Raw genomic sequence first — 57,671 nt, forward strand, 5'->3', positions numbered from 1 at the left:
GGGGGCCCGCTCCGAGTCAGCGAGCCCGCAGGCCCCCTCAAACTCCCCCATCTGGGCCCGCTTTAGAAAATAAGGGGCTTACGTCATACAAGGACTGCGTGAAATGACGGGAGATTCGTGACTCATGGTGATATGGATGTGCGTCACATTCTCTGGCAGATTGTGACAGATGCTATAGTTTTCTGCATGTATAGCTGCTCATCTTCCACTATGGGACACCATTTATCCGTTATTTCGCGCAATAGTAGTATGACGTAAGCCCTTTTCTTCCACTATGAGACACCAGTCATCCGGCATTTCACGCAGTTCCTGTATAACGTAAGCACCCTTCTTCCACTATAAGACACCATTCATCTGTCATTTCACACAATAGTAGTCTGACGTAAGCCCCTTCTTCCACCATGAGACATCAACCATCCGTCATTTCACACACATCTTGTATGACGTAAGCACCCTATTTTCTAGCGTGTCCTAGAAAGGGGGTGCAGGGGGAAAACCAGGACTAGCGCAACTCCGATGGTTTTCCCCCTGCAATTCCCATGGTGTCTTCCAAAGCCCCCATATTATCAAAGATTACTTTCTTTCTGATTAAGTTCCTTCTGAAGAAACTGCCCCACCTCCGTCATAGCCATAAGTGTCACAACCAGGAACCCTCCTGGAACAATTATCATCCACCAGGATCCGGTCAGCAGCGCCTTCTCCGCCAGCGACAGCATGCTGCCCCAGGACACCGTCTCCAGGGGCAGCCCCATGCCCATGAAACTCAGTGTGGACTCCGCCACGATCGCGCTCCTCACATTCATAACCACCATAAACTGGATCGCCGGCAGAAAATTCGGCGTGAGATGCCGCCCGAGCACATGAAAAAAGCTTCCTCCCATGCACCGTGACGCCGTCACATAATCGCTGCTCCGGATCTGGCGCACCTCGGTCCGGACTACTTTTGCAATGCTGGCCCAGCTCGTGACGCCGATGACCAGCGAAACGGAAAGCACATTTGCCTTCCCCAGGATCGCCTGGAGAAGGATCACCAGCAAAAGATTCGGAATGCTTAAGAAAATTTCCGTAAACCGCATGAGCAGCGTATCTGCCCACTGAGGCGCGATACCGCTTAAGCCCCCGAAGAGAATTGCAATCACCGTGGAGATCAGCGTGGAAACACAGCCAATAAACAGTGAAATCCGTCCTCCGGACCAGATCATCGTGAAAATATCCCGACCCATCGTGTCCGTTCCAAACAAAAACTGCCTGCTCGGCGCCTGGTTCGCGTTCATGAGATCCATATAAGAAGGATCTTTTCCTATTACAAAAGGCAGAATCAGACAGCCCGCCACAATCAGCCCTAAAATCACGAGGGAAATCACCGGCATTTTTGCTCCCTTTTTCCTGGCGGAGACGGGACTCTCTTCCATTTTTCTCATGCCGACAATCTCAAAAGCATCTGCCTCACGCATTCTCTTCATCCTCCTTTGTATCCTTCATCGCCTCTTCCGCCCGGATCCGGGGATCGATGCGCTCGTTGATGGTCTGGGCAATCATATTGCAGAAGATCACCAGGATTCCGGAGAAAATGCACAGCACCATGAGAAGATTATAATCCCCGTACCGCGCACTTTCGTAGGAAAGAGTTCCGATGCCCGGATAGGAAAACACCGACTCGATAATGTAAGTTCCGCCCAGCACATGGGGCACAGAGATTGCCATAAGGCTCAGATAAGTGGGAATCACATTCCGAAGACAATGCCCGAAAAGAATCTTTTTCCGGTTCAGGCCCTTGGATTTGGCCAGGAGCACATAATCCGTCCGCACTTCCTCCAGGATTTTATTTCTTATCATATAGGCGTAATACCAGAGATGATCCAGCACCACAATGCTCATGGGAAGGATGAGATGCAGGATCCGATCCCCGATATCGTTCTTTTTTCCAATGGTGTAAGCGCCGCTGCTGGGCAGCCAGTGAAGCTCCACAGCGAAAATCAGGATCAGCATGAGGGAAAGCCAGAACTCCGGAATACAGCTCGTGATCGTTCCCACCCGGCAGATCAGCCGGTCACAGAGGCTCCCCTCCTTCCAGGCGCAGAAAATCCCCAGAAGCAGAGCCAGCACAAAGGTCAGCACAAAACCGATGCCGCCAAGAAGCAGCGTATTTCCCAGGCGGCCCTTGATGACTTCGAGAACGTCCGTCTTATATTTCCAGGAAATGCCGAAATCCCCGTGGGCCACCCGCTTCAGCCACTTCACATACTGGACGGAAATCGGCTCCTTGAGGCCTAATTTTTCCTCTGCCTGATCCCTTTCTTCCGGGCTCATTTTTTCAACCCGGTCCCCGTAATAGGAAACCAGCGGATCTCCCGGGGCCAGCCGGGCAATGTAAAAAGTAATCAGGGAAAGCAGAAAAATACTGAGTAGAAAAATAACCAGTTTTCTTCCTATATAAATGCATGTCTTTTTCATGCCCCCACCTCTTTTCTGCACCGCACAAAATGCTCCGGCAGCATTTCGATCCACTCTGTCTTTTCATCCGTCTGACAAAGCATGCTCTCCCCGCCTGCTTTCATCCCACTCTCTTTCGTTTTCAGCTCGTATTTTCCCGGGTCCGGCACTGCGGAAAGAAGCCGTTTCGTATAGGGATGCAGCGGATTGTCGTAGAGTTCCCGGCGGGGCGCCAGCTCCACCAGCTGTCCCTGATACATGACGCCCACGCGGTCGCATAAGAATTCCACCATCGAAAGGTCGTGGGCGATAAATAAGAAGGAAAAGCCGTGCTCCCTCTGCAGATGACGGAATAGATTGACGATCTGAGCCTGAATGGAAACGTCCAGAGAGGCAATGGGCTCATCCGCTACCACCAGCTCCGGATCCATGATCAGCGCCCGCGCAATGGCCACCCGCTGTCTCTGTCCTCCGGAGAGCTCCGATGGGTATCGGTCCAGGAAACTGCTGTCCAGACCCACATATTTCAGCTGGAACTCCGCCTCTTTCCGGTAAGTTCCCCGTTTGGGCTTCCTTCGGCTGAGTTTCAAGGGCTCCAGAACGATCTCCTCCACCCGCATCCGCTGATTCAGGCTGGAAGCGGAATCCTGAAAGATCATCTGGCGCTCGGCCTGGAGGGCTTTCCGGTTTTTCCGGAACTGCTTTTTATCCAGAATGTCGATTCCCCTGTAAAAAATCTGCCCTTCCGGCGACTGGCTGATATTCATGATACAGCGGGCCGTCGTGGATTTTCCGGAACCGGACTCGCCCACCAGCCCCAGGATCTCGCCTTTCCGAAGCTCAAAGGAGACATCGTCCACCGCCCGGAGCACTCTTTTTCCGGTCATGGAAAAGAGCTGGGTCAGGTGTTTTACCTCCATAAGCACTTCTTTTCCCGGCGCTTTCCGGTCAAATTCCGGGTGATATTTGATCTCCTCCAGCGTTCCATCAAGCTCTTTTCCCTGAGTCATTTCGGCTTCGATCTGTTCCCTGGCCTTCGCCGCCCGCTCGTCCAGAAGCCAGGTTGCCGCATAGTGCGTGTCCGTCACGCGGAACATAGGCGGCTGTTTCTCATAATCGATGGCCAGGGCATAAGGATTTCGACAGGCGAAGGCATCCCCAACCGGGGGATGGATCAGTTTCGGCGGCATGCCCGGGAGACAGTAGAGCTCCTTTTTCCCCCGGGAAAGGGCCGGCAGAGAGCGGAGAAGGCCTCTGGTATAAGGATGTTTCGCGTCCTCGAAAATTTCCCCCACAGTCCCGGTCTCGCAGATTTTTCCCGCATACATGACAGCGACCCGGTCTGCAGCCGCAGCTACCACACCGAGATCATGGGAAACCAGCACGATCGCCGTCCCCAGTTTTCTCTGGATCTCCCGAAACAAAGCCAAAATCTGGGCCTGGATTGTCACATCAAGGGCCGTAGTCGGCTCATCCGCCAGAAGCACCGCCGGCTCCGAGGCCAGGGCAATGGCAAGCACGCTCCTCTGCCTCATTCCCCCTGAAAAATTCCAGGGATACTGGGCGGCCCGCTCCTTCGGATGGTCGATACCCACCAGCTCCATGAGCTCCCAGACCCGGCGGCGCACTTCTTCGCGGGAGAACTCCGGCCGATGGATGATGACAGCCTCCGCGATCTGCGCCCCCACCGTCATAGCCGGATTCAGCGTCGTCATGGGGTCCTGAAACACCATGGAAAAAGAGTTTCCCCGAAGCTTCTGCATCTCCTTTTCCGTCAGGCCGGTGATCTCTTTTCCACCAAGCAGAACGCTCCCGCTCTTGATCTGCGCCGTTTTCGGGAGCAGCTTCATAATAGACCGGCACAGAACGCTTTTTCCGCAGCCGGACTCGCCCACGATCGCCAGCGTTTCCCCTTTTTTTACAAAAAAACTCACGTCCCGCACGGCTTCCGCTTCGCCGTCGGGCGTGTCAAAACTGACAGACAGATTTTTTACCTCCAGTAATTCCGCCATCTTGCTTCCTTTCTTTAACGCAAACAGCTCCCCCCGGTCTGTCGGAGGGAGCATTTAACCTCATTCTTTACTCTTCGATCGTCCACTCGGTAATGTTCCAGAAAATTCCCACGCCATGGTGGCCCATGATCGTCTCCTCATCGATTCCCTGAATGGAGGATTTTGCCACATAGTTCGCGTCAATATAGCAGATGAAGGCATACGCCGGATCCTTTGCCAGCTCTTCCTGGAATTTCGCATAGGCTTCTTTCCGCACCTCCGGGTCGTCGGACTGACGGGCCTCGGTGAGGTACTGATCCACAAGCGCGTTGGAATAACCGGAATAGTTGGCGCCTTTGTCTGTTCCAAATACTTTGTAGGTGTGGTCGTCCGCATCAAAGGGGCTTCCCCAGCCGATGAGGTAAGCCATCTGTCCGCCCCAGTCCACCTGAGCCGGGACCTCGACCGTCACATCGATGCCGATCTCTTTGAGCTGCTGGGCTGCCGCCTGAGCGATATCCACACGAACCTGGTCTCCCGCGCCGACGCTGATGACAAAGCCCAGTTTTTCGCCGTTTCTGTAATAGAAACCGTCGTCTCCTATCGTACACCCTACGCTCTCAAGGATTTCTTTGGCTTTCTCCGGATTGTAATCGTAGTGCTCCACATTTTCATCGTTGTAAATGTTCCGCTGCAGGGGGCCGTAAGCCGGCATTCCCTCGCCTAAGAGCACCGCCTGAACGATAGCCTCCCGGTCGATGCCGTAGCAGATCGCCGGAATGATGTCTTTGTTCTCGGTCCAGTAGTCGTTGTTGAAATTGAAGAGGATTCCTCGGTAATCGGAGGTCTTCATATCATAACAGGTATAACCCTCTTTATCGGTAAAATTCTGGGCATCCTTCGGTGTGAGGAGCGCCAGATCCAGCTCGCCGGAATCCATCTGAAGAGCTTTCGCGTTATCATCGGTGACAATCTTGAAAATAACTTCGTCAATGTTCGGCTCGCCCTTGAAGTAATCTTCGTTTTTATCCAGGATAATGGCCTGTCCCTCGTCCCACTCAGTCAGCTTGTAGGGGCCGGTTCCGATCGGATGACGGAAGAAGTCGGATTCCTGCATGTCTTCCCCTTCCAGGAGATGTTCCGGAAGAACTGCCATGGTCATGTAGTCCAGGAAGGCCACGTTCGGGGCATCCAGCTTGAAGGAAATCGTGTAATCGTCGATGACATCGATCTCTTCCACATCCTCGTAGTTCGGAGCGTTCTCGGAACCGTTGTCCGGATCCATGATGGCCTCGATCGTGAATTTCACGTCATTGGCTGTGAAATCCTCGCCGTCGTGCCATTTGACCCCTTCTTCCAGATGAAACGTATAAGTACAGGTATCCTCGTCAAACTCCCAGCTCTTCGCCAGGCCCGGAACTACCTGATTGTCTCCGTCATGAGCAGTCAGTCCGTTAAAGATCAGAATGTTGATTTCCCCATGCTCATCCATGGCCGGATTGATCCTTGTATAATCATTGCTTCCATATACCAGAGTGGAAGCGTCCGCATTCACAGAAGCGCCCCCCAGCACGCAGGCCAGAGCTGCCCCTAAAAGTAAACCTTTTTTCAAAGTTCCGTTCTCCTTTTTGTTTTCATAATATGTCTGTGTCACAGTGACGTTATTATAACAGGCAAGCAAAAAAATTATAAGCCACGGTGGGGGATGTTTTTTTAAAAAGATCTGAAAAGTTCACTCTTTCTGTAACAGAGCAGAAAAGAGAACATTGCTAGCAGCCAGGTCATCGGATATACCATTGCTACCATGGAAACAGAATGAAAATAAGCTACCAACCAGGCAAGTATCAGGACGCGGACCAAGCACAAATCAACAATCACAATAACCATGGACAGGAAGGTCTTTTTTAAGCCTCTTACCACACTCCCTGTCAATTCCATAATGGAATAAATAAAGTAAAAAGGAAATGTGATATGAATAATCTGGCAGGCAACAGAAATGACATCTGGATCCTTACAAAAAATGCCCGTGAATTTCCGGTCAATACAAAGGAGCAGAGCCGCCAGCCCTCCGATAATCAACGCGGCAACCAGGTTGCAGGATATTTCCGCTTTTTTTATACGCTCATATTTGCCTGCTCCTGCATTCTGACTGGTAAAAGTCACCATTGCCTGCCCAAAAGCCATGATCGGAAGATACAGAAAATTTTCTGCCTTGAAATAAACCGTGAAAGCTGCGATCGCATTCTCCCCAAAGCCATTGATATAATATTGTACAAAAATATTGGAAATGGTAAGGATCACTGACTGAATGCCCAGCGGCACTCCTGTTTTTATAATCAAAAACAGCATTTCATGTGTCACATTCCACTTTCCTTTCCATAATTTTTCTCTGCGAAAAAGCAGAAACAGCAGAACAACAGTTGTAAATGTCTGAGAAATCAGCGTGGCCACTGCCGCTCCTGCCACTCCCTGATGAAGGCTGGCAATAATCAGGGCATCCATTCCTACATTTAAGATGCCTCCGGCAGCCAGCACAAGAAAAGGTGTTTTAGAATCTCCCAGTGCCCGAAAAATCCCTGCACACATGTTATATAAGATCATAGAAAGAACTGCCATCAGATAGATTCTGACATAAGTTAATGCCTCTTTCATAATATTTTCCGGCGTATTCAGCCAGATCAGAGCCTGCTCGGCCAGAACCTGTCCCAGCATCATAAGAAACAGGCCTCCGAAAAAAGCAAGAGCCAGGGCGTTTTCAATACTATTCCGTACCCGTTCTTTTTCTCCGGCTCCCTGAAAATTTCCGGTTATTACTCCTGCTCCGACGGAAATTCCAGTAAACAGTCCAATCAGGCAGGTAATCAGAATACTGCTTGCTCCAACTGCTGCCGCTTCCGTTTTTCCCATAAAATTTCCCACAAAAATCAGATCTGTGGTTCCATACAGCTGCTGAAACAGACTTCCCAGAAATAAAGGCAGTGCAAAAAGTAAAAAGCCTTTTATCACACTGCCTTCGGTTAAGGATCCTTTTGAGTTTTCTCCGGTAAAATTAAATCGACGATTCCATCTTCTTTCGTTCATATCTGGTCATTGTCTCCCTGTCTGCAAAAAATACGGATTGAAGAAGTTTCTGTGTGTAGTTGGAAGAACTGTGATAAATAATCTGTTTTGTATCTCCACTTTCTACAATTTTTCCATTATACATGACGGCAATTCTGTTGCAAATACTGCTCACGAGAGCAAGATCATGAGAAATAAAAAGACAGGTCATTTTTTTCTTTTTCTGAATTTCCATGAACAGACTCATAATCTGTGCCTGAACAGAAACATCCAGCGCACTTGTGATTTCATCACAGATCAGGAACTCCGGTTCGATCATAAGTGCTCTGGCTATCGCCGCACGCTGACACTCTCCGCCGCTGAGTTCCGAAGAATGTCTGTCATAATATTCTCTTTTCAGGCCAACCAGCTCCAGATTTTCCAGTGCCAGTTCTTTTCGCCTGGCCGCCGGTATCTTCGTATAATAGCGTACGCCTTCCTCCAGTCCTTTTCCGATCGTCATGGCAGGGTTAAAAGAAAGCCGGGGATTCTGGAAAATCATCTGCCTTTTCTGACAGTATTCCTTCTGAATTTTCCGATTGCCCGCATCCAGAAGATTGATTTTCCCACCCGGACCATCCATATAGACAGCTCCGCTGTCCGCTTTTTCCAGTCCTGCAATTACATTTGCCAATGTACTTTTCCCGCTTCCGCTCTCTCCGATCAGTCCGAAACACTCTCCCCGATACAGTTCAAGGCTAACATCGTCTACTGCTTTTATTTTTTTCCCCTGCTTTGAAAACGTTTTATTTATATGTTCAGCTCTTATAAACTCCTGCTCACCCATTATTTTCCTCCACCCAGGATCCAGTGTGTTTCTGAAACAGAAATCCTCTTTTCATTTTCTGTATCAGCGATATATGGCGGCTGTTTTTCATAAGACATGCCAAATCTGGGAACTGCCCTGATCAGCGCTTTTGTATAAGGATGTTCTGCCTCCAGCAGGATTTCTTCTTTTTTTCCCCACTCCACCAGTTTTCCATTGTACATAATGCCTACATAATCAGCCATATACGCAATCACACCGATGTTGTGTGTTACCATCAGTATTGCTGTTCCGAAATTTTCCCGAAGTTCCATAAGAGCATCCGCAGTCTGAGACTGTACGGTTACATCCAGGGCGCTCGTAGGTTCATCTGCCAGTAAAAGCTTCGGATTGCATACCATCCCCAGCGCGATCGCCGCCCTCTGGCACATTCCTCCGCTCAGCTCAAAAGCATAGGAATCCATAATACGCTCTGGATCCGGGAAATGCAGTTTTTTAAGAAGCTCCATTCCTCTTCCCAGAGCCTCTTTTTTTGATATTTTTTCATGTACTCCCAGCGCTTCGCAAAACTGTTTTCCAATCGTTGTAACCGGATCAAAGGAACTTTCCGGCTGCTGAAAAATCATGGAAATATCTTTTCCTCTGATTTTTTCCATTTCTTTTTCTCCAAGCAGCTGCAGCTGTCGGTTTTCAAACCAGATATCACCGGAAGTAATTTTTCCTTCTTTCCCCAAAAGCCCTGTAATACTGCGAAGCATCGTCGATTTGCCTGAACCGCTTTCTCCTGCGATCCCCACAATCTGACCAGCCCCCACAGCCAAAGAAAGATCCTGAACTGCGGGGGTATGATTATATGAAATATTCAAATGGTCTATATTCAGCATCATTATTCTTCAATATCAATGTTATTTGTTATAAGGTAATACTCGGTAGGATTGATTTCAAAACCGCTCACCTTTTTGGAATAAGCGCAGATCAGCTGCTGATCTGCAACGAAATCAAAGGCCCGATCTTTCACCAGCTCTGCACAGATTTGTTTTGCAATATCCGTTCTCTCGGTTTCATCAAAGGTTGCTTTCAGCTTTTCAGAAAGTTCGTCCACCGTCGCATTGGAATAATGTCCGTAGTTGTTGCTGCTACCGGTCTCGAACATCATGCTCACCATATACTGGGCACTTCCCGTGGGAGCCATGGCATAATTTAAAAGCGCCACATCAAATTCTCCATTTGCCAGAGGATCATCCAGCACATCAAAGGTTTCAATCTGCATATCAATGCCGATAGCTCCAAGCTCTGCCTGCATCATATCTGCCAGCTGCAGGCATTCCGTATTATAGCTATAGGTAATAGCATGAAGAGATAAAGGTTCTCCATCTTTATCCAGAATACCATCATTATCCGTATCTTCGTAACCCGCTTCTTTTAAAAGCTCTGCTGCCCCCTCCGGGTCATAGGAGGTTACCGCGTTTTCCATTCCCTCTGTACTTCCATATGGGAGAGTCTCCGGATAAATGCCGTATGAAGCAGTTGCATAACCATTATAAACAACATCCGCAAAGCTTTCTCTGTCAACGCACATACCGATCGCATTTCTCACATTCACATCGTCCACTCCGCTATGCTCCAGATTATACATCAGGAAATTAGCTCTTGTAGAGGTTGCGCTGTCCATAGTTACATTTTCATTATTCTCAAAAATTTTAGTTCCGCTGGCCGGAAGCTGGGCAATCAGATCGATTTCTCCGTTCTGCAGAGCCATATTGAGAGCTTCCGTATCATCGATAATCTTCAGATCTACCGTATCTACCTTCGGTGTTCCCCCCCAGTAGTTCTCATTTTTTTCCATCTGAACTTCTGTCATGGCAGAAAAAGAAGTTGCCACAAACGGACCGGTACAGGACACTCCAAGCTCCGGATCTGCTTCCTTATCCGCATCATAAATTCCAAGAAGCGGATCACACAGATCATTTAAAATTGTAGGATTTGGAGTCTCAGTAACGATGGTCAGTACCTGTCCATCTGCCTCCATACTGGAGATAGCCAAAGTAGAACCGGCGCGGTCATTCTTTGCGTAAGTACGCTCAAAACATTTTTTTACAGCCTCTGCTGTAACCGGATTTCCATCAGAAAATGTAACTCCGTCACGAATGGTAAATTTCCAGGTCAGGTCATCTACATTCTCATAGCTTTCTGCAATCCAGGGCTGGGGTACATAGTTTGCGTCGAGACGAAACAGATTTTCACTGATGCCATAGATTGACATGATCCAGCCATCCCAGTTATAGGCAACATCCAGACTCTCTGCTCCAAAAAATCCGGTTGTTGCACCTGCTGTAAAGTGTTTTCCACTTTCTGCTGCGCTTACCCCGCTGCCTGCCAGCGAAGCCATTATTGCCGCACATAAAATCATTCCTACTGCTTTCTTTTTCATTTTTTCCTCCGTTTTCTGAACAGCGTTTAAGCATGTTCCATTTTTTATCAGAATATCGGGTGCCCGATAAATCTTTTTACATTTCTGCCTCAGTATCTAAAACATCTCTCAAACTGTCACCTAAAAGGTTAAAAACCGTCACCACCACAAACAGAGCAATTCCATTAAATACAATAATCCAGGGTGCTGTCTGCAGATAATCCTTTGCTTCACTCATAACGGCTCCCCACTCCGCTGTGGGTCTTACTGCTCCAAGCCCCAGGAAAGACAGACCAGCCATACTTAAGATCACACTTCCCACATCCATTGCAGCTGTTACCAATAATGATGGCATAACGTTGGGCAGGATATAACGGAACAGAATGGAGCATCGGCTGGCTCCGCAGATTTTTGCTGCTTTTATGTATGGCACATTTCTAAGAGAAACCGTCAGACTTCTTGCCAGACGGCAATAGGTAGTCCAGTAAACCGCACAAAGAGAAAGGATTCCGTTTATCACTCCATTTCCCAGAATTCCGGCAATTGCCACCGCTAGAATAAAAGAGGGGAATGCCTGAAAAATCAAAGTAACCTTCATAATTACATTTTCCCAGACACCGCCAGCGAATCCAGCTATGATTCCCAATACCGTGCCCAAAGCAAACACTATGATTACAACAAACAACGCTGAAAAAACAGAAGTTTTGCTTCCGGCTATAATTCTGCAGAACACACAGCGGCCAAGATTATCCGTACCGAAAGGATATTCCAGGCACGGTTTCAGAAATGCATGCCTCATATCCGGTTTAAAGGGCGCATGATGAATCCAATGTGATCCCTCCAATGCCGTCACAATCAGAATCAGAAATAATATCAGCGAAACACCCAGCCAGATTTTCTTTTTTTTATGCATCTTTATTCACCCCTTTTCTTACTCGTGGATCAAGGAGTTGATAAGATGCATCCACAACAAAATTTATCACCAGAAAGATCAGCGCCATCCAGACAACATATCCCTGAATCACCGGATAGTCTCTGTAATTTATAGCGTCTACAGCCAGTTTTCCAACTCCTGGCCAGGAAAAAATGCTTTCTACAATGGTTGTTCCACCCATCATATTTCCAATCGACATTCCAAAAAGAGTCACCAGCGGAAGCATACAGTTTTTTAAAACATGCCCGAAGAGAATCTTTCTCTCTGAAATTCCACGGCTTTTCAGGCCATCAATATATCCTTTTGACATTTCTTTTAAAACAATAGCTCTTACCTGCCGGATATACCAGGCAGCCAGTGTCAGTGCCAGTACCAGCGCCGGCATCAGGATTCCTTTCCAGTCCCTGGTTGCAATTACTGGAAGCAGACCCAGCTTTAATGCAAAAACATACATCAAAATAAGGGCAATAAAGAAAGAGGGAAGGGAAGAAAACAGATAGGTGAGCCCCCTCCAGATATTATCGAAAAGTCCATTCCTGTACTTTGCACATAAAATGCCTATGGGCAGCGAAATCAGGACAACCAGCAGCATGGATACTGCTGTAAGTGCAACCGTATAGGGGAGATTCTTTGCCAGTTCTGCAGCAACTTCTTTTTTCGATTTATAGGAAGTTCCGAGATCCCCTTTACAAAGATTTATCATCCAGTCTTTGTACTGTATCAGAAGCGGCTTATTCAGGCCCAGTTCTTCCCTTTTGGCTTCCAGTTGTTCTTCTGTCACCATCATTCCGGATTTTTTCAACATCCTCTCTGCCGCATCCCCCGGAGACAGCCAGGATAGAAGAAAAGACAAAAATGTAATTCCCACCAGCAGGATCACTGACTGTACAAGTCCCCGCATTATTCGTTTTTTCATACGTTTTTTTCTCCTAATCCAGGGGTTTTTCAGCCCGTATCATAAACATAGGCGTATTTCCATACAGAAGCTTTTCTTTTTCATCCCACATTTCTTCTATGATGCTGCGCTCACAGGAAATGTTTTCATATCCGATTCCTTGTAAAAGCCCCATATCCCAGTCGGGCCTTTTCCGATCTCCGAGAACATGGCTTCCAACGTTCCTCTCATGTTCTTCCGTATCTTTTAAATTCGACTTTTTATCAAAAGCGTCTCCATAGAGACGGATGCACTCTTCCCGCCTTTTCAGGCTTTCTGTCCTTAGTTTTTCATCACATTCTGTCAGATGCCAGTTAGCGTCAAAAATCAGCAATGTTCCACCAGGTTTAAGCACTCTCAGCCATTCTTTGTAGACCTTTTTGTGATCACGGAGCGTATGCGTCAGATTCCGGCTGATTACCGCATCAAAAGTATTGTCTGCAAAATCCAGTTGATGACAGTCCATTTTTCTGAATACAGGAGCTAGTCCGAGTCGGGCAGCCTTTAATCTGGCCTCCTGCAGCATTTTTTCCGCTCCATCTATTCCAACAGTTTCCATACATGCCTGATTTAATATAATAGTAAAAAAACCTGGCCCGCAGCCCGCGTCAAGGATTTTTGGTTTTTGGCTGGAAGAAATATTTTCCGTGATTTTTTTTGTCCACTTTTTCACCCGGAAGCTGCTTAATTCATCGTCGATGATCCAGCTGTAATTTTCTGCACCATCCGACCAGTAGCGGTCTATTTCCTTCTGTTCCAAATTTTCCATCTGTCTGCTCCTGAAAATTTTATATACTTTCTCATAAAAAGAGACATATCCTTTTATAAATCAGGATATGCCTCAACGTCTTGGGAAACTTTAAATATACTTGCTGTACTTTAAGTTTGTCCAATACATCAGTTTGATTTGGAGGTATGACGTACTTGACATGTTTTTATCATACTTGATCTTTCAAACAGCCACAAGCTCCCCCCAGGGATATAAATTTCAGTTTTTTTGATTATTTTTAATTTTGAAAATTTCCTCTTTTTATCCGCTTTTTTGATATTTTTCAAGGTAATTCTACTTTTATACCAGAGATTTTTTCCTATCCGGGGGATTCTCTGTATCAGAAATGTGATCGTGGACTGCAAGACTCCGATGGTTTTCCCCCTGCAATATTCTTTACTCGGAAGACGCCCCCTGCATCGCATCATACCCGCTCTCGCCGGTGCGTACTCTTACCACATCATCCAGTGTATAAATAAAGATCTTTCCATCTCCCACATGTCCTGTATACAAAACTCTTCTTACCGTGTTGACCACTTCGTCCACAGGTACTTTCGCCACTACCACTTCTACCCGGATCTTGGCCCGGAGCTGGACTGCCACGGGGACACCGCGGTAAAACTCATTGTATCCCTTCTGGACGCCGCAGCCGGTCACAGGAAATACGGTCATTCCCGTAATTCCGATATCGTTCAAAGCGGTCTTGAGATTTTCAAGTTTCTCTTTCCGGGCAATAATCTCAATCTTTGTGAGAGGCTGGCGCGCTTCTTCGATCGGCGGGTACACATACGGTTTATGAAGCTCTACTTCTTCTCTCCGTCCGTCGGTCTGGGCTTCCAGATAAGCGTCGCTCCAGTCCATCGTATCAATATTCATGGCAAAATCATGATAAACGCTCATGATTCCATACTCACTGATATCTGCTCCCTCGATCTCCTCCGCTGCTGTCAGTCTCAGGCGTCAGGCCTTTTTCAGAAGCCAGAAAACCAGGGCTGTTCCGGCTCCTGCAAAGGCGAAAGCCCAGATGCCGGCAAGGAGCTGAACGGCCAGAAGCAGAATGCCGCCTCCATGGGCCAGTCCGCCCTCTGTGGAGGAGATGCCCACAGCCAGAAGGCCCAGAATCCCGGCAACGCCAAAGATCGAACAGAGTCCTGCAGGATCATCCACCTTCATGTTCTGATCCATATTTTCAATCATCAGTACCGAAAAGAAACCTGCCAGCACTGCCAGCACACACACGCCTTCTCGATTCAGTGTGTTCCATCGACCACTTCAATGCCTTCTTCTTCCAGCATCTCCATGATCCTTGCCACGTTCTTGCAGCGCACACCTTCTTTGTTTTTCGTGCAGAGTCCCACATGGACGGTCTCCACACCTTCCTGTTTCATGCGTTCTACTTTTTCTTTCATGCCGTCGTCTTCGTCGGGATCGTTTCCGCAGCCGTTGCAGCGCATAAAGGCTGCTACTTCCACATCCATTCCTTTGTATCTTTCAAAGCTTCTGATCCGCTTATTGAACGCGGTAAAACAGGCTGCCCCCGCACAGACTTTATTGGAATTGAGGCAATTTAACATAGCAATTTTTTTCATTATGTATCCCTAACCTTTCTTTTTTGCAGACAAGTCAATATGGCAGTTACTTAATATTCACTGTACAAGGCGCCTTTTCCCAAAAAGCGCCCTCCTAATATCACCTATGAATTGCTCCGCTGCTACGCAGCTCCCGCAATCCGCCAAACATTCGAAATCCGCTGATTTACTGCGTAAATCGCTACTATCTACACTCCGTTTCGGTCGGTGCAAAACGAACATTCACTGGATGTTCTGCATCTCATATTTGGCGAGGCCCAAGCTCAAAAGTCTTATCGTGCAAGCAAGAACGACTTTTCGAGCTTTTGCCCCTGGTATCAATAGAATAAAATATGCATATTTCCCTTACTGTCCTCCACGATATCGCTCTCCACCTCGTAGATCTCCCGGATCAGTTCCCGGGTCAGGATCTCCCGCGGGGTACCCTGAGCGACGATCTCACCATTTTTCAGCACATAGATCCGGTCGCAGAACATGGCCGCAATATTGAGGTCATGGATGGCGGAAATTACCGTGGCATCCAGTTTTTTCACGATCTTCAAAAGCTGAAGCTGATGGGTAATGTCCAGATGGTTCGTGGGCTCGTCCAGAATGAGGCAGGGGGTCTGCTGGGCCAGGGCCCGGGCAAGAATCACCCTCTGCTGCTCACCGCCGGAGAGCGTCGAAAAGCTCCGGTCCGCAAACTCAGCCATTCCAACGGTCTTTAAGGCTTCCGCCACAATCGCGTAATCCTCGGCATTATCCCGCTCCAGCGCTTTCTTGTGCGGGGAACGGCCCATGAGGACCACTTCCCGCACAGAAAAATCAAAATTATAATAGTTGTGCTGGGCTACCACGCCCAGGCTTCTGGCGGAAGTCTTGTAATTCATATCCTTCAAAGGCTTTCCATCCAGAAAAACGGCTCCCTTGTCCGGGGAGAGCACGCGGTAAACGCACTTCAAAAGCGTGGATTTCCCGCTTCCGTTGGGACCGATCAGGCCCACAAATTCCCGGTTTCCAGCCTCCATCGAAACACCTTTCAGGATTGCTTCCGCTCCGTAGGACAGTTTGATGTCTTCTGCTTTTACATTCATCCTCTGCCACCTCCGAATCCGTAAGACCGACGTACCATCAGATAGATAAAGCAGGGCGCACCGATGATGGAAACCAGGATACCGATGGGCATCTCAGAATTTTTCAGGATGACACGACAGCCTACATCCGCCCAGATGAGGAAAATGGCTCCCACCAGAGCGCAGAGGGGCACCAGTCTTCTGTGGTCCGTTCCGAAAATCATCCGCACCGCATGGGGCACGATCAGGCCCACGAAACCGATGGTTCCCGCCGCATAAACGGCAAAACCAACCATCAGGGAGGACAGGATCATATAGAGGTTTCTCGCCCGGTGAAGGTCCGTTCCCAGTGTGATGGAGGCCTCATCTCCCAGAAGCATCAGGTTCAGATTCCGGAACTGGGACCAGAAAATCAGCGTTCCGATGAACACCACCGGAAGAAGCACGCCCACCCGCTGCCATTTGGCTCCGGCCAGGCTTCCCATCGTCCAGAACATGATTTCTGAAGTGGCGTTTTTATTATTTACAATATAAATGGCAAAATTTCCGATCGCAGAGCAGACGGAGCTCACAGCCATTCCGGCCAGGATCAGCTTGCCCGCATTGGATCTTCCGCCGATATTTGCGATAAAAAGAACCAGGAAAGACGTTCCCATCGCTCCCAGGAACGCCATTACACCCACGGAATTGGCTCCAAAAAGGGCTCCGAAGCCAAAAAGGACGCCGATCGTGGCTCCCAGAGAAGCGCCGGAAGAGATTCCCAAAACATAAGGATCTGCCAGCGGGTTTTTCACCACGGCCTGCATGACCACGCCGCAGACTGCCAGTCCCATACCCACACAAAGGGCAAGGATCACCCGGGGAAACCGGATGATCCATACCACGTCATGGACAGCTCCTTCTGCAAAATCTGAAAATTTTCGAATATGAAAAAGTTCATAGGCAACGACGCTGTAGACTTCCTTCACAGAAAGATCGGCATTTCCGAAGGTGATCGAAGCCAGAACGGAAAACACTAGCAGCGCCAGCAGTACGATGAGGACTGTGGTAAAACCGACGGTGGAAAGGCCCACCCGTCTACCGCGTCCGCTGTCACTTTTTTTCACTTTTTAACTCCTTACTCGATACCCAGATCGATATCCGGATACAGACCCTCTGCAAAGTTCACGATTCCGTCTTTGGTGCGGGTTGCGCTGGCATACATCTCACTGAGCATGATCGGAACCACACGGCCGTTCTTTACGGCATCCAGGCTCTGATAAGCTTCATCCTTGAGGAGCACATCCAGTTTCTCCTGCTTTACGGTCTCCGGATCATCTCCGGAATAAGGCATATAAACGACGAAGATCACATCCGGATTTGCTGCGATCACATCTTCTTTTCCTACGCTGGAAGCATCCGGGTTTGCCAGCTCGCCGCCCAGCTGAGTCAGCATATCGCCGCCCAGAGTTGCACTTCCGTAATTGGTAAAGGTATCATCCCAGGATTCCAGGATCAGGGCAGTCGGCTTCTCTTCAATGGATGCAGTTGCCTCTGTTACCTTTGCAATGGTATCTTTCATATCATTTACGATTGCTTCTGCCTTGTCCTGTACATCAAAGATCGTTCCGATGTTCAGGATATCTGTATACTCATTTTCGAGTGTGCGGGCATACTTTACATCACCGGTACCGGGACGGGTATTCGTATTGATGTAGGTATTGGTTCCTTTTTCCACCCAGCCTGCTGCATCACCCAGCGTCTTGTCTCCGAAAAGAGAGCCCCAGGAGAAGATCATATCCGGCTCAAGCATGGTCACGGTCTCAAGCGACGGTGTGAACTCATCCAGATAATCTGTTTTGGAAAATGCTGCTTTCTGATCTTCGGGAACCTCATTGTCCAGTCCTGCGGTTGCCACGATATGATCCTCCAGGCCCAATGCCAGAAGGGTTTCGATACAGCCCTGGTAGACTGCCAGCACCTTCTCCGGTGCTTTTTCATAAGTGGTCTCAAGTTCCAGTCCGTCACTTCCATAGGTTGTAATGGTAACCGGATACTCTGTCTTTTTCTGTGAGTCTGAAGCCTCTGCTGCTTCGGTCTCACCCTCGCTCACTGCTTCCGTTGCCTGATTCTCCTCTTTGATGGCCTCTGCATCTTTTCTCTCAGCTGCGAAAGATACACTTCCGAAGGTCATTCCTGCTGCCAGGATCAGGGCTGTCATTTTTGCTGCGACTACTTTTCTTTTCATGTTGCTGCTCCTTTTCTTTTGTTGCAGATGGCACAGAAAATGTTTACCGGCAGCCGCCGTCTCTTTTCCGTTCATCTGTTTTTTGATCGTGCGGACCGGAACGCCCCATCCGCCATGTTTTTTCGAGAACGGCAATCGAAAAGTATCCTTCTTATAGACAGAAGACCACTGTTACGGGAGTTCGCTTCTGTCGGATCTGAGCAGGTTTCCTGACTCTGAGTATCTTCACCTGGATCCCGTCTTCTCACGGTAAGACCGCAATGACATCCGTAGGATCCGGCTCCTCTCTTACAGTGACCAGTTCGTTCAGGATTTCCACCTGATTCCCTCTCCCTGCCGGAATGTTCTCGATATCCGGCAGTCACTCAAATCCCCTGTTCCATTGTCCTAATAAACTTAACATAAACAAGGAAGGTTTGCAATGAGTTTTTTATATGGAAATCCGCTTTGATCTGCCGCTTGCTTTCTCTTTTCGACTCATGTAAACTATGATCGTGGAGATCCGCTATTCCTCCATAAACCCATATGCATCAACAGAAAAGAGAGGTATTTTCCATGACAGATACATCCGCTCCCCATACCGATCCCGGTCTTGAAGGAAATGAAAAAATCGAGGCAGCCATTCTGGCCCTCCAGCAGGAAGCCAGCCAGGAGCTTCTGGCCCATGCACTGACCGTACTTCGCCGCCGCATGCGGGAGAACGGTCAGCTGATCCTGGCTGTAGAGCCGTCTGCGGGAAAAGAGCAGCTCGCTCTGAAAACCATTCAGACACCGGATGGCAATCTCTGGTGGGTGGCTTTTACCAGTTTTGAAGAACAGAACCGGGGCGGCGGCAGCGTCATGTCCGGTTTTCTCGCAGATATGGATCAGCTCTTCCCCTCCGCCATCCCCACCGATGGCATCCATGGCATCATCCTCAATCCCTGGAACCGGACCTTGATGCTGAACAAAGCTCTTCTCCAGATCATTCTCGGAAACAATTAAATAAGGAGGTTTTTCCCATGAGTATTCCCTTAGATCCCGAAAAAACGCTGAAACTTGCCCGTTACGACCACCTCAACAAAACCGCTGTTCCCGGTCAGATCCTTTTCGCCGGGTCCAGTCTGATGGAGCAGTTCCCCGTCCACGAATTTCAACTGGGTGCCGGCCTTTCTTCCATTATTTATAACCGCGGCGTGGGCGGTTTCACCACTGCGGAAATGCTGGAGCATATGGAAACCTGCGTTTACGCGCTGAAACCGGCCCGCATTTTCCTCAATATCGGTACCAATGACATGAATCCCGCCGATTACCGTAAGGAAGAGCTGATGGCCCGCTATGAAAAAATGGTCCAGGAGATTCTCGCCCGCCTTCCCGGCGTTCAGCTCACTCTCCTGGCCTACTATCCCGTCAACCACGACGCCGCTCCCGACGACAGCTGGTTCTTTTACCGGACCAACGAGCGCATCCATGAGGCCAACGAGGCCGTAGAGGCTCTGGCTGAAAAATATCATTTAGGTTTTCTCGACCTCAACGCCCCGCTCACCGATGAAAATGGAAACCTGAAGGCTGAGTTCACCATCGACGGCGTTCACATGTATCCCAACGGGTATTGGGAAGTGTGGAAGCAACTGGTCAAAATACCGTAACTTTTCATCAAAATATCGGTAGAACTTTCCAAAAGAAAGCATTATACTGCAGAAAAAGGAGGTTTATACATTATGATTTCAAGATTTTCCTACGGCCATGTCATCGAGACCGAGGCCATTCTTCAGAAACCCGCTGCTGAAAACGGCGCTCTTCCTTTCCTGACTGTGGATGAGGCTTCCCTTTCCCTCACCTATTCCATGGACGACAACGACAAGGTCTATGGCCTGGGCGAAAATGTCCGCGGCATCAACAAGCGCGGCTGGATCTACCAGAGTAAATGTTCGGATGAGGCGCAGCATCTGGAAGACCGCCGCTCCCTTTACGGCGCCCACAATTTCTTTGTGGTGAGCGGAAAAGAAACCTTTGGTATTTTTGTCGATTACCCGGGAATCCTCACCTTTGACATCGGATATACCCGTTACAGCGAACTGAAGATCACCGCTTCTGACTGGAATCTGGATGTCTATGTCATCACCGGGAGCGACGTCAAGGATATCATCCACCAGTTCCGCCAGCTCATCGGCAGAAGCTTTGTGGTTCCCAAATGGGCCTTCGGCTACGGTCAGAGCCGCTGGAGCTATATGTCTGAAGATGAAATCCGGGAAGTCGTAAGAAAGCACCGGGAGCTTCAGATCCCTCTGGACAGTGTTTATCTGGATATCGACTACATGGATCGCTACAAGGATTTCACCCTGAACAACGAAACCTTCCCTGATTTTGCTGATTTCAATCAGGAAATGAAAGAGGACCACATTCATCTGGTTCCCATCATCGATGCCGGTGTCAAACAGGAAGAAGGCTATCCCGTCTATGAAGAAGGCCTGAAAAAAGGCTATTTCTGCACCAAAGAGGACGGCTCTCCTTTTGTGGCCGCCGTCTGGCCCGGCAAGGCGCTTTTCCCGGATATGCTCAATAAAGAGGCGAGAGACTGGTTCGGCGAACAGTACAAATTCCTGCTGGATCAGGGCGTGGAAGGCTTCTGGAACGATATGAACGAGCCTGCCATTTTTTACACGGAAGATCGTCTGAAAGAAGTTCTGGACAAAATAGATGACTATAAAGACCGAAACCTAGATATGAATGAATTCGGGGAAATGACTGCTCTGGTGGGAAGTCTCAGCAACAACACAAAGGATTATACCCGTTTCTATCACAACATCCAGGGAGAAAAGGTATCACACGACCGGGTACACAACCTGTTCGGCTACAATATGACCCGGGCCGCCGGAGAAGCCTTCGAGCGTTTAGAGCCGGATAAAAGGATCCTGATGTTCTCCCGTTCTTCCTATATCGGCATGCACCGTTACGGCGGTATCTGGATGGGTGACAACAAATCCTGGTGGTCTCATATCCTTCTGAACCTTCATATGCTTCCATCCCTGAACATGTGCGGTTTCCTGTATACCGGTGCTGATCTTGGCGGCTTCGGCGCAGATACCACAGAGGATCTCATGCTCCGCTGGCTGGCTCTCGGCATTTTCACACCGCTTATGAGAAACCATTCCGCTCTCGGCACCCGCCGTCAGGAGGCTTATCAGTTTGAAAACATGGATGGTTTCCGTCACATCATCGGGCTCCGTTACCGACTGCTGCCCTACCTTTACAGTGAGTATATGAAAGCGGTCTTAAACGATGAAATGATGTTCCGTCCTCTCGCTTTTGATTATCCGGACGACAGACACGCCAAAGCGGTAGAAGACCAGCTTCTTCTTGGAGACGGCATGATGATCGCCCCTGTTTACGAGCAGAATGCTGACGGCCGTTATGTTTATCTGCCGGAATCCATGAAACAGGTGCGTTTCTCTGCAGACGGCACAGTAGAAGAGACCATTCTTCCGGCAGGCCACCATTTTGTGGAGATCCCGCTTACCGATGTAGTCCTCTTCATCCGTCCGAACCATCTGATCCCCCTTTCCAAAGGCGGTCAGTGTGTTGATGAGGTTGATTTCGAAGCGCTCACTTTCCTTTCCTATGTTACAGAGGGAAACGAAGCTGTTTACACCTATTATCACGATGACGGTTACGAAAAAGATTACGAGAATCCGGCCCATCTGAGTGAGATCCGTATTTCCTCCAACGGTACCGTAACCAAATAAGAAACACGCTCAAAAAAATATCCTGCACAGGTTTTCTCACAGCCTGTACAGGATATTTTTTTAACCGTAACTGTTCAGTACCTTCACAGGAATAGTGGCTGCTGAATAGTTACTTTTAACCTTCCTTTCCGAAAAAAGCCACCGCCACAGCGTTTGGCCCTACATGGGTTCCGATTGTGGCCCCGATCGTACAGATCGGAAGCTCCTCCGTGTAATCCTTCCAGAGCACCTCGCTGTCCTGGATGTATTTCTGAAGAAGGGCATCGTTGATTCCCGTATACCCGAGCCAGAAGGGCAAGGAAAAATCGATGCCGCCGGCGTTCTGGATCTCTTTTACCAGGAGATTGTTTCCGTTTTTGGAGCCCCGGGCTTTTCCGAGGACTGCCACCACGCCGTCCTCCACAGTGACAACGGGCTTGATAGAAAGCATGCCGCCGATCATGGCCACAGATTTGGAGATCCGGCCGCCTTTTTTCAGATATTCCAGAGTGTCCAGAAGGGCGATCACATGAACCTTTTTCTTCGCAGTCTCCAGTTCTTCCGCGATCTCCACCGCTGTTTTTCCCTGATCCTTCAGCCGCAGGGCGTAATCCACGAGGATTCGCTCACCCACAGCCACGCTCTCGGAATCCACCACAGTCACATTGTCGTAGTCCGCAGCCGCCACCATGGCGCTCTGGTAAGTGCCCGAAAGCTTCGCGGAAAGGACAATAACCACCACCTGCTCCCCAGCCTTCTCTGCCTTTTCAAACTCATCTGCAAAAGTGCCCGGCGAGATCAGGCTGGTCTTCGGCAGCTCGTCACTCTCAATAAGCATGTTGTAAAATTCCCGGTGGCTTAAGTCCACCCCGTCCAGATATTCTTTTTCCCCGAAAGTAATATGCATCGGGAGCACCGTCACGTCCTCCCTCTCTGGCGTTCCCATATCAGAAGCGGATTCTGTAATAATCCTGATTTTTTCCATTCTAAAATAATTCCTTTCCAACTCTATTCTGTAAACCATTGATTTTTTCTATCTGCAAAACAACGTATACTTTAATTCAATTTTGTTGATTTGTCAACGTTTTTATTACCAAACTTTTTTTGTCACCATGCGATTCTGCCTGGAAAGCTTTTTGTGTGACAGGTATTTCCACCGAATTTTCCTGTTATACAAAAAAATCAGAGACCCTTTCGAGTCTCTGAAATCATTCACATCTTTATAATACCGTATAATACCACAGATTCACGATCTGATTTTTTAATCGCTCAAAGCTCCAGGTCTCACCGCTCCGGACAAGACTGTTGGGATCGTTCACCGTGAAGGAACCATTCGCATAACCCGTCAGCACGATAAAATGCCCGCTGGAAGTGAAATCCCCCAGCCCCATGCTGGCAATAATAGGATGGCCTGCCGCCAGCTGATTAGCCATAGCCGCCTCGTCAAGCCCAAGCTCCGTTCCGGTGATCCCGTATTCTTCAGCCCCGTAGGTCATGAGATCCCAGGAGGTATCCCGGCTCTCCGTGAGAAAACCGTTGTTTGCACTGTAGGAAGCCACCTTCGCCGGAGTAATGTCATTTCTTCCGGTCAGACCACAGGCCACCATGGCAATGCAGGTGGGGCCGCAGCCACTCACCGCCACAATTGTGCTGCTTCCGTAAAGCGCATAGCCCCAACGCCTGTCCCACTGGATCAGAAGTGGAACCACGCCTTTTGTCACATCTCCCACCGTAGACGCCGGTTCCGAATCCTTTTTCTCCGGGTAATCCACTGCAAAATTCAGCGTCTCCTCATTCTGGCAGACCATCCGGAGCACATTGTCCGGATATTCCTCCGCCCGGTTCAGAATCGTCTGGTACCGCTCATCAGAAGAAGCCAACGCCTGCAGCTTATTCAGATACTCCGCCCGCACTTCCGGATCTGAAGCCGTCTGTCCGTCTGCCGCCTGGTTATCCCCGCTCAAATAATTTTCCGCCTCGTAATCTTGCCAGGCCTCCTCCGCCCGCCGGTTCTGCTGCCAACGAAACAGCCCTATCCCTAAGATCAGCACCAGAAAACCGCCAAAAACCCCCCGTCTCAGCCGCTGTTTCGCCCGTTTCACCTGGCGCACCCGCTCCAGCTGCTTTCTCTTTCTCCGTTCTCTTGCCATTTTTTCTTTATCCGATGTCAGATCGCCTGTCATATTTTGTCCCCTTTTCCGCAGAAAGTCTGCTCTGACACCATTATAAAGAATCTCTCCCACCAAAATCCTCGCTGAAATGTAATCCTTTTGTAAACAAAAACAGGGACCCTTTCGAGTCCCTGTCAATCATTCCTCCTCCAGCAGCGCCTGGTAAATCTCTCTTTTTCCCACACCTCTGTCCTTTGCCACCTGCTTCATGGCTACCTTTTTATCCATTCCCTGAGACAGATAGTGCTCCATATGCTCCGGGATCGTCAGGCTCTCCCAGGATTCCTGCTGCTCCTTCCGGATCGCATCAAAGCTTTTTCCCTCGATGACCAGCACACATTCTCCTTTGGGTTCCTGCTCCTGATAGAAAGCCAGCGCCCTGGAAAAAGTCGTCGCAAAAGCGGTCTCATGCTTTTTCGTCAGCTCCCGGCAGATCGTCAGCCGCCGATCTCCCAGCGTTTCCTGAAGCTCCGCAAGAGTCCGCACGAGCCGGTGCGGCGCCTCGTAAACAATCATGGTCCGGGTTTCTTCCTTCAGCTCCGCCAGCACCAGCTGCCGGTCCTTTTTCTCCGTCGGAAGAAAAGCCTCAAAGCAGAAACGGCGGGTCGGAAGTCCGGAGAGCGTCAGCGCTGTAACGCAGGCGCAGGCCCCGGGAAGTGAAGTCACCGACACGCCCTCCTCCTGGCAGATCCGCACCAGATCCTCCCCCGGATCGGAAATTCCCGGCGTCCCTGCGTCGGTGATCAGGGCGATATTCTGCCCTTCTTTCAACTTTTCCACAAGCACATGGGCTTTTTCGATCCGGTTGTATTCGTGATAGCTGGTCATCGGCGTATGAATATCGAAATGGTTCAAAAGCTTGATGCTGTTTCTCGTATCCTCCGCCGCGATCAGGTCCACCTCTTTTAAGGTCCGCACCACCCGGAAAGTCATATCCTCCAGATTCCCGATGGGCGTGGCACAAAGATATAAGGTTCCTGTCATCCTTTTCCTCCTGATTATAAAAACTGCCCCTCGATTCCTTCAAGCGACAGTTCTCAGTTTAATATCCGTAAATGTCATAAATTTCCTTATTATAAACGCCCGGCTCGTCATAGACAATCAGCGGTTTTTCCACAGTCATCCTGGGGTTGCCGCCGCGCACGGCCTCGATGAGCACCATGTTCGGCTCCCGGTCCACATAAGGGTAGACCAGCTGCATCCGTTTGGGCTCCAGATGATGCTGGGAAAGTTTCACCAGAATCTCCGCCAGCCGGAAGGGCCGATGCACCATAAAAAATTTTCCGCCGGACTTCAGAAGCTTCTCCGCCGTGCCGATGACATCCTCCAGTGTGCAGAGAATCTCGTGGCGGGCGATGGCCTTCGGAAGCTCCGGATTGGTCAGACCGTGATTTCCCGTCATATAGGGCGGATTGGAAGTGATGACATCAAAGGAAGCCAGATCAAACAGCTGTCCCGCCTCTTTGATATCGCCTTCCACGATGGAAACCCGGTCCTCCAGGTGGTTATAGAGCACGCTTCGCCTTGCCATATCCGCGCTCTCCTCCTGGATCTCCAGGCCCGTGAGATGACCAGCCTTCGTTTTTCCGGCCAGAAGAATCGGAATGATGCCGGTTCCCGTCCCCAGATCCAGTACCTTTTCTCCCTGCTTCACCTTTGCAAAACCAGAGAGCAGCACCGCATCCATCCCGAAACAGAACTTGCCGGGATTCTGAATGATTTTAAAGCCGTTTCTCTGGAGATCATCCAGCCGTTCCTCCGGTTTCAGCTCAATTGTCATCTAGCTTTGATTTCCCTTCATCTTTTTCCAGAGCCTTCAGTTCCTTCAGCTCCTTGTCGTTCAGGTTCAGCTTCTCCTTTTTCCGGCGGGGCTTGAATTTCAGCTGCTCCACCTTGTACTCGCGGAGCTCTTTTTCGTCCTGCACGTCCACAAGAACCTTCACGAGCTGACGCAGAACGTTGACGCTCTGCACCTCGCCCTTGAGACCATCATCCGCAATCACCCGGTCGCCGATACCCGGCAGACGGCTGTTCAGATACTCGTAAGTGTCCTCCTCGTTTTTCAGGCAGCACATGAGACGGCCGCAGACACCGGAGATCTTGGTCGGATTCAGAGACAGATTCTGCTCCTTCGCCATTTTAATGGAAACCGGTGCAAACTCGGACAGGAACGTATGGCAGCAAAGCTCTCTTCCGCAGATTCCCACGCCGCCGACGACCTTTGTCTCGTCGCGGACACCGATCTGGCGAAGCTCGATTCTGGTCTTGAAAACGGAGGCCAGGTCTTTTACCAGCTCACGGAAATCGATTCGTCCGTCAGCCGTGAAATAAAAGAGCACCTTGTTGTTGTCAAAGGTGTATTCCGTGTCGATGAGCTTCATCTCCAGCTTGTGCTTGCGAATTTTTTCCAGGCAGATACGGAAGGCTTCTTTTTCCTTCTCCTTGTTTCTCTGGGCTCTCGCGTTGTCATCGGCATTGGCGATACGGATGACGGGCTTTAAGGGCTGTACCACCTGATCGTCCGTTACCTCTCTGGCATCCGCCACCACGCTTCCGTACTCAATTCCCCGGGCCGTCTCCACGATGACGTGGTCGCCCTTTTTGATGGGGAGCTTTTTCGGATCGAAATAATAGATTTTTCCGGCATTGCGAAACCGGACTCCAATAATTTTAATCATTCTGTGATGTTCTCCTTTATGGTCAGAAACAACAGCTCCATCGTGAGGTCAAAATTCACGTTGGCGTTGAGCCGCTCCTTTGCTTTTCTTAAAGCTTCCAGAATGTCCTCCACTCCCTCGTAGCTGCAGTTGTTGGTCTGCTCCTGAATGGAAGCGAGCTGATCCCGGAAAATGATACCGTCCGCATCCCGGGTCGCCTTGAAATACAGCACATCCCGGTACCAGACCGCGAAGATATCCAGATAATCCTGAATATCCACTTTATATTCAGAAACGCCCTTCACCGCCGCGCTGATCTCGCTGATATCCATCCGCGGGGCATTTTTCAAAATATGAAGGGCCGCATTCTTGATCTCGTTAAAATACTCGGAAGTAGCCAGTTTGACGGCTTTTCCGATGTTTCCCTGGGCAAAAGCCACAGCGATATCCGCCTGGTAATCCGGCACTTCCACATGCTCCATCAGATATTTCCGCACTTCCTGATCCGGCACAGGCTTCATATTCAGCACCACGCACCTTGACAGAATCGTCGGCAGGAAAGAAGACGCATTCGTCGTCAGAAAAAGGATCACCGCATAGGCCGGCGGCTCCTCGATCGTTTTCAACAGCGCATTCTGAGCCTGCACATTCATCTTCTCCGCATCCGGAACGATATAAATTTTATATTTGCTCTGATAGGGTTTGATCTGGACGTCGCCTACCAGCTGCTCCCGGATATCGTCCACGCTGATGGTGTTCGGTTTTTCGTGGGTGATCCGGATAATATCCGGGTGGTTTCCGCTCTCCGCCTGCCGGCAGGAACGGCATTTTCCGCAGGGCTTTTCTCCCTCACCCTCGCACTGCAGAAGCTCTGCAAAACGACTGGCCAGAAGTTTTTTCCCCGAGCCTTTTTCTCCACTGAATATATAAGCATGAGAAACCTTATTCAATTTCTCCGCATTTTTCAAATGCTCTATGATCTGTTTATGTCCGACAATGTCCTGGAATCCTGACATATGCGACACCCCCTTTTCTCTCTCGTTGCTAACACTTATCCTTAAACTCTTCTCGCTAACGCTCATTCCATTATACCATAACTCCTTCAGAATACCTATGAAAAATTAGTGAAGCCTTTCTTCTCTTTTATAAACTGCCGGATTTCAGTCAGGCATTCCTCCAGTGTCCCCGCATTGGAAAATCTCCTGGAAATACCTGCTTTTTCCAGATTCTCCTCAGAAAAATCCTCGCTGTCCGCCAGAAAACGGCGGCACATCTCCTCATAGGCCGGTTTTTCCTGCTTTTTCTCCCGGTCGATGGCCCGGATGAGGCGGATATCATCGGGAACCTCCACATAGATCGGCAGCACCCGCTCTTCCCCGTAATAAGCCCTCATTTTCTCATAGGAAACCAGGGTTCCGATGGACAGATAGTCCTTCCGCTCCAGCTCCATGTGCTCGTCGTCCACGGTAAAATACTTCCAGACGCCCATCACGGTATTGTAGCAGCGAAGCTCGATGATCTTTTCCTCCTTCTGGAAGCGGCGCAGCACCTCGTCATCGACGAAATGATAGTCCACGCCATCCTTCTCCCCCGCCCGGATCGGCCGGGTCGTATAAAGAACGATCTCCTGAAGCCCCAGCGTTTCATCTTTCATCAGTTCCCGGAAAATCGTATCCTTTCCCGAAGAACTTTTTCCCATCACATAAAAAATCTTTCCCATTTATCTGCCCTTTTTCAACACATCTATAAATTCCGCCCTGTAGTCCCGAAGCCCCTGGATTGAAAGCCCTTCCCCCTGGAAAAAAGCCACCCTCCCCAGCACGTCCCGGCTGATCCGCTCTCCCGGCATCAGAAGCGGGATTCCGGGCGGATAGAGGTAGAGAAATTCGCCGGAAATCCGTCCCTCACTCTCTTTCAGAGGCACAGTCTCTTTTTCCCCATCATAGGCCTCCCGAAGAGAGACCACAATCTCGTTGTGGACGACTCCGTCATAACCGACACTTCTGCTCCGCCGATCCAGGGCACTTTCTACGCCTGCCCCAACCTTGCCGACACAAGCCGCTTCTTCGTCAGCAAGTTCTCCATCGATCCGGTTCAGCGCCTTTCTCAGCCGTTCAAAGCCTTCCTCCGTGTCCATAACGGAAGTCAAGGCCAGCCCATAGCCTCCTGCTGCCATCTCAAGCTCCAGATGGTCTTTTTTCCGGAGTTCCTCAGCGAGCCATTCCCCGCCGTGCGCGTCCGGAACCAGCAGGATTTTTGAGCGATCGAAATCAAATATACCATAATCTCCCCGGATTTCATAGCCCGGAATCCGGATTCTCTCAAGTCCCCGGATAAAGGCATAGAAGTCCTCCAGCCTGGCTGCAAAAGCCTCAAACCGCTCTTTTCCCTCGTTTTTCAGAAACTCCACACACCGGTCCATGGCCGCCATGAAAATATAAGACGGGCTGCTGCTCTGATAGATCCCCAAAAATCGCCGAATCCGGTCCTCATCCACCCGGGCGCTCTTGCTCACATGAAGCACTGCCGTCTGTGTAAAAGAAGGCAGTGTCTTATGAAAGCTCTGAATCACCACATCCGCCCCGAGTTTCAGGGCGCTTTCCGGAAAATATGGGCAGAAGCCTAAATGCGCCCCGTGGGCCTCGTCCACAATCAGCGGTATCCCGTGGGCATGGCAGATTTCTGCGATCCGTTTCACATCCGATACGGCCCCGTCATAGGTAGGCGAAGTGATGAGCACCGCCTGAGTTTTCGGATAGTCCTTCAGAAGCTTTTCCACGTCTTCGGGCAGGATTCCCCCGTTTATCCCAAACTTCGGCTCCCACTGTGGGTAGAGACTGTGGATAACCAGGTCTCCCAGATAGCAGGCGTGGTACGAAGCCTTGTGGCAGTTTCGCGCAAGACCGATCTCTCCGCCCGGCCGCACCAGCGCCGACACTGCGCTTAAAATCCCGCAGGTGCTTCCGTTTACCAGAAAATAGGTACTTCTCGAGCCATAAACTTCCGCTGCCCGCTCCTGGGCCTCCTTTAAAATTCCCTCTGGATGATGGAGGTTATCAAACCCATCGATCTCCGTAATATCGATCAGAAACGGATTCTCAAAATCCTCCACCTGACGCTTGTGCCCCGGCATATGAAACGGATAGACGTCGCTTTTTCCATAGGCGAGAAGTGCATCGTATAAGGTCGTCATAGCTCATCCTTTCCAATCAGAATCAGCGGAATCACCATCTCATCCTCCAGAAGTCCCGCATGGACGCCGATGAAAAAGTCCTCCTCTTTTTTGTGGCTGTATATGCTCAGATCATCCACCGCCACAGCCAGATAATCTCCCATCATTCTCTCAAAATCCGAACGTTCCTTTCCCGGTCCGAAAAGCTTTTTCTCCCGGACTTCTTCTTTGGTGAGAAGCAGAAAAGTATCGCTGAAATTTTTCCGAAATTCTTCTTCAAACTGCTGCTTTTTCTCTTCCTTCACGAAGAAATTCACAGCCCTCGGCTCCAGACTCAGGCCCCGTTTCAGGCACTCCGTTATTTTCGGGTAATTCTCGATGGCCACGCCGCGGGAGTTCATATGGCCATGGTCGGCCGTCACGATCACCAGCGTATCTGAAAGCTTCTCCGTCAGCTCCTGAACCTGTTTTTCCAGCTGTCTTAAGGTCGCCTTCGCCTCCGGACTGTAGCAGCCTTTTTCATGCATGCAGCCATCCGGTTCCGACCAGTAAGCGTAAATATATTTTTTTCCCGGCCGACTGGTCAGCTCCTCGATCCAGCCCGAAATCGCCTCAAAGTTTTTGGGATAAGGCTCCTCAAAAGGAATCAGGCTGTAGGCCCGCCCGCCATTTTCCCTGATCTGTTTCACCAGGTTCTTATAGGGGCAAAATGTCTCCGCCACAGGATATTCTGCTGCCGGCCGCGTGGTCCCCGCTTCCCGGTTCAGAAAAACCGTCACCGTCTTATCGATCTTCGGATAGTAGCAATCCCAGCCCAGCCAACAATGCTCCACCGGATAAAGCCCGCTGCAGATCGAAGTTGTGGCCGCCACCGTAGTCGGCGGAAACACCGCCGAGTAAGTCCCCGCCAGATGGGAAGCAAAAAATCCATCCGGCTCCAGATTGCCGTCCACAATACATTTTCCCATGCCATCCAGCAAAATCACCACCACATTTTCATACTCCCGCTCCGCAAATTTCCGGTCCAGAAGCCCCAGCGTCTCATGATGCACCGGCGCCCCGAAATATTTCAAAATAGAATTGGCCAGACTCACCGTGCTGTTCGCGTAATCCGGGTATTTTATCTTTTTCATCGTATTCTGCCTCCTCCTGTCTCACATCATTTCTTATGAGTATAACCCGATTTTCCTCCCCGCGCAACTTCTCATCTATCGGAAGTATTTTATTTGCCCCTCTTTCTTCCCTGTGCTATAATCACCTCAGTATTACATTTTCTGCGGCACCCGGCTTTGTTCAGAGACCAGTCCTGCCCGCTCCCGCAGAAATATCTCACCTGGAGGTTTACAAATATGAAAGAACAGCTTTACACGATTCCTCTCATGGATGCCTTCCGTGAAAAGGACGAGTGCCCTTTCTGCTTCATCCATCGCTCCCTCGAGCAGCACGCCATCGATTTCACCCTGGGTTCCGGCGCTTCCTATATGGAGGACGATATCCGGTTCCAAACCGATAAAGCAGGTTTCTGCAAAGATCATTATCAGAAAATGTTTCTCTACGGCAACCGCCTGGGCAGCGCCCTGATCCTGGAAACCCACCTGAAAAAGCTCACAAAGGATCTCAAGGAGCAGATGGAGCACTACAGCACCGGCGACAAGCCCTCCCTTCTGGGCCGCTTGAAAAAATCCGCTCCCGATCCGGAAGCGAAAACAAATAACGTCAGCACCTGGATCCGGATGCAGAACAAGAGCTGCTATATCTGTGAGCAGATCGAGACCACCTACGAGCGGTACCTCGCCACCTTTTTCGAGCTCTTCAAACGAAATGAGGACGAGTTCATGGACCTTCTGAAAAATGGAAAAGGCTTCTGCCTGCCCCATTTCGGCGACCTGCTCTCCGGTGCAGAGCGCTATCTGAACGAAAAAGACCAGGCCCGCCTCCGCGAAATCCTCTTCCCCCAGATGATCCAAAACCTCGAACGGATCACCGGCGACGTGGAATGGTTCCAGAAAAAATTCGACTACCAGTTCAAAGACGCCGACTGGAAAGACGCCAAAGACGCCGTCCAGCGCGCCATGCAGAAAGCCGGCAGCGGCTACCCCGCCGACCCGCCCTATATCCAGAAATAACTAAAAACGGCATCCGCAAAGTTTTTATGCTTTGCGGATGCCGTTCTCAACATTATCACGGAAACTGATTTTACTGTATCTGATAAATTTCCACTTTTGCTTTTCCTTCTGCCTGAACAGTAATTTTTCCTTTTTTCACATCCAGCACTGTCTCATAAGCTTCACTCAAAAGACCGTCATTTACCGTTACTTCCAGAATCTCTCCATCTGAAAGCAGAGAAAGTTTCTCCGGTTTTCCAATTGTATTCATCTTCAGTTCCCGGTAAGTCTGACCTTCTTTGATTTCTTCTTTGTCTGTAAATTCTCTTGCTGCTCCGGCAACGCCTTCTGTTCTCTGTGCGATTCCCTCAATCTTCAAAACACCCTCATGATACAGGCATTTTGTTCCATAGAGATCCACAACCATGTCCTTGTCTTCTTCCAGTTTTACAACAATTTCCACTGCCGCAGGTTCTTTCTGTGTATAAACAACACACTTGTCTGACTTCGAATTCAAAACTGCTTCCAGTTTTTTTACTTTCTGTTCTTCCAGCTCCTGAATGAGTTTCTGTCTGAGCAGATAACCTTCTTCCGTTTTTACCAGAGTCAGCTCTCTGGGAATTCCCATCATTCCCCTGAAATTTTTACCCTGGTTGTTGGTACGCATCCAGGGAATCATGATCACCCGGTCTGTCCCGGCAAAAGTCTGTCCGGCATAAGGCAGCATACAATGGTAAGCTTCCTGTCTGACGCCATCCGTTACAAAATGGGAACCATCAAAATCACCCAGGAAATAGTAGCCGTCTGCGGACCAGAAGATCCATTTCTTTCCACCGCCTTCTACCGGAATCTCTCGGAAATCCGGGCATTCCCAGGCTCCTGGAATGGTAAGTTTCTGTGTCATGACCCAATTTTTCAGATCGCTGGAATTAAAGATCGCATAATCATTTTTATCCAGATACAGCACCATATAGTAAAGTTGCTTTTCCTCATACCAGTAAACTTTGGGATCCCGGTTATCTGCTTCTATGTGTTCCAACACATTCTCTTCTATCTTCGTCAGTGTTTCTCCCTGATCCGTACTGTAAGCAATCCGCTGTACAAATTTTTTCCCTTTGCTCCATTCAGAAGCACTTCCTGCTACAGTATAAAAGAATACCGGTGTATCCTTGGGAAGTCCCAGAAGACCTCTCTCATTCAGGATCGCACAACCGGAAAACATCGTTCCGTTTTCATCTGGAAACATCACATCCTCTTTCTGCACCCAATGAAGGAGATCTGTACTCTCCGCATGCCCCCAGCTCATATTTCCCCAGTTTACATCAACCGGATTGTGCTGAAAATACAGGTGATATTTTCCTTCACTATAAATCAGTCCATTTGGATCATTGATCCAGCCTGTTTCCGGCACGAAATGGATATATCCGCTGTTTTCCCGCACAGCAGACTCCTTTTCCCGCACAGCAGACAGAAGACTTTCACAAACATCACCTTCGATCCGGATCTTTTGGCCCTTCCATTTTTTCACCGGCAAAACTGCACAGAAATCTTCCGGATAAGTTTCCTCAGTATCTACACAGGAAATCTCAAATTCATAAATTTTTTCTGTTCCGTACCAGAAAGTCAGCAACCTTTTTTCTGCTTCCTTCTTTACCGGTACAAGAAGATAATCTTTTGATATCGTAAGTACTTTTTCCATTCTATTAACCTTTCATTCTTTTGAGGGTCTGCCATCTGCCAAGCCATGGATTCCAGATCCTGTCTTTTCCTTATTTCACCGCGGCCATCTGTCTTTCCTATCCATCAGTTTTCCATATGGCTGATGAGGTTCTTCCTGATACCAGTAAGCAACAGAAGCCACATCGTCTTCCCGCTCAAAAAGCCCGCCATAATACACACCGATCTGCTGAATCGTTACCCGGATATCTTTTTCGAACAGGATCGGATCCATAATGTGCCACCGGTAAAAGCTTCTCTGAGGCAGCTGATCGTCATTATGAAAATCATTGTGCAGGAACGTATCATGATGTGAATAATACGGATAGCCTAAAAAAGGCGTACAGAACGTATTTTCCACGGTTTTTCCGTCCTTCTGAGTGGCAAAACTCCAGGCTCCGCCAAAATAGTCTTCTGTTCCGGTTCCGCAGATGGTTGGATACTCTTCATCCCCATCCAGATAGAACTTCACTTCCCCTTCTCCGTACCAGTAGCGTTCCAGCGCAGTCAGTGCCATATATGTCCCAACATACTGTCCCCTGCCTTTTACATGATCCAGTATTATGTAATCCTGACCTTTTTCTGTTATTCTCTGCCTTCTCCACTGAGCATGAAAATATCCGGTGTTTTCCGGAAGTTCATCCGTCAGACAATAATCAATCTGGTAAAAGAATGCCGGAATCGTCTCATCGCACTGATTTTCAATGGTGATTTTAGCTTTTTTTCGGAAAGGCATTGGAAAATAGGAATTAAAACCTCTCGTGGGATTAACAGCTACAGGAAGAGAATTCACGCAATACGACACACCAAAACCGCAGCAAAAAAAATCTCCTAACGGACTTTCCACTGAAGGCTTTTCCTCTCCATCCCAGTACATCCGCAAAACCAGATCTCTTAAAACATATCTGTTGCGCTCACTCGTCCGGTCTGTCACTGTGATCCAGATATGATTGATGGTTCCCGGACCGTCCATTTCTGCCAGTGTTACCGTCTCTCCCGATTTGATTTCCGGAATACAAGGAGAACCTTTTCTGGCAGTTCCAAGATCACTTGCGGCTCGGCCTCCCATTCCCTTTTCTCCCTTACGGTTTTCCCAGTTAATACTTCTGCTTTGTCCTTTTTTCAATATTGATAAATGGTTTAAATCAAACATCGAAACTCCTTATCCTCAAAGAGGCTGTTGCATTTTGCGACAGCCTCTTATCTTTTTTATTCAGTTAAAACAGCAGCATTTTTTACTTCCATTGTTCCATCGGAGACAAAAAATCCCAGATGGCGGTTTTTCCAGTTATACATCCGGAAACCAAAGGCTACATCATTATTTATATAAAGCACACCTATGGTATCCTGAATATATAAGGCAATTTCATATTCTTTTCCAGGCTCCAGTTTTAACGGTCTTTCCATCTCCACTGCATAGGGGAACATCTGCCCACCCTGTTCGTACATCCGCAGTCCGGAGCGGTACTGGATCCTGTTAAATTGCGGTTCAAACATCAGATAATAGCCAAAATCAAAGGCTTCATCTACCTGGAGGGCCAGTCCGAACCTTGTAGGTGTTCCCTCATAACGAAGTTTTGCTTTGATACAGCACTGCGCTGGAATCACGCTTCCAAGTGCGGCAGCAAATCCATCTTCAGAGCTGCAGAGAGTTCCGTCTGCCCGGTGTTCCCAATTGCCGCTCAGACCTCTGATCTCTGTTTTCTCACTGTGATGGAATGCATTCGCCACACTTTCCACGGGGCATACGCCCAGCGTTCCGTCCTCATGCTGCACCAGCTGATGAACGACAATAGAGCCTCCCCAGTTCCAGGTGCAGTAATCTTTTCCGAAATCTTTCCCGGGATCAAAGTCCCAACCGTTTTCACCTCTGGTAGGGTTCCAGCCGTATACATAACGGTGGGTTCCATCAGATCCCGTTTTTGCTGCATAAAAAGCTCTTCCGTCAAACGTATCCCGCTCCGGGCGTATCCATGGGCCCTTCGGAGACCTGCTCATCCGGTAATAGGTACAAAAACCATCCGTATAATTGGAAAACACCAGATAATACCAGTCACCCATTTTGAAAAAATCCGGGCACTCATTGGCTGCCTGATTGGTTCTGGATGCGTAAAGGGGCTTTCTGTACTCCCAGTGGGAGAGATCGTCCGATACGCACAGTGCCACACAACCATTCCGTTCTGTTGCCGCATTTTCCCTGGCTGCCAGGATCATCCACCATTTCTTTTCCTCCTCATTCCAGAATACATGAGGATCTCTCCAGTCAGACATCCGGTAAATTTCTCCGTCCGGTCCAAATTTATCTTCCGGGATGTCCTCCCAGTGTACAAGGTCTTTGCTCGTCGCATGTCTTGCCCACTGGGCCGGCGGGTTCTGATCGAAGGTACAGTAGAACATATGGTAAACACCGTCCACTTCGATCACAGACCCGGTTCCACCCTGAATGTTTGTCGGGGTTTCTTTGTAAATCCGGTTGTCTTCCGTTATGATCTGATGCCAGCCATAGACGATCTTGTCTTTCGGTGCATCCGGATTCCAGTTTTTCAGATAATAGTTTTCGAATCTTTTCGTCTTCTGATTGTAAAACGGAATCACATCTCCGGTTTTCGCATACTCAGGTGTATAAAATAAGTTCATTCGGCCCTCCCTGCTGTCACATGCTGTCAGTTATTATTTATTGGTGAGTTCATAGAACATATCGAAACCTTTCTGTTTCAGTTCCAGAAGTTCAGAAAGTCCCATGGAATCCATTTTTGCAAGATAAGCGTCCCAGTCTTCATCTGTGATACCGTCTTTCACGATACCTGCTTTCGTCTGCTCTGCATAGTTTTTGAGGTCGGTCTCGATCTCTGCGATTCTTGTGATGTCCTCCTGGTCCATAAAGGCTGCCGGATAGTTGTAATCACTGGTGATTGCCGGAGAGTAGATGTTTTTTACCATCTCGAGACGCGCACCATCAGAATCTACCATCTTGTCAACATAAACGCCATAGTAGTCAGCAAGAATTGCAAATACATCATAGAGGTTCTGGTCATTTCTGACTTTGCCGTCCTGACCTTCCTCGGTCCATTTCAGCATGCCGTCTTCCATAGTAAATACATTGGTATAATTTTCATCATCGTAAGTACCAAAGCAGTTCTGGATAGACATGGACGGTTCATAATACTGATCCAGATATGCCAGTGCGATTTCCGGTTTTTCGCAGGCTGCAGTTACAGCTGTTACACCCATATCAAAACTGTAGTAGTTCTGTCTCGGAACATTCACCGTTCCATCCGGTCCTGCCAGAGGCGGAAGCGGCTCATAATCGTCCGTATAATCTCCTGCCATTCCGATTGCCCAGTCATAGAAAAGACCAACTCTTCCGGAAGCAACCTTTGCAGAATAGCTTGCTCCATCCTGAGAGAAGATTTCCGGATCTACCAGTCCTTCGCTGTACAGCTCATGGAGCCATTCCAGTCCTTCTCTCACATCATCCTGTACCAGAGTGTAATAAACCTCTTTGTCATTGCTCACCATATAATGATCCATATCATCGCCGCAGCCAAAAGAGCCTAAGGTAATGCCCGGATCCTGGTTTACCTGGTTGATACGGAAGGACATGGGAACCACGTCTCCGCTTTCTACGGTAATGTTCTCCTTGAAAGCCTCAAGAACTGTTTTCAGTTCATCGGTAGTGGTCGGCATTTCCAGTCCCAGTTCGTCCAGCCAGCTCTTGTTGATGTAGGGGATTGCTCCGACTACGTTGATGTTCTCCTTCGGGTTCGTGGACCATTCATTGATGAACGGAAGAGTATAAATATGTCCGTCCGCAGAAGTAATAGCGGCTTTTACCTCCGGTCTCTTCTCCAGAACTGCTTTCAGGTTCGGCATATCCTCTTCAATGTAGTCCTCGATGGGAATAAAGATTCCTTTGCTTGCATAACTGAGAATGTCGTAAGGTTTGATATACATTTTTGTAATGACATCCGGCATGCCTTTCTTGGACAGGGCCAGTTTGGATTTCTCATCAAACTGATCAGCCGGGATGGTCTGATAATCTACCTGCACATTGGTAGCTGCTTCCATTCTCTGAACCAGTGCTTTCTTGCTGAAATCCTGCTCGGAATCATTCTCGGCTCTTGTCATGATAGAAAAGCTGTAACTTTCTTCCAGCGGGAAGGTAATGCCGGATTCACTTGCGGATGCAACGGATCCCAGGCTGGCTGCCAGCATTGCTGCCATACACAGAGCGGTCATTTTTTTGTTTGCCATAACTTTTTCCTCCTTTTATATGAGATAAGTGCACTATGCACAGATCTTTCAACCTTTTACTGAACCGATCATAACACCTTTTTCAAAAGATTTTGCAAAGAACGGATACAGTACGATCAGCGGAACGCTGGATATTACGATAGTAGAATATTTCAGAAGATCTGCAAGTTTCGCCGTTTCTGCCAGTTTTTCCATATTGGCCACCAGGTTCGGATTGATCTGGTTCTGGACCAGGATAGAACGGAGAACCAACTGCAAGGGCTGCAGGTTCTGATCATCCAGATAAATCATTGCATCAAAGTAAGAATTCCACATAGCCACGAACTGATACAGGCACAAAACTGCAATGATCGGTTTACATACCGGAATCAGGATCTTAAAGAAATACTGCACTTCTGTAGAACCGTCCATGGAAGCTGCCTCGTAAAGTTCAATGGGCACCGTCTTATAATAAGAACGGGCAAGGATCATATTCCAGACATTCAGTGCTCCTGGCAGAAGAATTGCCCATACCGTATTAACCAATCCCAGCTGATCCATCAGCAGGTACGTTGGCATCAGACCACCGCCGAAAAACATGGTAAATACGAAGATCGCATTGAAAAACTTCTTTCCCATGAAGTCATTCCGTGACATGGGATATGCCGTCAGCAGAGTCACCGTCACCGAAATAACCGTAAAAACGATGGAATAGAAAAAGGAATTCCGGAAGCCTCTCCATATATTCGGATCCTGAAAAACTCTTCTATAGCCTTCCAGCGTCCAGTCCTTCACATTCAAGGAAACGCCAACGCTGTTCCGCACAGACGGATCCATGATCGAACAGAGCAGAATATAAGCAACCGGTACAACAATCAGAACCGTCAGCAGGATCAGGAGCAGATTTCCGCCCCATGTAACAACTTTATCTTGTGTAATCGTACTTTTCTTTTTGTTATTCATTACGGCTCCTCCTATAATCCTTCACCCTCATTCAGTTTGGAAACAACATAGTTTACTGCCACCAAAAGAATCAGGTTGACAATGGAGTTGAACAGACCTACCGCAGTGGAATATCCGTAATCTCCCATCTCAAGACCAAGACGGTATACATAGGTAGGAATGATATCACTCGTGATCTTGTTCAGATCTGTCTGCATTGCATATACTTTTTCAAAACCGATACTCATGATATTTCCTGCGGATAAAATAAACTGGATCACAATAACAGGCTTCAATGCCGGCAGTTCTACATTTCTGATCTGCTGAATGATCGTCGCTCCGTCGATCTTTGCTGCTTCGATCAGATCCTGACTGACCCCGGCAAGCGTTGAAGTATAAATAATGGAAGACCAGCCGATCGTCTGCCAGATTCCACTTCCTATATACAGGCTTCTGAACCATTTGGATTCAGACATGAAATCAATACTTGTTCCAAAGATTGCATTGATCGGTCCCACCGGAGAAAAGAACAGGCGGATCATACCAGCAAGTACGATGGTTGAGATAAAATACGGAAGATAAAAAACCAATTGTGCATTTCTCTTGATCCTTGCACTTCTCACCCGGTTCAGAAGCAGAGCAAGAATGATCGGCGGGAAAAAGCTCCACAGAAGATTGTAGCCGCTCAGTTTCAGCGTATTGACCAGAAGCCTTAAAAACTCCGTAGATGAAAACAACCTTTTAAAGTTGTAAGCCCCGATCCATTTACTGTCAAAGTAGCCCAGGAACGGACTGTATTCCTCAAAAGCAATGATGATTCCAAGCATTGGAAGGTATTTAAAAATCAGTGTCAGTAAAAGTCCCGGCAATAAGAAAATGATATACAGCTGCCAGTTTTTTCGGAAATACTTACCAAACTGGTTCATATAAGCAGATACTGAACCCGTTTTCTCTTTTTTCCTCATATCCCTCTTCCTTTCTCTTTTCACTTGCCTGTAGCTGTCCAGTACCCTCACGACGGCCTCTGGATAGCTACATTTGTTCATTCGTAAGTTGCTGTTTGTTAAATCCATAATACTATTTTTCTTCGTCTTGTCAATATGCTTTTGTGCATTTTGTTTGTTTGTATAATTTTCGTTTGTTATTTTTAGTATTTTTTCTCTTCTTTTTTGCTTTTCAGCTTTATTATATTTACATTTGTAAACTTTTATATTCTTGCTTTTTTACATTTTCCATGCTACAATATTTACAGAAACCCAAATGGTAACTGTTCATTCTCTTCACAGTTATCTCAAATTTACTTTTCAAAAGGATAATCGTTATGGCAAAAGCAAAAATATTGGTTCAGGACATTGCCGATGCTTTGAATCTTTCCCGTACAACCGTTTCAAAAGTTCTGAATAACAGCGGATCTGTCTCTCCCCAGACTCGGGAACGGGTCCTCCATAAGGCTGCGGAATTAAATTATAAATGTTATTCCCTGATTCAACCGGTTCTGACAGAAAACCTGGATCTGGAAGAAGCCTTCACTGCCCAGTCCACAGATGCTCCGGAGGAAGAATCAGCCCCTTCCCAACAGTCACAGATTGCTGTCTTTTTCTCCAAGGGAATTGACAAGCAACATATCGGCTTCAATCTTCTCTCGGTTCTGGGACAGGAACTGAGCAGGAAAAATTACTCTATATCCATGTATTTCATCCAGGAAGCAGAATTTCAGTCTCTTCTGCTTCCTCCTACCTTCCATCTGGAACAGACAGCTTCCATCTTCTGCATTGAACTTCTGGATAAATCCTATTCCCGAATGCTCTGCTCCCTCGGAAAGCCCATTCTGTTTTTTGACGCCTACGCCGGTATTTTGGAAGACAGCCTCCCTGCTGATGTCCTGACTGCCGAAAGCCAGTTTCGCCTGACCGGCCTTATCAAAAACCTGATCCAAAAATATCATCTGCAGAAAATAGGTTTTTTCGGCTCCTCCCTTCACTGTCTGAGTTTTTTCGAACGCTGGCTTGGTTTCCGCGCTGCCATTCTTTCCTGTGGTCTGGAGTATGATGAAACCTACAGTATCATTGCAAATGATGACCTCTACTGGGATGACCGCTGGCTTCTGACACAGCTGAAACGGATGGATTCCCTTCCGGAGCTTTTCGTCTGTGCCAATGATGCCCTGGCGTGTCAGCTGATGCGGATCCTTGCATCTCTGAATATCCACTGCCCGAGAGATATCTTGATCACCGGTTTTGACAATTGCCCAATCGCATCCACGAATCAGCCCGGCATTACCACCATTGACCCGCACAGTTCAGATCTTGCCTGGGAGGCGACTTCCCTGATTCTGTCCCGCCTGGAAGAACCGAAACAGCCTTACCGGAATATCCGTCTGCAGTCTTCCGTGATTGAGCGGGAATCTACGCTCCGCCGCTGAGTGATGTAAAGCGGACATTCGCAATCCGCTTCGCTACTTGCTCATGAACGCAGTCGCTTCGCGATCTGCGTTCAAAAAAGGAGCGGTACCGCAGATTTTTCTGTGATACCGCTCCTTTTTATTTATCCCCATACACAGCAAGACAGGCTTCCATACTGCTTACTGCACCATTATTTCCAGAAATTTAATACAGTTTTCCAGGTTCTTGCTGCTGGACATCACCACTGCATAGACCGGGCTGTAATAAACCATATTGTATTTCTCCCAGTTTGGACATTTCTCCAAATCCAGTCTGCCGTCGTCTGTCATGTAGTCCTCATACTTGGAATAATCGTCTCCCAAAACCTCTTTCCAGCTGATAAAGGCTTCCTGCTCATTGTACTTCTCATAGGTCTCGTCGCCGCAGAACATCAGATCCGCCGTTCCGGCTCCCATCACCACGGTCATTTTCACCACGGAGTTGTAATCGTCTCCGGAAAGAAGGGAGGTGTCCACATCCACCACCTCATGCTTGTCCCCGGTACCCGCATAGGCCAAGAAATCATTCTGCAGAGCCTCCACCTGCTCGTCATGATCATAATTGGAATCTACCACCGCGATGGACAGAAGGGATTTGAGCTGTGCATTCTGAAACATCTGCACACCAATGGAAATGATAATGCAGATAACCACGATCGCCGCAAACACTCCCTTATAATATTCCAGAATATAACCAACCTTCTGTTTAAAAGTCATGTTTTTCAGCTTTTTCCGCTCATTCTCCCATTTTTCTTTTCGGGTCATATCCGACTCGTATCTTTTTTCCATGATAACCTCCTCAAAAACATATATGGTCTCTATCTTACGTTTTCTAGTTAAACACAATTTAAACTTCCGCGGGGCGAATCTAAAAAAACTGTGAATTTCTCTGATATTTTTGACCACGCCCCGGCACTGTGGTAAGATATTCTTAATAATTACTTTACCCAAGGAGGTCCCATGTTCCAGATTCTGATCGTTGACGATGATAAAAATTTAAAGCGGGCGCTCTCGCTCCTCCTCACGGATTCCGGCTACCGGACCTTTTCTGCCGGTTCCGCCAGGGAGGCGCTCCATACCCTGGAAAAATGCCGCATCGACCTCATGGTGCTGGAGGCAGCCCTTCCCGGCATGGATGGTCTCGCCCTCACCAAACTCCTTCGGGACTGCAAAAATGACCTCCCCATCCTCATGCTTTCCTCCGGAAAGCAGCCCGCCGACATCAAGAAGGGCTTCCTCGCCGGCGTGGATGATTACGTCACGAAACCCTTCGATTCCGAGGAACTTACCCTTCGGATCAAAGCCCTTCTCCGCCGGGCAAAGATCGTCTCCGAGCACCAGCTGGTCATCGGAAAAACCACCCTGGACTACGACACCTTCTCCGTCGCCACCGACGGCCGGGAGCAGATCCTGCCCCAGAAGGAATTTTGCCTGCTCTACAAGCTCCTTTCCTACCCCAACCAGGTATTTACCCGCCTGCAGCTCATGGATGACATCTGGGGCCCCTCCTCCGAGTCCACCCCCGCCACCGTCAGTGTCCACATCAACCGCCTCCGAAACCGCTTCCGCAATGCAGAAGACTTCTCCATCGTCACCATCCGCGGCCTCGGCTATAAGGCACAGATAAAGAAATCCCCCGCCATTTAGCGGGGGAAATTTTTTTACTTAATAAACCTTAATCTCTTTAATAAATGCCTCATCTCTCGCCGCAGTCACCTGTACTTTCAGCCTGGAGATGGTCTCGTCGGAATCGTTGATCAGCGGATTCTGGAGAGCGAAGGGGTCCTGAAGCTGGCAGATCTTTTTGTGCCCGATGCAGGTACCCTGGTAGAGAGGATACTGGCTGCCGCTCTGGAACTCTGCCACGATACGGAAGCTCTCGATTCTCTGTCCTTTTTCGATATCCTCTTTGAGGACTACATATTTCAGTTCTTTGGCCGGGCAGTCCAGTGTGATGGTGTATACCGGCTGAGTCTTGGGCTCGTCTGCCTTTTTCTCGATCGTTGCCGGAAGCTCTTTTCCAAACTCTTTCTGGATCAGCTCACCCAGCTCTTTCAGTCTTGCCACATCGCGCTCATCAATCAGGCCTTCTGTTGTCGGCGGCAGATTCAGATGCATGCAGGAGTTTGCTCCTACACTGGTCAGATATGTATGGTAAAGACGCTCCAGAGAATGGGGCTCCTCATTTTTGTGCCAGAACCAGCCCGGACGGATCGACATATTGATCTCTGCCGGTGTGAAGGTCAGTCCTTTGGAATAAAGGATGTTCGGCATGGTTCCCAGCTCCTGCTCAGTGTTGTAAAGATAGGAAAGGCTTCCCTCCTCTGCCATCGGGCCCGGGCCGGTCTGAACATCGCTGTAGAAACAAAGCTCAGAGGGGATAACGGACCATTCAGCGTGGCGGGCAACACCTGCCTCGTTTCCGCACCAGCGGATATCCGGTCCAAAGTCATTGAAAATTACAGCGTTCGGCTGATATTTGTGGATCAGCTCGATATAACGCGGGAAATCATATACCTGTTTCTTTCCGTTGGGGCCTTCGCCGCAGGCATTATCAAACCATACATAGAAGATATCGCCGTACCCGGTCAGAAGCTCGGTCAGCTGATTGCAGAAATAATCATTGTACTCCGGAGTTCCATAATATTTTGAGTTTCTGTCCCAGGGAGAAAGGTAGAAACCAAATTTGATACCGCCGCGGCGGCAGGCTTCTGCTGCCTCTTTTACGACGTCACCCTTGAAGGGGCTGTTTTTTACGGAATGCTCTGTGTATTTGGACGGCCACAGGCAGAAACCATCATGATGCTTTGCCGTCAGCACCATTCCCTTCATACCTGCTGCCTTGATGGCCTCCACCCACTGGTCACAGTTCAGTTTGGTGGGATTGAAAATGGATTCCGGCTCATTTCCCTGTCCCCATTCTCTGTCTGTAAATGTATTCGGACCGAAATGGATGAATGCATATGACTCCATTTCAAACCAGTCCAGCTGCTTCTTGGACGGCTTTACCTGCGCCGCCTCCTTTAAAAATTTCACCATGCTGTTTTCCTCCTTAAAACCCACAAAATAATATCACCCTTCAGGATCTGACTATCCATCAGCCCTTTACAGCACCTACCATAATACCTTTTACAAAATATTTCTGCATGAAGGGGTAAACCATGAAGATCGGCAGAGATGCCAGAACCGTGATCGTCATCCGAATTCCCTTTGGAGAAATAGAATTCGATACCAGCTGGCTCATTCCCGCTGCATTTGTCGTATTTTTAATCTGGTCTGCCAGCCTCTGCGCCTCATTAAGGTAATTATAAAGCAGATATTGAAGTGTAGTCAATGCCTCATTTCCTCTGGTATAAATGTGATTATCGAACCAGGAGTTCCACTGTCCGACTGCGACAAAAACAGCTACTGTTGCAATGATCGGCTTGGACAGCGGCAGGATCAGTTTTGTAAATACGGTCAGATATCCGGCACCATCCAGTCTTGCAGATTCTTCCAGCGAAGCCGGAAGCTGTTCCACGAAGGTCTTGATCAGAACAATGTTATAAGCAGAAATCATCAGGGGCAGAATATATACCCAGAAATTATTCAGAAGGCCATAAGACTTCATAACAATGTAACTTGCGATCATACCACCGCTGATATACATGGTAAGAATCAGAAAACGATACAGGAATTTGCGGAAAGGCATTTCCTCCTTTGTAAAAAGATATCCCAGGAAAGAACAGGACAGCACGGAAGCCACGGTTCCGATGACCGTTCTTAATACTGATATCAGAACCGCATGGAAAAAACCGTTCAGTTCAAAAATATCTTTATAATTGGAAAGTGTAAAGCCTCTGGGCAAAAATACCGGCGGCTTCACATCCACCTGGCTGCCCTCGCTGAAGGTATAAATGATGATATACCAGAACGGGTAAATGCAGATAAGTGTGATCAGAAACAACAGGGCATAGTCACACACCATAAAAACTTTCCGGGACGTTGAAGTCTGGATTTTATTTTTCTTTTTCATGCTATCCCTCCTAGATCACCGTATTACCACGGATCTTCTTTGCTACCATGTTTGCGATTACGACTAAGGCGACACTGACGATGGATTTCACAATACTGATGGCCACACCGTAGGAATAGTCCATGTTCTCCAGACCGATCCGGTATACATAGAGGTCAAGTACCTCGATGGCCGGAGCGGTAACAGCGTTTTTAAACAGCATATACTGTTCATATCCGGTATTCAGGAAGTTACCGACATTCAGGATAAACAGTACTACATATGTCTCCATCATAGCAGGTACGGTAACGTGCCATGCACAGCGGAAATATCCGGCTCCGTCTACCTTTGCCGCCTCATACTGCTGTTGGTCGATACCGGCGATGGCAGCCAGATAGATGATGGAATTCCATCCCAGGGTCTTCCACTGGGCCAGGAACGTCTGGAACCAGTAAACAGAGCCTTTGGAGCTTAAAACAGACTGAGCCTGCTCTGCACCGGTGATCTTTGTAATCACGCTGGTCATAAGGCCGTCTGTGGAAAACAGAGAGAACGCCAGGGAGAAAATGATAACCCAGCTGATGAAGTTCGGAAGAGTGGTAAACGTCTGCACAAATTTTCTTACCGGTCCACTCTTGATCTCATTCAGCAGAATGGCAAAGATCATCGGAAGCGGAGTCAGGATAATGCTGATTCCTGCAAAAATGAAAGTATTTTTCAGTGCCCTTATGACGTTGGCATCCTTCATGATCATCTTGAAGTAATCCAGCCCCATAAAGTCACACTCCAGGATCGGCACACCTGGAACATAGTCAAATACGGAATAAATCCATCCGAAAATAGGAACGTAGTTAAACAGCAGAACGAGCACCATAAAAGGCAGTACCATAAATAATAATTTATACTGCTTTTTCGGTTTTCTCGCAGGAGCCACTGTGACGGTTTTTGATCTTGCCATCTGTTCCTCTCCTTTCTCTTTTCATACAGCAGGCGCTGCTGCAGGATTTCTACTCCATATACAGCAGCGCCTGAATAAATTTTTTATGTCTTATTTGGTCATTTCCTCGATGGTAGTTTTAGCCTCTGCCCATGCATTGCTCCACCATTCAACGGATTCCTCTGCCCCTGCATCCTTCAGCTGAGCGATAAGGTCTGCTTTTGCAGCCTCAAACTCTTCATCAGAGGCAGCCTGTACCAGGCTCGGAATTGCACTCATTGTGATCTCTTCACAGTTGCTGTCGATACGAACGATATTCTTCGGAGTAGTCGGAAGACCCATCTGGATTGCGTTGATACCAGTTCCAAGATCAATGCTTGTACCAGCCTCTACACGTTTTTTCAGAGTGTCGCTCGGGATGTCGATTCCCAGAGTAGAACACATATCTTTCTCAGCGTAGGTCATGCTGTCGTCCAGCATATCCTCATCATACCAGAGGTCGATGAGACCGCCGTCAGATGCTACATTGTAGTAGTCAAGACCACACATACCAGACAGATCGCCCTCACCGATACCAGAAGCTTTCCACTCGTCCAGACGGCTTCCGTCTGTCTTCATAGCAACGGTATCAGCAGTCAGAGACGGTTTTCCGCTGTCATCAGTAGTCCATCTTCCCTCAACACCGGAGTCGATGTCTCTGGAGAACTCTTCGCTCTGCAGATAGTCCAGAATCATGACTGCACGCTCAACATTCTCGGAATGAGAAGAAACGAAGAAGTATTTACCGAACCATCCGCCCAGGTTCTTCTCGTTGCCCCATCCAAGGTAGGACGGAAGAGTCACATACTCTTTCAGAGTCTCAGGATCTTCTGCTCTCTGATTCCCATTGTAGGTTCCGTAGTACCAGTTCACGCTTCCGCCAAGGTACTGTCCTTTGTCGTATTTCTCTTTAAGATCCTCAGATTTGGTGATGAAGCAGTCCGGATCCAGAAGTCCTTCTCTGTACAGTTTGTTGTAGAATTTTATGCCAGACCAGAACGGAGTATCTCCTTCCACACCCTCGTCATAGAGGTCCGGTACCAGCTCGTTGGTGGTTACATTCTGTACATAGATACCACCTTCGAGGTTGATGTAACCCTCAGCCAGGCAGCCTTTGTAGAAGTAAGCGTGAAGATGGGAATCGTTGTAAGCGCTCATTGCATAAACGGGAAGTCCATCCTCCGTCTCCGGATAGATCTCTTTCATTTTCTTAAGAGCCTCGATGTAATCGTCATCGTTGTTGATTTCCGGGCAGCCGATCTCTTTGTAAAGATCCCAGCGAACGATATAACCATTATTCAGAACAGTTCCATAATTTGCCTCTGCACCGTCGAAGGTTACTCGCGGAGTCACGAAATACTGGACGTCATCACCGTTGCTCTTGTAAGTTTTCATAAGCTCATTACGGAAGTTCATGTTGTCGGAGAAGATGTTTGGAGCGATGTCCTTGTAATCTTCCAGGTTCACTGCATGTTTTCCTTTTACGACACCCTCAATATTGGCATCATTGACCTGAACGATATCCGTGGTGTTTCCTCCGGAAAGATCCAGGTTCAGGCTCTCATTATCGTAAGTTTTCAGACTCAGGGTTACGTTGAATTTGTCCTCCAGTTTCTGAACGACCTCATTCGGCCATCCCTCTTTGGTGTCAGAAGAACCCATGTTGATACCGCCAATGGTAATCTCCACATGTTCGGACAGGTCGCTGTCTGTTGCTGCTTCGTCTGCTGCCGCGCTGGTGCAAAGACCTGCCACCATGGCAAGAGCACTCACCATAGCTACCACTTTCTTCATTTTCATAGTCTTCCTCCCTTTCATGATCGGGTCTTACTCCCGTCTGCTTTGTGATGAACTTATTTTACCGAAAAAATGACGAATTCGGAATGATTTTTCTTTCCAGTTACTTGTCATTTTTTATGTTCTTTTTATGATTCGATTATTTTTCAGACTTATTTTTAGATTTTTCTTATAGAAATCGAAAAATAAGTCAAGTGATTTTCGTGATTTTTCCCAACAAAACAGCAGAAGCACCTTTTTAGGGTACCTCTGCCAATTTTAATTCTTATATTTTTCACGATTTACCAATAGTTCTCTATATGCTGCTTGCATAAGCCCAAACGCCGGTTTCAAATACGGTCGGAAATGCCCTGGCAACACTGCTTTACTTTCCACATTCATCATTTTTTTTACCGAGGAAAGATATTCCTTGAAAGAATATCCCGGATCTACTCGGATACCCATCCGTACACTGCCATCTTCTTCTCCTGCCTGCAAAAAATCTCCGGTAAAAAGAATTCTTTTTCCTTTACCAACAAATTCATAACATATACTTCCTTTTGTATGCCCTGGCGTATGAAAGCAATTAAGTTTGCAGGAATCACTCAATAAAATTTTTTCACTATCCTTAAGCCGCCTTACCCTTTGACATGTCGGAAATGGTTTTCCATATGCAAAAAATATTGTATGATCATCACCTTTTTCTATACTGTCTGCATCCGCCTCTCCGGCCCAGACATGTGCTCCGGCTTTTTCAAACCAAAAGGCATTTCCCGCATGGTCAAAATGAGCATGTGTCAGAAACACATCTGAGATTTGTCTCTTCTCCAATCCCCATGTTTTCATGGTTTCCTGTATCTGGATCCTGTCTGTTTCATCCAATCCCGTATCAATCAGAACCATTCTGTTTTCCTCTGGAAAATCAATTCCGTAAACATTCTGATGTATCTGAAAAGGAAAGCCCGAAAGCAGGTAGATATCTGGAAAAATCATCATAATCTCACCCCTTTACAGCCCCTGAAGCCAGACCTTCCGTGATCTGTTTTGAAAATATCATGAAAATAATCATAATTGGAAGGATTCCGACGACTACCGCCAGGATTCTCGCTCCATAATCTGCCACAAACATATTTCCTATGGAAGCAATGACCAGCGGAATGGTAAACATTTTCGGATCATTAATCATAATCATTGGAAGCAGATAGCTGTTCCAGGATTGAAGGAAAGCAATAATCGACAGCGTAAACAGCGCCGGCTTCACAATTGGAAGAACCATTTTCAAAAAAATCCCCATATCTGTACAGCCATCCAGCCAGCTGCTCTCCATCAGCTCATAAGGAAAGGCATCGCCGATATACTGCGTCATCCAGAACACTCCAAATGCATTTGCAATATTTGGCAGGATCAGTGGAAGAAAGGTTTTTGATAAATGCAGCACTCTCATTTCCCATACATAGGCTACCAGACCTACCTCCATCGGCACCATCATGGTCAGGATTACCAGCTGAAGCAGCATTTTTTTATGCTTAAATTCATATTTTGCAAATCCAAAACCCGCCATAGCTCCGAAAAATACCGTTAAAAACGTGCTGGACAGAGCAACAACCAGACTGTTTAACAGGGAACGGAAATAGTCTGCATCCAGAATTGTCTGAAAATTATTTCTTAAGGCTTTTCCTATCCGGAAAATATCTCCTGCAAAAATCATCTGGTTGTCCTGGGTTGCCATAAAAAACATCAGAACAAAGGGAATCATACTGATCGTTGCTGCTGCGATCACAAACAGATTGATCAAAATACGAACTGCTTTTCCTCTCTGCATTTTCAGGTCTCCTCTCTGTTGACAATTCGGAAATAAACCATCGTAAATATGAGAATGATCACAAACATCAGATATCCGGTAGCAGCTCCATAACCGCTCTGGCCCGCCTTAAAGGCCGTATCCAGAAACTTCATATTCATTGTCTGGGCCGCACTGTTTACGCCGCCCTTATAATCGCCAAACAGCATCAAAGGTTCTTCAAAAATCTTGAGACAGCCAATCATTCCGTTGGTGATCTGAAAAATCAAAATCGGTTTTAACATAGGAAGGATCACATAAATGATCGCTTTGGGCGTTGAAGCGCCATCCACCTTTGCCGCCTCATAGATATCCTTTGAAATACTCTGCAAACCCGCCAGATAAATGACCGCCGTATATCCCACATAGCGCCAGATCGTGACCATGGCCACCAGCGGCTTTGAAAAAGCCGCTGTATGAAGCCAGTTCACATTCTTATCAATGAGACCTATTCCTTTCAGGAAAAAATTTACCGCACCGAAATTCTGATCAAATAGGGTTGCAAAAATCAGTCCAATCGCGATCGGAGCTGTAATATAAGGCAGAAACATCGTATTCCGGATATAACCTTTTCCAATTCTTACAATTCCATAATTCATAAGAAGCGCAAGGATCAGGCCAAGGCTCTGAATCGGGATCATAGCCTCCAGCACAATCATAAAGCTGTTAAAGACAGACCGATAAAACGCTTTATCCTGCAGAAGAGCCACATAATTATCGAATCCTATAAACTCCATCGGTCCAAAACCCTTCCACTTAGTCAGACTGATGTAAAAGCTGAATAAAATCGGAAAAAGATTAAAAATTCCATAGATTATGAAAAAAGGCGCAATGAACAAAAACGGCCAGTTGATACGTTTTTTCATTCTCTATTTCCTCCGCTCTTATTTTTCATACTCAGGATTGGAAGAAATAATATCCTCTTCCACTTTTTCTGCGATTTCATCTGCCGTTCCTTCCAGTGACTGTGCAAAAAACGTCATACTGTTGTAAAACAGCGCATCATCCGAGATCGGACGCAGTACGGTCATCTCGTCCATCTCTTTCAGATACAGTTCCGTTACATTCTCACCGCCAAAAAACTCATTCGGCTTATTCAGATAATCGTCCTCATATGCGGATTTAACTCCCGGATAAAAATGAATCAGATCATATTTATTCTGAGCTCCTTCTTTGGAAAGCTCATATTTCATCCAGGCTGCCACTGCATCCTTATTTTCACTCTGGTTATACATTCCCCACCAGATGCCGCCCCAGTTGTATGCGCCTCCGGGAACTTCTGCTACGCCCCAGTTGCCGCTTCCCTCCGGATCATTCGGCTCAATCACATAGCTTTGGAACCAGCAGGAGCCCGGATAGCAAAATACATTTCCCTGACCAAAAGACGCATTCCATGCAGGAGTCCAGACATCCAAACCAGCATCGATCTCTGCTTCTTTTAATTTCAGCATCAGCTCAATGGTATCTGTAAAATTCTCCTGTACCATCAGCTTGTTCTCGTCACGCCAGCGCAAACCGGTCTGGTTGACAAGCGGCTGTACCAAAATGTCAATTCCAGGAATCATATTTACTGCACCGTCAGATGCTTCCTTTATCTTTTTTCCGGTCGCTATAAAGGAATCCCAGTCGCTGACCATCGCACTGATCTCATCCGGATCGTCTGTTCCGAGATATTCTTTTGCCAGATCTCTGCGATAATAGAGACCTCCCGGCGCGGCGGTATTGGGAATGCCGATAAAGGTTCCATTGTCATCTGTTCCGATATCTGCCAAGTAGGGAATCAGAAGATCTTTGTCGATTTCGTGCTGTTCCAGATCCTCGGCAATTCCCATATCATAGAACTTTCCGACATTATTAATCTCCATAGCAAGAATATCCGGCACATCACTTCCGCTCGTGAGAGCAGCCTGCAGCTTCTGCATATAATCATCAGCGGAAGCCACCGTAACAAAATCAAAGGTCACATTCGGATAAATATCATTCATCTTCTGCACCATGTCAAAAAAGTTTGGGTCCCAGCTCCAGAAAAGAATATTTCCCGTAACCTCTTCCGGCGCCTTTCCATTGACGTAATAATACTCGCTGTCGTTGGTTTCCTCCGCTCCTGCTGCACAGGGCACTGCCAGAGACAGTACCATCATTCCGGCCAGTAACATCGCTGCTCTTTTTTTCATACTTAAAGCCCTCCTTTAATTTTTCTGATGAGCCAAGTATAACATTCTGCCAAAATCTTTCTATCGTCCGTTGTTATGATTTATTGCAATTTATTATCTTTCAGCTGATAAGGGCTGATTCCGTTCATTTTCTTGAATATCTTGTTAAAATACTGCGCGCTTCCAAAGCCACACAATTCAGCAATCGTATAAATCTTCAGATTACTGTTGAGAAGAAGCTCCTTCGCTTTTCCCAGCCGATATTCCACCAGATAATCGCTGATATTTTTCCCGGTCTCTTTCTTAAAAATCTGGCTTAAATAAACACGGCTGACCCCTGCATATTCTGCAATATCCTCCAGGCAGATTTGCCTTGCATAATTATTTCTGATAAATTCTATTGCTGAAATTACCTTCGCACTGCAGGCAAGGTATTCTTCCCCTCCTTGTGTCAGATCTTTTGCTTCTTTTACTGCCTCTCTGAGATCTTCCCATCTGCAAAACATCCGGCAGGTCACACCTGTCAGCCATCCGATTTCTTTTTCTTGTTTTCTCCTGTAAAAATCAGTCATGATTTTTTTAATAGCTGTTTTCATCTCGGAAACACTGGTTTTATCCGGAGAGGTTAACAGTAAATATAGTTCTCTGTTTTTCATGGATGACAAATACCAATGCCATTCTTCCATTTTATTTACATTTTTATCCAGATCTGTTTGAAAATCTTCGATAAATTTTTCTTTCTCCGTATCCGTAGGCTGCTTTTGCATACGGATACATACCACCATATAGTGTGGATGCAATGCCGGCAGGATTCCTGTCTCTACATATCCTCTGATTTTTTCTCTGCTTAGTGTATCGGAAATCAGTTTTTCAAAAACATTTTCTTTCAGAAGATTCAGGCTTTCCATGCGATTTTCTTCTTTTTGGATTCGTTTTTCTATGCGCCTGAGCAGTTCTTTTAGGTCTTCATCCTCAAACGTGTGTTTTAACAGATAATCTGCTGCCCCACAGCGCATAGCCTCCCGCACATAATCAAAATCTTCGTAACAGGTCAGCATCACGATTTCACAGCCCAGTTCCAGAGCCTGAATCTCCCGCACCATCGTAAGACCGCTCATCACCGGCATTTTGATATCCACAAAAATCAAATCCGGCCGCAGCTGAACTGCCTTTTCCAGTCCATCCTTTCCATTTGCAGCTTCTCCACAGATGCTATAACCATATTCCTCCCACACAATACTTTCTTTCAGCATTCTCCTTGCCAAAAGTTCATCGTCTACAATCAATACTTTCCGCATGTTCTCATTCTTCCCTTCTCATCGGAATGTAAAATTCCACCCGCGTTCCCGGATTTTCCTCTTCCAGTCGAACTCCCGCCTCCGTTTCACCATAATAGATCCGAATACGGTAATTAATATTTTCAAGGCCTATATTTTTCAGTCTGCTGATTTCCTGATTCCCCTCTTCTGAAAAAACAGCCATTTTTAACCTTTCATTTATTTCTTCCATCTGTTCTTTTTCTATTCCAACTCCATCATCTCTGATCTGAATTTCAATCCCAGCTCCGCTTCTATGCACCTTTACTTCAATTTTTCCATTTCCTTTTGGCAAAATTCCATGAAATAAAGCATTTTCCACGGCCGGTTGAATGGAAAAGCGCGGAATCAGACAGTCGCCCAGTTCTTCTTCCATTTCCATCGTTACCTCTGCAATATCTCCGTAACGCATTTTTTGAATGGCAAGATACTGTTCCGTCAGCTCCAGCTCCTGGCGAATGCAAATAAATTTTTCAGAACTTAAACTTGCCTTTGAAAGCTGAATCAACGCCGCCGTTATTTCCCGGATCTCCGGCGCTTTGTAAATTTTCGCAAAATATCGGATAGAATTTAAGGTATTATACAGAAAATGCGGGTTGATCTGGGCCTGCAATGCATAAAGCTCCGCATTTCTCTGGGTCTGCTCCTTTTCTACAATTTCCTGAAGCAAAGCTTTTATTTTTACAACCATCAGATTATAACCATGAATAACTCTTGAAAATTCATCCTTCTGGTTATACTCAATTTTCGTATCAAAATTTCCCTGTTCCACGGTTTTCATCGATTCCGTCAAAAGGTTCAAGGGCTGATAGACCGAGTGAATAATCTTCCGGCTGACCAGAACAATCACCGCAAGACAGAAGATAAGGACGGCAAAGGAAAGCCACATCTGGCTGATAATAGATCTTATAAATTCTCCTCGCGGAATCTGGGCTGACAGAGTCCAGCCTGTCACCTGAGACTGTTCCGAAATAGTGACATACTCACTGCTGCTCTTTCTGCTGCCGTTTTCCCACTGTACGTCCTTTCCGGACTTGTTTAAAAGCACCTCACCATTTTCATTTAACAGAATCATTCTGCCATCCAGTGGAAGTGCATAATCCCCCACCGCCTCTTCTAAAACCTTGCAGTCTATATCTGCTACAATCGTCCCCAACGGTTCCGTTCGGTCATTGTACGCATAAATCAATTTCGCCACAGAAAAAACTTTTGCAGTTCCAGAAACATAGCCCGCCTTATGAAGCGGCGAAATATTTAAAATTTTTCCATTTTTGGTAATATTCAAAAATTTATCTACCTGTTCTCCTCTGAGTTCCGGGGTAATGATCTTCCGATTTTTATCCATAAGGTAGACTTTCGTGATATAAGGTCGAGTTGAAGCATACTGTGCGACCACTTTATTCAGTTCCCGTCCAAGGATTTTTCCGTCCAGATCATCCTTGATCTCCTGTTGAAGAATATTTTGCGTCCGCTCATCCGCCATAATGGATGAGCACACATTTGAGGTATCCTGAAAATAGTAATCCATGTTTTTAACACTGAGATTCAGCAGTTCCTTGACTGACGCTGTCATATTTTTCTCCAACTGTCGGTAAGCCTGCCATCCATTGATCAATTCTGTCAAAGTAAAAATCACAACCATGACACAGGAAAAATATAGAATCATCTGTTTACGAATGGACATTTTTTCTCCTCCTTTTTCCTTAGATTACCACAGTTGCCCGTTTTTTCAATAAAAAAAGAACAGCAGCCCATCTTTCGACACACCTCTGTTCTTCTCTTAAAGCTAAAAACAAATATACACCAGAACCCCTCTCTCCGGGCTGCTTTCCAGCCAGATATCGCCCTTTTCTCCATACAGGAGGTTCAGACGCTTCCGGATATTGCAAAGACCGATGCTCTCATTATCCGGCGTTCCTTCAGCGATCTTCCGGTTGACCGCTGTCTCTTTCTCCGCTTCCAGAAAGGAGCCGGTATTCTGCACCTCAATGGCAAAACGCTCCGTCTTCCGGATCCGAAGGTAAATATGCCTGATCTCCGCGGAGCTGCTTCCGTGAACGAAACAATTCTCCATCACTGGTTGAATGATAAACCGCGGAAAATCCTCATCCTGGATTCCGTCATCACACTGTAAATGGTATTCCATCTCGTTTCCATACCGAATCCGCATCATCTTGATATAATTCTCCAGGAAATCCAGCTCGTCGCTGAGCTTCCAGGTAAAGCTCGGATTCCTCAAGATCGGCATGATGACCTTGCAGAGAATGACCAGCGAATCCGCCACCTTTGTATTATTCGTCATCATCGCCATCCAGCGGATGGAATTTAAAGAATTATAGAGAAAGTGCGGGTTGATCTGATACTGGAGCGCCAGAAGTTCTTCTCTGGCCTTCTCCTGCTCCGGCCAGCCCACCTTCTCGGGATTTTCGATATCCAGCTGCTCCTTTCCCACCATCTCCATCTGATCCATCAGAATCTGGATCGGCCTTGTATACTTCCGGTTCCAGATCAGACAGAAAAAGAGCACGGCAAGAGAGGCAATTCCACCCAGAAGAAAACCTGTTTTCTTAATTCCTCTGGCTTCCCGAAGATATTCATCCTTGGGAATCATATTTACCAGTTTCCAGTTATGATAAGAGAGATCCTAATGTTCTGTTCCTCTTCTTTGGGCTGATAAATAGTTTCCAGATACTCGGAATCCGTCGAGGAAATGATCTTGCCGTTTTCGTCCACCAGCGCCGCCCGGCTGCCATTATAGGAAACCATGCCATAACTCTGGCTGACCTTTTTTTCATCCAGGGCCACACAGAGATAGCTGTCCTCCTCCGTTTTTTCCGCCTCTCTCAGAGCCACAATCCCCAGAAGAACCGGTCGGTTGACCATACAGTAAAAGGCCTCTGTCATTCCCACATCCAGACTCTCTCCGGATACCCATTTTACAAAAGGATAGCTTTCCTTACATTCTTCCAGAATGTCTCTCGTCTTTTCGTCTATTTTCATGACACCGGTACGGCTCTTTTTTTCCACCGTAGAAACCACATTCCGGCCGTCGCCGCTCAAAATAGCAAAACCATAAATATTCGTATCCGCATACATCATCTGATCGAATTTCTGGACAATGGCCTGCACCGCCACCGACCTTTGAACGGTAGTCTTATAGGTGTTTGCCGAATATTCCCAGGCCAGTTCACTATTTCCAAACTGGGATAGATTAAGAAAAGAAAGTTTTCGTTCTTTTGACGGATATCCCCTCATAAAATAAAGCAAAACGCCCTATGGAGCTTCTATGATACATACCCCAAAATTTTTTCATCCCCGTTCTGCTAAATCTTCTTTCCAGGCAGCTTTTCATCGCCCTCACCTTCCGAACTCTGAGAAAATTTCCGCTCTTTTCTATTCTTTCTCCCTGAAAAAAATCCTCCGCACAACAGGAATCCTGGCGGTGGCCTTTGTCTTCGGATCCCTGGCCTCACGGGTCACAAGTCATTTTCTGCCGGCTTCCTCTGATGCTGTCTCGGAGCAGGAACTCTACTTTGGCAGCGCCACTCCCCGCTCTGAGCCAGGGGCTTCTGGCGGGCTTGCCGCAGACCTTACTTCTCAGGAAAATGTTTCCCTCAGCTTTTCCGTGGCTGACACCGATCCTGCCACCCTGGACGGTCTTCTTCTGCCCAGTTCGAACTGGGGCTTAAGTTTTCCCAATGAAGGGCAGTGTCCCACCGGAAATGCCTCCATCGAGGAGTTGAACGCCTACAACGCCCACTATGCCTCCAACACCGATGAAAAAGTCATCTTTCTCACCTTCGATGCCGGTTACGAAAACGGCAACACGCCAGCCATCCTGGAGGCCCTGAAGAAACATCAGGTTCCAGCCACCTTTTTTGTGGTAGGAAATTTTCTTTCTACCAGTCCCGACCTCGTAAAGCAGATGATCGCCGACGGCCATACCGTGGGCAATCACACCTGGTCCCATCCGGATATGTCCAAAATCTCCACTCAGGAGGCCTTCTCGAAGGAATTAAGCCAGGTAGAGGATCTCTACAGGGAAATTACCGGCCAGGAGATGACGCGCTATTACAGGCCCCCTCAGGGCATATACAGCCAGCCCAATCTCCAGATGGCAAAGGATCTCGGCTACGAAACCTTCTTCTGGAGCCTCGCCTATGTAGACTGGTACCAGGATAACCAGCCCACCAAAGAGCAGGCCTTCGACAAGCTCCTGACACGAATCCATCCCGGAGCCATCGTTCTCCTTCACAGCACCTCCTCCACCAA

At 47.7% G+C, this 57,671-nt stretch carries 52 protein-coding genes and 1 riboswitch (1 of these 53 running past the window's edge); of the genes, 7 read left to right on the plus strand and 45 right to left on the minus strand.

Annotated elements, in window-relative coordinates:
• Nucleotides 1-566: 566 nt before the first annotated feature.
• The 17 genes from LKD71_RS11905 to LKD71_RS11985 form a co-directional block, all read right to left on the minus strand.
• A complete protein-coding gene (locus tag LKD71_RS11905) occupies nucleotides 567-1,454 on the minus strand; it encodes an ABC transporter permease (RefSeq protein WP_227615577.1) in 888 nt (295 codons plus the stop codon).
• Nucleotides 1,447-2,454: an ABC transporter permease gene (locus LKD71_RS11910; protein WP_178044778.1), complete on the minus strand. Its 1,008-nt coding sequence runs from the start codon at nucleotides 2,452-2,454 to the stop codon at nucleotides 1,447-1,449. The genes LKD71_RS11905 and LKD71_RS11910 overlap by 8 nt, the downstream gene beginning before the upstream one ends.
• The gene (locus LKD71_RS11915; RefSeq protein WP_227615578.1) at nucleotides 2,451-4,445 is read right to left on the minus strand and encodes a dipeptide ABC transporter ATP-binding protein; all 1,995 of its coding nucleotides are present in this window, start codon (nucleotides 4,443-4,445) and stop codon (nucleotides 2,451-2,453) included. Before LKD71_RS11915 ends, LKD71_RS11910 begins: the two co-directional genes overlap by 4 nt.
• Nucleotides 4,446-4,512: 67 nt before the next feature.
• Complete coding sequence (locus tag LKD71_RS11920) at nucleotides 4,513-6,036, minus strand: ABC transporter substrate-binding protein (protein WP_331466457.1); 1,524 nt, start codon at nucleotides 6,034-6,036, stop codon at nucleotides 4,513-4,515.
• Nucleotides 6,037-6,137: 101 nt separating this feature from the next.
• Nucleotides 6,138-7,505 carry an MATE family efflux transporter gene (locus tag LKD71_RS11925; RefSeq protein ID WP_227615579.1) on the minus strand — a complete coding sequence of 456 codons (1,368 nt, stop codon included), beginning with the start codon at nucleotides 7,503-7,505 and terminating at the stop codon, nucleotides 6,138-6,140.
• Nucleotides 7,474-8,310 carry an ABC transporter ATP-binding protein gene (locus LKD71_RS11930; RefSeq protein ID WP_227615580.1) on the minus strand — a complete coding sequence of 279 codons (837 nt, stop codon included), beginning with the start codon at nucleotides 8,308-8,310 and terminating at the stop codon, nucleotides 7,474-7,476. The genes LKD71_RS11925 and LKD71_RS11930 overlap by 32 nt, the downstream gene beginning before the upstream one ends.
• Complete coding sequence (locus LKD71_RS11935; protein ID WP_331466458.1) at nucleotides 8,310-9,176, minus strand: ABC transporter ATP-binding protein; 867 nt, start codon at nucleotides 9,174-9,176, stop codon at nucleotides 8,310-8,312. The genes LKD71_RS11930 and LKD71_RS11935 overlap by 1 nt, the downstream gene beginning before the upstream one ends.
• Nucleotides 9,176-10,720, minus strand: coding sequence for an ABC transporter substrate-binding protein (locus LKD71_RS11940; RefSeq protein WP_227615581.1), 1,545 nt, complete (start codon nucleotides 10,718-10,720; stop codon nucleotides 9,176-9,178). Before LKD71_RS11940 ends, LKD71_RS11935 begins: the two co-directional genes overlap by 1 nt.
• Nucleotides 10,721-10,796: 76 nt before the next feature.
• Nucleotides 10,797-11,612: an ABC transporter permease gene (locus LKD71_RS11945; RefSeq protein ID WP_178045821.1), complete on the minus strand. Its 816-nt coding sequence runs from the start codon at nucleotides 11,610-11,612 to the stop codon at nucleotides 10,797-10,799.
• Nucleotides 11,605-12,549, minus strand: a complete 945-nt coding sequence (gene nikB / locus LKD71_RS11950) for a nickel ABC transporter permease (protein WP_227615582.1) — start codon at nucleotides 12,547-12,549, stop codon at nucleotides 11,605-11,607. The genes LKD71_RS11945 and nikB overlap by 8 nt, the downstream gene beginning before the upstream one ends.
• A gap of 13 nt (nucleotides 12,550-12,562) precedes the next feature.
• Nucleotides 12,563-13,336: a class I SAM-dependent methyltransferase gene (locus LKD71_RS11955; protein WP_227615583.1), complete on the minus strand. Its 774-nt coding sequence runs from the start codon at nucleotides 13,334-13,336 to the stop codon at nucleotides 12,563-12,565.
• Nucleotides 13,337-13,732: 396 nt separating this feature from the next.
• Nucleotides 13,733-14,236, minus strand: a complete 504-nt coding sequence (locus LKD71_RS11960; RefSeq protein WP_227615584.1) for a P-II family nitrogen regulator — start codon at nucleotides 14,234-14,236, stop codon at nucleotides 13,733-13,735.
• 60 nt (nucleotides 14,237-14,296) lie between these two features.
• Nucleotides 14,297-14,569, minus strand: a complete 273-nt coding sequence (locus tag LKD71_RS11965) for a hypothetical protein (protein WP_227615585.1) — start codon at nucleotides 14,567-14,569, stop codon at nucleotides 14,297-14,299.
• Nucleotides 14,570-14,586: 17 nt separating this feature from the next.
• Complete coding sequence (locus LKD71_RS11970; protein WP_178044878.1) at nucleotides 14,587-14,925, minus strand: CGGC domain-containing protein; 339 nt, start codon at nucleotides 14,923-14,925, stop codon at nucleotides 14,587-14,589.
• A gap of 317 nt (nucleotides 14,926-15,242) precedes the next feature.
• Nucleotides 15,243-15,998, minus strand: coding sequence for an ABC transporter ATP-binding protein (locus tag LKD71_RS11975; protein ID WP_178044877.1), 756 nt, complete (start codon nucleotides 15,996-15,998; stop codon nucleotides 15,243-15,245).
• The gene (locus LKD71_RS11980; protein WP_331466459.1) at nucleotides 15,995-17,083 is read right to left on the minus strand and encodes a FecCD family ABC transporter permease; all 1,089 of its coding nucleotides are present in this window, start codon (nucleotides 17,081-17,083) and stop codon (nucleotides 15,995-15,997) included. Before LKD71_RS11980 ends, LKD71_RS11975 begins: the two co-directional genes overlap by 4 nt.
• 11 nt (nucleotides 17,084-17,094) lie before the next feature.
• On the minus strand, nucleotides 17,095-18,204 hold the full coding sequence (locus LKD71_RS11985) for an ABC transporter substrate-binding protein (protein WP_227615586.1): 1,110 nt from the start codon (nucleotides 18,202-18,204) through the stop codon (nucleotides 17,095-17,097).
• Nucleotides 18,205-18,386: 182 nt separating this feature from the next.
• A riboswitch (cobalamin riboswitch) is annotated at nucleotides 18,387-18,588 on the minus strand.
• A gap of 171 nt (nucleotides 18,589-18,759) precedes the next feature.
• Between LKD71_RS11985 and LKD71_RS11990 the strand changes: the two genes are divergently transcribed.
• The 3 genes from LKD71_RS11990 to LKD71_RS12000 all read left to right on the plus strand — a co-directional run bounded on the left by LKD71_RS11990 (nucleotide 18,760) and on the right by LKD71_RS12000 (nucleotide 21,929).
• A complete protein-coding gene (locus LKD71_RS11990; protein ID WP_227615587.1) occupies nucleotides 18,760-19,188 on the plus strand; it encodes an SseB family protein in 429 nt (142 codons plus the stop codon).
• Between the two features lie 17 nt (nucleotides 19,189-19,205).
• A complete protein-coding gene (locus tag LKD71_RS11995) occupies nucleotides 19,206-19,832 on the plus strand; it encodes a GDSL-type esterase/lipase family protein (protein ID WP_227615588.1) in 627 nt (208 codons plus the stop codon).
• Between the two features lie 72 nt (nucleotides 19,833-19,904).
• A complete protein-coding gene (locus tag LKD71_RS12000) occupies nucleotides 19,905-21,929 on the plus strand; it encodes a glycoside hydrolase family 31 protein (protein ID WP_227615589.1) in 2,025 nt (674 codons plus the stop codon).
• Between the two features lie 115 nt (nucleotides 21,930-22,044).
• Here LKD71_RS12000 and LKD71_RS12005 read toward each other — a convergent pair whose 3' ends face one another.
• From LKD71_RS12005 to LKD71_RS12045, 9 genes are all read right to left on the minus strand, one after another.
• The gene (locus tag LKD71_RS12005; protein ID WP_227615590.1) at nucleotides 22,045-22,893 is read right to left on the minus strand and encodes a DegV family protein; all 849 of its coding nucleotides are present in this window, start codon (nucleotides 22,891-22,893) and stop codon (nucleotides 22,045-22,047) included.
• Between the two features lie 235 nt (nucleotides 22,894-23,128).
• Nucleotides 23,129-24,091, minus strand: coding sequence for a C39 family peptidase (locus tag LKD71_RS12010; protein WP_227615591.1), 963 nt, complete (start codon nucleotides 24,089-24,091; stop codon nucleotides 23,129-23,131).
• A gap of 126 nt (nucleotides 24,092-24,217) precedes the next feature.
• The gene (gene rsmI, locus LKD71_RS12015; protein WP_227615592.1) at nucleotides 24,218-25,063 is read right to left on the minus strand and encodes a 16S rRNA (cytidine(1402)-2'-O)-methyltransferase; all 846 of its coding nucleotides are present in this window, start codon (nucleotides 25,061-25,063) and stop codon (nucleotides 24,218-24,220) included.
• A 58-nt stretch (nucleotides 25,064-25,121) separates the two neighbouring features.
• Nucleotides 25,122-25,859: a tRNA1(Val) (adenine(37)-N6)-methyltransferase gene (locus LKD71_RS12020; RefSeq protein WP_227615593.1), complete on the minus strand. Its 738-nt coding sequence runs from the start codon at nucleotides 25,857-25,859 to the stop codon at nucleotides 25,122-25,124.
• Nucleotides 25,849-26,757 carry a PSP1 domain-containing protein gene (locus LKD71_RS12025; RefSeq protein WP_178044870.1) on the minus strand — a complete coding sequence of 303 codons (909 nt, stop codon included), beginning with the start codon at nucleotides 26,755-26,757 and terminating at the stop codon, nucleotides 25,849-25,851. Before LKD71_RS12025 ends, LKD71_RS12020 begins: the two co-directional genes overlap by 11 nt.
• Nucleotides 26,754-27,752: a DNA polymerase III subunit delta' gene (gene holB, locus LKD71_RS12030; RefSeq protein ID WP_178044869.1), complete on the minus strand. Its 999-nt coding sequence runs from the start codon at nucleotides 27,750-27,752 to the stop codon at nucleotides 26,754-26,756. The genes LKD71_RS12025 and holB overlap by 4 nt, the downstream gene beginning before the upstream one ends.
• 95 nt (nucleotides 27,753-27,847) lie before the next feature.
• The gene (locus LKD71_RS12035) at nucleotides 27,848-28,456 is read right to left on the minus strand and encodes a nucleoside/nucleotide kinase family protein (RefSeq protein WP_227615594.1); all 609 of its coding nucleotides are present in this window, start codon (nucleotides 28,454-28,456) and stop codon (nucleotides 27,848-27,850) included.
• The gene (locus LKD71_RS12040; protein WP_227615595.1) at nucleotides 28,457-29,929 is read right to left on the minus strand and encodes an aminotransferase class I/II-fold pyridoxal phosphate-dependent enzyme; all 1,473 of its coding nucleotides are present in this window, start codon (nucleotides 29,927-29,929) and stop codon (nucleotides 28,457-28,459) included.
• Nucleotides 29,926-31,041, minus strand: a complete 1,116-nt coding sequence (locus LKD71_RS12045; RefSeq protein ID WP_227615596.1) for an alkaline phosphatase family protein — start codon at nucleotides 31,039-31,041, stop codon at nucleotides 29,926-29,928. The genes LKD71_RS12040 and LKD71_RS12045 overlap by 4 nt, the downstream gene beginning before the upstream one ends.
• A gap of 216 nt (nucleotides 31,042-31,257) precedes the next feature.
• Here LKD71_RS12045 and LKD71_RS12050 point away from each other — a divergent pair, with 216 nt between their 5' ends.
• Nucleotides 31,258-32,034 (plus strand): DUF6062 family protein, encoded by a 777-nt coding sequence (locus LKD71_RS12050; RefSeq protein WP_227615597.1) that lies wholly within the window; start codon nucleotides 31,258-31,260, stop codon nucleotides 32,032-32,034.
• 70 nt (nucleotides 32,035-32,104) lie between these two features.
• Here LKD71_RS12050 and LKD71_RS12055 read toward each other — a convergent pair whose 3' ends face one another.
• From LKD71_RS12055 to LKD71_RS12080, 6 genes are all read right to left on the minus strand, one after another.
• On the minus strand, nucleotides 32,105-33,712 hold the full coding sequence (locus tag LKD71_RS12055) for a glycoside hydrolase family 32 protein (protein WP_227615598.1): 1,608 nt from the start codon (nucleotides 33,710-33,712) through the stop codon (nucleotides 32,105-32,107).
• A gap of 75 nt (nucleotides 33,713-33,787) precedes the next feature.
• Nucleotides 33,788-34,882, minus strand: coding sequence for a glycoside hydrolase family 172 protein (locus LKD71_RS12060; protein ID WP_227615599.1), 1,095 nt, complete (start codon nucleotides 34,880-34,882; stop codon nucleotides 33,788-33,790).
• 56 nt (nucleotides 34,883-34,938) lie between these two features.
• On the minus strand, nucleotides 34,939-36,366 hold the full coding sequence (locus tag LKD71_RS12065; protein ID WP_227615600.1) for a family 43 glycosylhydrolase: 1,428 nt from the start codon (nucleotides 36,364-36,366) through the stop codon (nucleotides 34,939-34,941).
• 33 nt (nucleotides 36,367-36,399) lie between these two features.
• Nucleotides 36,400-37,983 (minus strand): extracellular solute-binding protein, encoded by a 1,584-nt coding sequence (locus LKD71_RS12070; RefSeq protein WP_227615601.1) that lies wholly within the window; start codon nucleotides 37,981-37,983, stop codon nucleotides 36,400-36,402.
• Between the two features lie 48 nt (nucleotides 37,984-38,031).
• Nucleotides 38,032-38,925: a carbohydrate ABC transporter permease gene (locus tag LKD71_RS12075; RefSeq protein WP_227615602.1), complete on the minus strand. Its 894-nt coding sequence runs from the start codon at nucleotides 38,923-38,925 to the stop codon at nucleotides 38,032-38,034.
• Nucleotides 38,926-38,936: 11 nt separating this feature from the next.
• On the minus strand, nucleotides 38,937-39,869 hold the full coding sequence (locus LKD71_RS12080) for an ABC transporter permease (RefSeq protein ID WP_227615603.1): 933 nt from the start codon (nucleotides 39,867-39,869) through the stop codon (nucleotides 38,937-38,939).
• A 356-nt stretch (nucleotides 39,870-40,225) separates the two neighbouring features.
• Here LKD71_RS12080 and LKD71_RS12085 point away from each other — a divergent pair, with 356 nt between their 5' ends.
• A complete protein-coding gene (locus LKD71_RS12085) occupies nucleotides 40,226-41,326 on the plus strand; it encodes a LacI family DNA-binding transcriptional regulator (protein ID WP_227615604.1) in 1,101 nt (366 codons plus the stop codon).
• Between the two features lie 159 nt (nucleotides 41,327-41,485).
• Here the strand turns inward: LKD71_RS12085 and LKD71_RS12090 are convergent, their stop codons facing one another.
• A complete protein-coding gene (locus LKD71_RS12090) occupies nucleotides 41,486-42,133 on the minus strand; it encodes a hypothetical protein (protein ID WP_227615605.1) in 648 nt (215 codons plus the stop codon).
• A gap of 171 nt (nucleotides 42,134-42,304) precedes the next feature.
• Between LKD71_RS12090 and LKD71_RS12095 the strand changes: the two genes are divergently transcribed.
• Nucleotides 42,305-42,991, plus strand: a complete 687-nt coding sequence (locus tag LKD71_RS12095; RefSeq protein ID WP_227615606.1) for a response regulator transcription factor — start codon at nucleotides 42,305-42,307, stop codon at nucleotides 42,989-42,991.
• Between the two features lie 18 nt (nucleotides 42,992-43,009).
• Here LKD71_RS12095 and LKD71_RS12100 read toward each other — a convergent pair whose 3' ends face one another.
• The 12 genes from LKD71_RS12100 to LKD71_RS12155 form a co-directional block, all read right to left on the minus strand.
• The gene (locus tag LKD71_RS12100; protein WP_227615607.1) at nucleotides 43,010-44,383 is read right to left on the minus strand and encodes an alpha-L-fucosidase; all 1,374 of its coding nucleotides are present in this window, start codon (nucleotides 44,381-44,383) and stop codon (nucleotides 43,010-43,012) included.
• Nucleotides 44,384-44,441: 58 nt separating this feature from the next.
• Nucleotides 44,442-45,359 (minus strand): carbohydrate ABC transporter permease, encoded by a 918-nt coding sequence (locus tag LKD71_RS12105; RefSeq protein ID WP_178044854.1) that lies wholly within the window; start codon nucleotides 45,357-45,359, stop codon nucleotides 44,442-44,444.
• 10 nt (nucleotides 45,360-45,369) lie between these two features.
• A complete protein-coding gene (locus LKD71_RS12110; RefSeq protein ID WP_178044853.1) occupies nucleotides 45,370-46,296 on the minus strand; it encodes an ABC transporter permease in 927 nt (308 codons plus the stop codon).
• Nucleotides 46,297-46,386: 90 nt separating this feature from the next.
• Nucleotides 46,387-48,114: a type 2 periplasmic-binding domain-containing protein gene (locus tag LKD71_RS12115; RefSeq protein ID WP_227615608.1), complete on the minus strand. Its 1,728-nt coding sequence runs from the start codon at nucleotides 48,112-48,114 to the stop codon at nucleotides 46,387-46,389.
• A gap of 255 nt (nucleotides 48,115-48,369) precedes the next feature.
• Nucleotides 48,370-49,086, minus strand: a complete 717-nt coding sequence (locus LKD71_RS12120) for an MBL fold metallo-hydrolase (protein WP_227615609.1) — start codon at nucleotides 49,084-49,086, stop codon at nucleotides 48,370-48,372.
• Between the two features lie 4 nt (nucleotides 49,087-49,090).
• Complete coding sequence (locus LKD71_RS12125; protein WP_178044850.1) at nucleotides 49,091-49,912, minus strand: carbohydrate ABC transporter permease; 822 nt, start codon at nucleotides 49,910-49,912, stop codon at nucleotides 49,091-49,093.
• Nucleotides 49,913-49,914: 2 nt separating this feature from the next.
• Nucleotides 49,915-50,667, minus strand: a complete 753-nt coding sequence (locus LKD71_RS12130; RefSeq protein ID WP_227615610.1) for a carbohydrate ABC transporter permease — start codon at nucleotides 50,665-50,667, stop codon at nucleotides 49,915-49,917.
• A gap of 147 nt (nucleotides 50,668-50,814) precedes the next feature.
• Nucleotides 50,815-52,104: an ABC transporter substrate-binding protein gene (locus LKD71_RS12135; protein ID WP_227615611.1), complete on the minus strand. Its 1,290-nt coding sequence runs from the start codon at nucleotides 52,102-52,104 to the stop codon at nucleotides 50,815-50,817.
• 80 nt (nucleotides 52,105-52,184) lie between these two features.
• The gene (locus LKD71_RS12140) at nucleotides 52,185-53,381 is read right to left on the minus strand and encodes a response regulator transcription factor (protein ID WP_227615612.1); all 1,197 of its coding nucleotides are present in this window, start codon (nucleotides 53,379-53,381) and stop codon (nucleotides 52,185-52,187) included.
• 4 nt (nucleotides 53,382-53,385) lie between these two features.
• Nucleotides 53,386-55,083, minus strand: a complete 1,698-nt coding sequence (locus LKD71_RS12145) for a cache domain-containing sensor histidine kinase (protein ID WP_227615613.1) — start codon at nucleotides 55,081-55,083, stop codon at nucleotides 53,386-53,388.
• 102 nt (nucleotides 55,084-55,185) lie between these two features.
• Nucleotides 55,186-56,010 (minus strand): sensor histidine kinase, encoded by an 825-nt coding sequence (locus LKD71_RS12150; RefSeq protein ID WP_227615614.1) that lies wholly within the window; start codon nucleotides 56,008-56,010, stop codon nucleotides 55,186-55,188.
• Between the two features lie 2 nt (nucleotides 56,011-56,012).
• On the minus strand, nucleotides 56,013-56,654 hold the full coding sequence (locus LKD71_RS12155) for a DUF4303 domain-containing protein (RefSeq protein ID WP_227615615.1): 642 nt from the start codon (nucleotides 56,652-56,654) through the stop codon (nucleotides 56,013-56,015).
• 370 nt (nucleotides 56,655-57,024) lie between these two features.
• Here LKD71_RS12155 and LKD71_RS18575 point away from each other — a divergent pair, with 370 nt between their 5' ends.
• On the plus strand, nucleotides 57,025-57,671 hold the 5' portion of the coding sequence (locus LKD71_RS18575; RefSeq protein ID WP_408611000.1) for a delta-lactam-biosynthetic de-N-acetylase. Its footprint extends 82 nt past the window's final position; 647 of the gene's 729 nt are visible here — the first part of the coding sequence; its start codon is at nucleotides 57,025-57,027; its stop codon lies off the right edge, out of view.

Source organism: Fusicatenibacter faecihominis (assembly GCF_020686945.1).
Taxonomy (GTDB): Bacteria; Bacillota; Clostridia; order Lachnospirales; family Lachnospiraceae; genus Limivivens; species Limivivens faecihominis.

What these genes read in the sequence shown, in the direction of transcription:
- LKD71_RS12040 (WP_227615595.1), bottom strand. Translation starts at nt 29,929, where the DNA reads ATGACGACCTTATACGATGCACTTCTCGCCTATGGAAAAAGCGACGTC.
- LKD71_RS11930 (WP_227615580.1), bottom strand. Translation starts at nt 8,310, where the DNA reads ATGGGTGAGCAGGAGTTTATAAGAGCTGAACATATAAATAAAACGTTT.
- LKD71_RS12125 (WP_178044850.1), bottom strand. Translation starts at nt 49,912, where the DNA reads ATGCAGAGAGGAAAAGCAGTTCGTATTTTGATCAATCTGTTTGTGATC.
- LKD71_RS12150 (WP_227615614.1), bottom strand. Translation starts at nt 56,010, where the DNA reads ATGATTCCCAAGGATGAATATCTTCGGGAAGCCAGAGGAATTAAGAAA.
- LKD71_RS11985 (WP_227615586.1), bottom strand. Translation starts at nt 18,204, where the DNA reads ATGAAAAGAAAAGTAGTCGCAGCAAAAATGACAGCCCTGATCCTGGCA.
- LKD71_RS12045 (WP_227615596.1), bottom strand. Translation starts at nt 31,041, where the DNA reads ATGAAAAAGATAAAATACCCGGATTACGCGAACAGCACGGTGAGTCTG.
- LKD71_RS12155 (WP_227615615.1), bottom strand. Translation starts at nt 56,654, where the DNA reads ATGAGGGGATATCCGTCAAAAGAACGAAAACTTTCTTTTCTTAATCTA.
- LKD71_RS12020 (WP_227615593.1), bottom strand. Translation starts at nt 25,859, where the DNA reads ATGACAATTGAGCTGAAACCGGAGGAACGGCTGGATGATCTCCAGAGA.
- LKD71_RS11955 (WP_227615583.1), bottom strand. Translation starts at nt 13,336, where the DNA reads ATGGAAAATTTGGAACAGAAGGAAATAGACCGCTACTGGTCGGATGGT.
- LKD71_RS11910 (WP_178044778.1), bottom strand. Translation starts at nt 2,454, where the DNA reads ATGAAAAAGACATGCATTTATATAGGAAGAAAACTGGTTATTTTTCTA.
- LKD71_RS12010 (WP_227615591.1), bottom strand. Translation starts at nt 24,091, where the DNA reads ATGACAGGCGATCTGACATCGGATAAAGAAAAAATGGCAAGAGAACGG.
- holB (WP_178044869.1), bottom strand. Translation starts at nt 27,752, where the DNA reads ATGTCAGGATTCCAGGACATTGTCGGACATAAACAGATCATAGAGCAT.
- LKD71_RS12145 (WP_227615613.1), bottom strand. Translation starts at nt 55,083, where the DNA reads ATGTCCATTCGTAAACAGATGATTCTATATTTTTCCTGTGTCATGGTT.
- LKD71_RS11975 (WP_178044877.1), bottom strand. Translation starts at nt 15,998, where the DNA reads ATGAATGTAAAAGCAGAAGACATCAAACTGTCCTACGGAGCGGAAGCA.
- LKD71_RS12095 (WP_227615606.1), top strand. Translation starts at nt 42,305, where the DNA reads ATGTTCCAGATTCTGATCGTTGACGATGATAAAAATTTAAAGCGGGCG.
- LKD71_RS11960 (WP_227615584.1), bottom strand. Translation starts at nt 14,236, where the DNA reads ATGAGCGTTTATCATGATTTTGCCATGAATATTGATACGATGGACTGG.
- LKD71_RS11995 (WP_227615588.1), top strand. Translation starts at nt 19,206, where the DNA reads ATGAGTATTCCCTTAGATCCCGAAAAAACGCTGAAACTTGCCCGTTAC.
- LKD71_RS12075 (WP_227615602.1), bottom strand. Translation starts at nt 38,925, where the DNA reads ATGAATAACAAAAAGAAAAGTACGATTACACAAGATAAAGTTGTTACA.
- LKD71_RS12120 (WP_227615609.1), bottom strand. Translation starts at nt 49,086, where the DNA reads ATGATGATTTTTCCAGATATCTACCTGCTTTCGGGCTTTCCTTTTCAG.
- LKD71_RS12055 (WP_227615598.1), bottom strand. Translation starts at nt 33,712, where the DNA reads ATGGAAAAAGTACTTACGATATCAAAAGATTATCTTCTTGTACCGGTA.
- LKD71_RS11935 (WP_331466458.1), bottom strand. Translation starts at nt 9,176, where the DNA reads ATGATGCTGAATATAGACCATTTGAATATTTCATATAATCATACCCCC.
- LKD71_RS12130 (WP_227615610.1), bottom strand. Translation starts at nt 50,667, where the DNA reads ATGGAGTTTATAGGATTCGATAATTATGTGGCTCTTCTGCAGGATAAA.
- LKD71_RS11990 (WP_227615587.1), top strand. Translation starts at nt 18,760, where the DNA reads ATGACAGATACATCCGCTCCCCATACCGATCCCGGTCTTGAAGGAAAT.
- LKD71_RS11915 (WP_227615578.1), bottom strand. Translation starts at nt 4,445, where the DNA reads ATGGCGGAATTACTGGAGGTAAAAAATCTGTCTGTCAGTTTTGACACG.
- LKD71_RS11945 (WP_178045821.1), bottom strand. Translation starts at nt 11,612, where the DNA reads ATGCATAAAAAAAAGAAAATCTGGCTGGGTGTTTCGCTGATATTATTT.
- LKD71_RS11970 (WP_178044878.1), bottom strand. Translation starts at nt 14,925, where the DNA reads ATGAAAAAAATTGCTATGTTAAATTGCCTCAATTCCAATAAAGTCTGT.
- LKD71_RS12105 (WP_178044854.1), bottom strand. Translation starts at nt 45,359, where the DNA reads ATGAAAAAGAAAAATAAAATCCAGACTTCAACGTCCCGGAAAGTTTTT.
- LKD71_RS12000 (WP_227615589.1), top strand. Translation starts at nt 19,905, where the DNA reads ATGATTTCAAGATTTTCCTACGGCCATGTCATCGAGACCGAGGCCATT.
- LKD71_RS12135 (WP_227615611.1), bottom strand. Translation starts at nt 52,104, where the DNA reads ATGAAAAAAAGAGCAGCGATGTTACTGGCCGGAATGATGGTACTGTCT.
- LKD71_RS11940 (WP_227615581.1), bottom strand. Translation starts at nt 10,720, where the DNA reads ATGAAAAAGAAAGCAGTAGGAATGATTTTATGTGCGGCAATAATGGCT.
- LKD71_RS12035 (WP_227615594.1), bottom strand. Translation starts at nt 28,456, where the DNA reads ATGGGAAAGATTTTTTATGTGATGGGAAAAAGTTCTTCGGGAAAGGAT.
- LKD71_RS12065 (WP_227615600.1), bottom strand. Translation starts at nt 36,366, where the DNA reads ATGAACTTATTTTATACACCTGAGTATGCGAAAACCGGAGATGTGATT.
- LKD71_RS12090 (WP_227615605.1), bottom strand. Translation starts at nt 42,133, where the DNA reads ATGGAAAAAAGATACGAGTCGGATATGACCCGAAAAGAAAAATGGGAG.
- LKD71_RS12100 (WP_227615607.1), bottom strand. Translation starts at nt 44,383, where the DNA reads ATGGTGAAATTTTTAAAGGAGGCGGCGCAGGTAAAGCCGTCCAAGAAG.
- LKD71_RS12005 (WP_227615590.1), bottom strand. Translation starts at nt 22,893, where the DNA reads ATGGAAAAAATCAGGATTATTACAGAATCCGCTTCTGATATGGGAACG.
- LKD71_RS12085 (WP_227615604.1), top strand. Translation starts at nt 40,226, where the DNA reads ATGGCAAAAGCAAAAATATTGGTTCAGGACATTGCCGATGCTTTGAAT.
- LKD71_RS12070 (WP_227615601.1), bottom strand. Translation starts at nt 37,983, where the DNA reads ATGGCAAACAAAAAAATGACCGCTCTGTGTATGGCAGCAATGCTGGCA.
- LKD71_RS12115 (WP_227615608.1), bottom strand. Translation starts at nt 48,114, where the DNA reads ATGAAAATGAAGAAAGTGGTAGCTATGGTGAGTGCTCTTGCCATGGTG.
- LKD71_RS11905 (WP_227615577.1), bottom strand. Translation starts at nt 1,454, where the DNA reads ATGCGTGAGGCAGATGCTTTTGAGATTGTCGGCATGAGAAAAATGGAA.
- LKD71_RS12140 (WP_227615612.1), bottom strand. Translation starts at nt 53,381, where the DNA reads ATGCGGAAAGTATTGATTGTAGACGATGAACTTTTGGCAAGGAGAATG.
- LKD71_RS12060 (WP_227615599.1), bottom strand. Translation starts at nt 34,882, where the DNA reads ATGTTTGATTTAAACCATTTATCAATATTGAAAAAAGGACAAAGCAGA.
- LKD71_RS12050 (WP_227615597.1), top strand. Translation starts at nt 31,258, where the DNA reads ATGAAAGAACAGCTTTACACGATTCCTCTCATGGATGCCTTCCGTGAA.
- LKD71_RS11925 (WP_227615579.1), bottom strand. Translation starts at nt 7,505, where the DNA reads ATGAACGAAAGAAGATGGAATCGTCGATTTAATTTTACCGGAGAAAAC.
- LKD71_RS12110 (WP_178044853.1), bottom strand. Translation starts at nt 46,296, where the DNA reads ATGGCAAGATCAAAAACCGTCACAGTGGCTCCTGCGAGAAAACCGAAA.
- nikB (WP_227615582.1), bottom strand. Translation starts at nt 12,549, where the DNA reads ATGAAAAAACGAATAATGCGGGGACTTGTACAGTCAGTGATCCTGCTG.
- LKD71_RS12025 (WP_178044870.1), bottom strand. Translation starts at nt 26,757, where the DNA reads ATGATTAAAATTATTGGAGTCCGGTTTCGCAATGCCGGAAAAATCTAT.
- rsmI (WP_227615592.1), bottom strand. Translation starts at nt 25,063, where the DNA reads ATGACAGGAACCTTATATCTTTGTGCCACGCCCATCGGGAATCTGGAG.
- LKD71_RS12080 (WP_227615603.1), bottom strand. Translation starts at nt 39,869, where the DNA reads ATGAGGAAAAAAGAGAAAACGGGTTCAGTATCTGCTTATATGAACCAG.